Origin of the sequence: Rhizobium sp. YS-1r (assembly GCF_000757525.1) — a bacterium.
GTDB classification, from domain to species: Bacteria; Pseudomonadota; Alphaproteobacteria; order Rhizobiales; family Rhizobiaceae; genus Neorhizobium; species Neorhizobium petrolearium.
In genome coordinates this window covers 417,207-470,049 of the sequence record NZ_JPYQ01000055.1, presented here as the reverse complement: position 1 = coordinate 470,049, position 52,843 = coordinate 417,207, and the positions used below count along the sequence as shown (strand labels likewise).

At 58.3% G+C, this 52,843-nt stretch carries 48 protein-coding genes and 1 pseudogene (1 of these 49 running past the window's edge); 26 read left to right on the top strand and 23 right to left on the bottom strand.

Going from position 1 to position 52,843, the window contains the following annotated elements; genetic code table 11:
• Nucleotides 1-179: 179 nt before the first annotated feature.
• The 3 genes from JL39_RS24980 to JL39_RS24970 are packed head-to-tail and all read left to right on the top strand — an operon-like array spanning nucleotide 180 to nucleotide 2,175.
• Nucleotides 180-554 (top strand): hypothetical protein, encoded by a 375-nt coding sequence (locus JL39_RS24980; protein ID WP_052183098.1) that lies wholly within the window; start codon nucleotides 180-182, stop codon nucleotides 552-554.
• 5 nt (nucleotides 555-559) lie between these two features.
• Nucleotides 560-1,516 carry a hypothetical protein gene (locus tag JL39_RS24975; protein WP_037157036.1) on the top strand — a complete coding sequence of 319 codons (957 nt, stop codon included), beginning with the start codon at nucleotides 560-562 and terminating at the stop codon, nucleotides 1,514-1,516.
• Entirely contained in the window at nucleotides 1,513-2,175 is a 663-nt protein-coding gene (locus JL39_RS24970) for a hypothetical protein (RefSeq protein WP_037157034.1), read from the top strand. Before JL39_RS24975 ends, JL39_RS24970 begins: the two co-directional genes overlap by 4 nt.
• Nucleotides 2,176-2,234: 59 nt before the next feature.
• Here JL39_RS24970 and JL39_RS30630 read toward each other — a convergent pair whose 3' ends face one another.
• Nucleotides 2,235-2,834 (bottom strand): AsnC family protein, encoded by a 600-nt coding sequence (locus JL39_RS30630; RefSeq protein WP_052183097.1) that lies wholly within the window; start codon nucleotides 2,832-2,834, stop codon nucleotides 2,235-2,237.
• A 212-nt stretch (nucleotides 2,835-3,046) separates the two neighbouring features.
• On the opposite strand from JL39_RS30630, the gene JL39_RS24960 reads away from it, so the two are divergent.
• Nucleotides 3,047-3,634 (top strand): recombinase family protein, encoded by a 588-nt coding sequence (locus JL39_RS24960; RefSeq protein ID WP_081952976.1) that lies wholly within the window; start codon nucleotides 3,047-3,049, stop codon nucleotides 3,632-3,634.
• Between the two features lie 30 nt (nucleotides 3,635-3,664).
• On the opposite strand, the gene JL39_RS24955 is transcribed toward JL39_RS24960, so the two are convergent.
• Complete coding sequence (locus JL39_RS24955) at nucleotides 3,665-4,876, bottom strand: flagellin (protein WP_037157032.1); 1,212 nt, start codon at nucleotides 4,874-4,876, stop codon at nucleotides 3,665-3,667.
• 300 nt (nucleotides 4,877-5,176) lie between these two features.
• Between JL39_RS24955 and JL39_RS24950 the strand changes: the two genes are divergently transcribed.
• The gene (locus JL39_RS24950; RefSeq protein ID WP_152601257.1) at nucleotides 5,177-6,547 is read left to right on the top strand and encodes a hypothetical protein; all 1,371 of its coding nucleotides are present in this window, start codon (nucleotides 5,177-5,179) and stop codon (nucleotides 6,545-6,547) included.
• A 165-nt stretch (nucleotides 6,548-6,712) separates the two neighbouring features.
• On the opposite strand, the gene JL39_RS32845 is transcribed toward JL39_RS24950, so the two are convergent.
• From JL39_RS32845 to JL39_RS24910, 8 genes and pseudogenes are all read right to left on the bottom strand, one after another.
• On the bottom strand, nucleotides 6,713-6,841 hold the full coding sequence (locus JL39_RS32845) for a hypothetical protein (protein WP_280114096.1): 129 nt from the start codon (nucleotides 6,839-6,841) through the stop codon (nucleotides 6,713-6,715).
• A 462-nt stretch (nucleotides 6,842-7,303) separates the two neighbouring features.
• A protein-coding gene (locus JL39_RS24945) for an IS3 family transposase (RefSeq protein ID WP_200884002.1) occupies nucleotides 7,304-8,442 on the bottom strand; the annotation gives its coding sequence in 2 pieces (ribosomal slippage) (nucleotides 7,304-8,184 and nucleotides 8,184-8,442; 1,140 coding nt in all).
• A gap of 49 nt (nucleotides 8,443-8,491) precedes the next feature.
• Nucleotides 8,492-8,890, bottom strand: a complete 399-nt coding sequence (locus JL39_RS24935) for a hypothetical protein (protein WP_052183096.1) — start codon at nucleotides 8,888-8,890, stop codon at nucleotides 8,492-8,494.
• 133 nt (nucleotides 8,891-9,023) lie between these two features.
• Nucleotides 9,024-9,269, bottom strand: a pseudogene (locus JL39_RS24930) (aminoglycoside phosphotransferase); the annotation flags it as partial.
• Between the two features lie 331 nt (nucleotides 9,270-9,600).
• Nucleotides 9,601-9,987 (bottom strand): hypothetical protein, encoded by a 387-nt coding sequence (locus JL39_RS24925; protein ID WP_037157023.1) that lies wholly within the window; start codon nucleotides 9,985-9,987, stop codon nucleotides 9,601-9,603.
• A gap of 144 nt (nucleotides 9,988-10,131) precedes the next feature.
• Nucleotides 10,132-10,365, bottom strand: coding sequence for a hypothetical protein (locus JL39_RS24920; RefSeq protein WP_037157021.1), 234 nt, complete (start codon nucleotides 10,363-10,365; stop codon nucleotides 10,132-10,134).
• 333 nt (nucleotides 10,366-10,698) lie between these two features.
• Entirely contained in the window at nucleotides 10,699-12,078 is a 1,380-nt protein-coding gene (locus tag JL39_RS24915; protein WP_037157019.1) for an IS1182 family transposase, read from the bottom strand.
• A 190-nt stretch (nucleotides 12,079-12,268) separates the two neighbouring features.
• A complete protein-coding gene (locus JL39_RS24910; RefSeq protein WP_037157017.1) occupies nucleotides 12,269-13,075 on the bottom strand; it encodes an NYN domain-containing protein in 807 nt (268 codons plus the stop codon).
• Between the two features lie 132 nt (nucleotides 13,076-13,207).
• On the opposite strand from JL39_RS24910, the gene JL39_RS32665 reads away from it, so the two are divergent.
• From JL39_RS32665 to JL39_RS24900, 3 genes are read left to right on the top strand one after another with little or no spacing between them, the layout of a single operon-like run.
• The gene (locus tag JL39_RS32665; RefSeq protein WP_244446959.1) at nucleotides 13,208-13,594 is read left to right on the top strand and encodes a hypothetical protein; all 387 of its coding nucleotides are present in this window, start codon (nucleotides 13,208-13,210) and stop codon (nucleotides 13,592-13,594) included.
• Nucleotides 13,595-13,643: 49 nt separating this feature from the next.
• Nucleotides 13,644-14,111: a hypothetical protein gene (locus tag JL39_RS32660; RefSeq protein WP_244446958.1), complete on the top strand. Its 468-nt coding sequence runs from the start codon at nucleotides 13,644-13,646 to the stop codon at nucleotides 14,109-14,111.
• A gap of 32 nt (nucleotides 14,112-14,143) precedes the next feature.
• Nucleotides 14,144-14,941, top strand: coding sequence for a GIY-YIG nuclease family protein (locus JL39_RS24900; protein ID WP_244446957.1), 798 nt, complete (start codon nucleotides 14,144-14,146; stop codon nucleotides 14,939-14,941).
• A 152-nt stretch (nucleotides 14,942-15,093) separates the two neighbouring features.
• Here the strand turns inward: JL39_RS24900 and JL39_RS24895 are convergent, their stop codons facing one another.
• From JL39_RS24895 to JL39_RS30625, 3 genes are all read right to left on the bottom strand, one after another.
• Entirely contained in the window at nucleotides 15,094-15,810 is a 717-nt protein-coding gene (locus JL39_RS24895) for a hypothetical protein (RefSeq protein WP_037157013.1), read from the bottom strand.
• A 179-nt stretch (nucleotides 15,811-15,989) separates the two neighbouring features.
• Nucleotides 15,990-16,718 carry a ThiF family adenylyltransferase gene (locus tag JL39_RS24890; RefSeq protein WP_037157011.1) on the bottom strand — a complete coding sequence of 243 codons (729 nt, stop codon included), beginning with the start codon at nucleotides 16,716-16,718 and terminating at the stop codon, nucleotides 15,990-15,992.
• A gap of 306 nt (nucleotides 16,719-17,024) precedes the next feature.
• Nucleotides 17,025-18,383 carry a hypothetical protein gene (locus tag JL39_RS30625; RefSeq protein ID WP_052183095.1) on the bottom strand — a complete coding sequence of 453 codons (1,359 nt, stop codon included), beginning with the start codon at nucleotides 18,381-18,383 and terminating at the stop codon, nucleotides 17,025-17,027.
• 171 nt (nucleotides 18,384-18,554) lie between these two features.
• On the opposite strand from JL39_RS30625, the gene JL39_RS32010 reads away from it, so the two are divergent.
• Nucleotides 18,555-20,462 (top strand): DUF2384 domain-containing protein, encoded by a 1,908-nt coding sequence (locus tag JL39_RS32010; RefSeq protein ID WP_161784800.1) that lies wholly within the window; start codon nucleotides 18,555-18,557, stop codon nucleotides 20,460-20,462.
• 62 nt (nucleotides 20,463-20,524) lie between these two features.
• A protein-coding gene (locus tag JL39_RS31285; protein WP_244446956.1) for an IS630 family transposase occupies nucleotides 20,525-21,494 on the top strand; the annotation gives its coding sequence in 2 pieces (ribosomal slippage) (nucleotides 20,525-20,878 and nucleotides 20,880-21,494; 969 coding nt in all).
• Nucleotides 21,495-21,524: 30 nt separating this feature from the next.
• On the opposite strand, the gene JL39_RS24870 is transcribed toward JL39_RS31285, so the two are convergent.
• Both JL39_RS24870 and JL39_RS24865 read right to left on the bottom strand, forming a co-directional pair.
• Nucleotides 21,525-22,880 (bottom strand): hypothetical protein, encoded by a 1,356-nt coding sequence (locus tag JL39_RS24870; protein WP_037157007.1) that lies wholly within the window; start codon nucleotides 22,878-22,880, stop codon nucleotides 21,525-21,527.
• Nucleotides 22,881-22,882: 2 nt separating this feature from the next.
• The gene (locus JL39_RS24865) at nucleotides 22,883-24,112 is read right to left on the bottom strand and encodes an ATP-binding protein (protein ID WP_037157315.1); all 1,230 of its coding nucleotides are present in this window, start codon (nucleotides 24,110-24,112) and stop codon (nucleotides 22,883-22,885) included.
• 342 nt (nucleotides 24,113-24,454) lie between these two features.
• On the opposite strand from JL39_RS24865, the gene JL39_RS24855 reads away from it, so the two are divergent.
• Complete coding sequence (locus tag JL39_RS24855; protein ID WP_152601255.1) at nucleotides 24,455-24,835, top strand: hypothetical protein; 381 nt, start codon at nucleotides 24,455-24,457, stop codon at nucleotides 24,833-24,835.
• Nucleotides 24,836-24,904: 69 nt separating this feature from the next.
• On the opposite strand, the gene JL39_RS32005 is transcribed toward JL39_RS24855, so the two are convergent.
• A complete protein-coding gene (locus JL39_RS32005) occupies nucleotides 24,905-25,060 on the bottom strand; it encodes a hypothetical protein (RefSeq protein WP_161784799.1) in 156 nt (51 codons plus the stop codon).
• Between the two features lie 466 nt (nucleotides 25,061-25,526).
• On the opposite strand from JL39_RS32005, the gene JL39_RS24850 reads away from it, so the two are divergent.
• A complete protein-coding gene (locus tag JL39_RS24850; RefSeq protein WP_037157313.1) occupies nucleotides 25,527-26,144 on the top strand; it encodes a hypothetical protein in 618 nt (205 codons plus the stop codon).
• A 43-nt stretch (nucleotides 26,145-26,187) separates the two neighbouring features.
• Nucleotides 26,188-28,110, top strand: coding sequence for an AAA family ATPase (locus JL39_RS24845; RefSeq protein ID WP_037157001.1), 1,923 nt, complete (start codon nucleotides 26,188-26,190; stop codon nucleotides 28,108-28,110).
• A gap of 107 nt (nucleotides 28,111-28,217) precedes the next feature.
• Here JL39_RS24845 and JL39_RS24840 read toward each other — a convergent pair whose 3' ends face one another.
• Complete coding sequence (locus JL39_RS24840) at nucleotides 28,218-28,643, bottom strand: hypothetical protein (RefSeq protein WP_037156999.1); 426 nt, start codon at nucleotides 28,641-28,643, stop codon at nucleotides 28,218-28,220.
• A gap of 373 nt (nucleotides 28,644-29,016) precedes the next feature.
• Here JL39_RS24840 and JL39_RS31800 point away from each other — a divergent pair, with 373 nt between their 5' ends.
• The 5 genes from JL39_RS31800 (at nucleotide 29,017) to JL39_RS24820 (ending at nucleotide 34,941) form a co-directional block, all read left to right on the top strand.
• On the top strand, nucleotides 29,017-29,208 hold the full coding sequence (locus JL39_RS31800) for a hypothetical protein (RefSeq protein ID WP_152601254.1): 192 nt from the start codon (nucleotides 29,017-29,019) through the stop codon (nucleotides 29,206-29,208).
• A 124-nt stretch (nucleotides 29,209-29,332) separates the two neighbouring features.
• The gene (locus JL39_RS24835; protein WP_200884001.1) at nucleotides 29,333-29,875 is read left to right on the top strand and encodes a hypothetical protein; all 543 of its coding nucleotides are present in this window, start codon (nucleotides 29,333-29,335) and stop codon (nucleotides 29,873-29,875) included.
• A gap of 50 nt (nucleotides 29,876-29,925) precedes the next feature.
• On the top strand, nucleotides 29,926-32,103 hold the full coding sequence (locus JL39_RS24830) for a Mu transposase C-terminal domain-containing protein (protein WP_037156997.1): 2,178 nt from the start codon (nucleotides 29,926-29,928) through the stop codon (nucleotides 32,101-32,103).
• A gap of 1 nt (nucleotide 32,104) precedes the next feature.
• Nucleotides 32,105-33,070: an ATP-binding protein gene (locus JL39_RS24825; RefSeq protein ID WP_037156995.1), complete on the top strand. Its 966-nt coding sequence runs from the start codon at nucleotides 32,105-32,107 to the stop codon at nucleotides 33,068-33,070.
• A 29-nt stretch (nucleotides 33,071-33,099) separates the two neighbouring features.
• On the top strand, nucleotides 33,100-34,941 hold the full coding sequence (locus tag JL39_RS24820) for a TniQ family protein (RefSeq protein ID WP_037156993.1): 1,842 nt from the start codon (nucleotides 33,100-33,102) through the stop codon (nucleotides 34,939-34,941).
• 382 nt (nucleotides 34,942-35,323) lie between these two features.
• On the opposite strand, the gene katG is transcribed toward JL39_RS24820, so the two are convergent.
• A complete protein-coding gene (gene katG / locus JL39_RS24815; protein WP_037156991.1) occupies nucleotides 35,324-37,510 on the bottom strand; it encodes a catalase/peroxidase HPI in 2,187 nt (728 codons plus the stop codon).
• A 679-nt stretch (nucleotides 37,511-38,189) separates the two neighbouring features.
• Nucleotides 38,190-39,176 (bottom strand): D-erythronate dehydrogenase, encoded by a 987-nt coding sequence (gene denD / locus JL39_RS24810; protein ID WP_037156982.1) that lies wholly within the window; start codon nucleotides 39,174-39,176, stop codon nucleotides 38,190-38,192.
• 174 nt (nucleotides 39,177-39,350) lie between these two features.
• Here denD and JL39_RS24805 point away from each other — a divergent pair, with 174 nt between their 5' ends.
• From JL39_RS24805 to JL39_RS24780, 6 genes are all read left to right on the top strand, one after another.
• Nucleotides 39,351-40,796, top strand: coding sequence for an FAD-binding oxidoreductase (locus JL39_RS24805; protein WP_037156980.1), 1,446 nt, complete (start codon nucleotides 39,351-39,353; stop codon nucleotides 40,794-40,796).
• Between the two features lie 28 nt (nucleotides 40,797-40,824).
• Complete coding sequence (locus tag JL39_RS24800; RefSeq protein WP_152601270.1) at nucleotides 40,825-41,544, top strand: FadR/GntR family transcriptional regulator; 720 nt, start codon at nucleotides 40,825-40,827, stop codon at nucleotides 41,542-41,544.
• Between the two features lie 141 nt (nucleotides 41,545-41,685).
• Nucleotides 41,686-42,891: a fumarylacetoacetate hydrolase family protein gene (locus JL39_RS24795; RefSeq protein WP_052183094.1), complete on the top strand. Its 1,206-nt coding sequence runs from the start codon at nucleotides 41,686-41,688 to the stop codon at nucleotides 42,889-42,891.
• Nucleotides 42,892-42,908: 17 nt separating this feature from the next.
• Nucleotides 42,909-43,442 carry a TRAP transporter small permease gene (locus tag JL39_RS24790; RefSeq protein ID WP_037156977.1) on the top strand — a complete coding sequence of 178 codons (534 nt, stop codon included), beginning with the start codon at nucleotides 42,909-42,911 and terminating at the stop codon, nucleotides 43,440-43,442.
• The gene (locus JL39_RS24785; RefSeq protein ID WP_037156975.1) at nucleotides 43,442-44,719 is read left to right on the top strand and encodes a TRAP transporter large permease subunit; all 1,278 of its coding nucleotides are present in this window, start codon (nucleotides 43,442-43,444) and stop codon (nucleotides 44,717-44,719) included. The genes JL39_RS24790 and JL39_RS24785 overlap by 1 nt, the downstream gene beginning before the upstream one ends.
• 48 nt (nucleotides 44,720-44,767) lie before the next feature.
• Nucleotides 44,768-45,775, top strand: a complete 1,008-nt coding sequence (locus tag JL39_RS24780) for a TRAP transporter substrate-binding protein (RefSeq protein ID WP_037156973.1) — start codon at nucleotides 44,768-44,770, stop codon at nucleotides 45,773-45,775.
• Between the two features lie 58 nt (nucleotides 45,776-45,833).
• Here the strand turns inward: JL39_RS24780 and JL39_RS24775 are convergent, their stop codons facing one another.
• From JL39_RS24775 to JL39_RS24760, 4 genes are all read right to left on the bottom strand, one after another.
• Nucleotides 45,834-46,709, bottom strand: coding sequence for a DMT family transporter (locus JL39_RS24775; protein WP_081952988.1), 876 nt, complete (start codon nucleotides 46,707-46,709; stop codon nucleotides 45,834-45,836).
• A gap of 50 nt (nucleotides 46,710-46,759) precedes the next feature.
• Nucleotides 46,760-47,962 (bottom strand): mandelate racemase/muconate lactonizing enzyme family protein, encoded by a 1,203-nt coding sequence (locus JL39_RS24770; RefSeq protein WP_037156969.1) that lies wholly within the window; start codon nucleotides 47,960-47,962, stop codon nucleotides 46,760-46,762.
• 212 nt (nucleotides 47,963-48,174) lie between these two features.
• Nucleotides 48,175-48,891 carry a response regulator transcription factor gene (locus JL39_RS24765; protein WP_037156966.1) on the bottom strand — a complete coding sequence of 239 codons (717 nt, stop codon included), beginning with the start codon at nucleotides 48,889-48,891 and terminating at the stop codon, nucleotides 48,175-48,177.
• Nucleotides 48,888-50,126: a sensor histidine kinase gene (locus JL39_RS24760; protein ID WP_037156964.1), complete on the bottom strand. Its 1,239-nt coding sequence runs from the start codon at nucleotides 50,124-50,126 to the stop codon at nucleotides 48,888-48,890. The genes JL39_RS24765 and JL39_RS24760 overlap by 4 nt, the downstream gene beginning before the upstream one ends.
• Before the next feature lie 239 nt (nucleotides 50,127-50,365).
• Between JL39_RS24760 and JL39_RS24755 the strand changes: the two genes are divergently transcribed.
• Complete coding sequence (locus JL39_RS24755) at nucleotides 50,366-51,382, top strand: ABC transporter substrate-binding protein (protein WP_037156962.1); 1,017 nt, start codon at nucleotides 50,366-50,368, stop codon at nucleotides 51,380-51,382.
• Nucleotides 51,383-51,475: 93 nt separating this feature from the next.
• Nucleotides 51,476-52,843, top strand: partial view of a sugar ABC transporter ATP-binding protein gene (locus JL39_RS24750; RefSeq protein WP_037156959.1) — the 5' portion only. It continues 96 nt past the right edge of the window; only the first 1,368 of its 1,464 coding nucleotides appear in the window; it begins with the start codon at nucleotides 51,476-51,478; the stop codon falls past the right edge of the window.

Below are 52,843 nucleotides of genomic sequence, written 5' to 3'. Positions count from 1 at the left end.
TTCAGAGCCTAGTCGAAACATGGGAAAACCATGTTGATTATCGGCCGCAAACGCCCCCGAGCCGATAGGGAACAGTTGATTTTACTTCTGATCACCGCCAAATATTCAAGCAATAAAAAGTTGTTTGCGCCGCTATTTTCTTACGAATTTCGAGACGAACTCACCGGGGGTGACACGCCATGGATGGAAATACGCTCGTTGTTGGCGTCAAGCCATTTCTTCACCGTTTCGCGATCGAACGGACCGGTGAGATGGAGATTGAAGGCTCCTATTCCGAGAGTGACGACATGTGGGTAGTAGCGACCCCAAGCGGCAGCAGACCGCTGATCGACCTTGCTGGATCGCAAGTTGAAGTCCTGACGAAAACTATGACCCAGCAAGAAGCTGACGACGAAAAGCGGCTCTCCATGCTCGAACTGGCGACCAAGAGTGACGGCGTGCAGGAATCCGATGATCGCGCCGCCTCTCCGGCGATGACCCTTGAGCTCGCCACGAAGACCCACGCGCAACTGGAAAGCGACGACACGAGAGCCTCCGGAAAACTCCTGGTCTAGGCTCGATGACGTTTCTCATTGTAACGAACCGGCGCGACCTCACGACTGACTACATCGTCCGCGAGCTCAAGCGCCGCGACCTGCCGTATCTGCGTCTCAATACCGAGACTATTGCCGAAGCCCGCGTTACCATAAACCCTCTCGATGGCTCTTTCACGCTTCGACTTGGGGAACGGACACAGCGGCTCGAGAATGTCCTCGCGGCTTATTTCCGGCGACCGGAAGAACCATCCAAACCACGTGCGGATGTCGCACCGCATGACTGGGAATATGCGGCGGGAGAGTGGAACGGCCTTTTGAAATCCATCTATGTCTTCGTCGGAAAGAGGTGGTTTTCGCATCCAGCCTATATCATGCTCGCCGAGGACAAACCTCGTCAGCTTATCGCGGCGGTCAGGATCGGCTTCAGGATACCCGAGGGAGTTATCACCAATGATTTCGTAGAGGTCGATCGCCTCATGAAATCCGGGCCGGTGGTCGGCAAACCCTTGAAGACTTCGATTGTTTCCGAGGAAGGTCCAGGCAGCATAGTCTTCACTTCCGCTTTGGCGGGAGTTCTCCCCGAAGATGCGTCGGCGATTTCCCTATGTCCCGCCATCTATCAACGGGAGATAATCAAAGACGCCGACATACGTGTCACCGTGGTGGGAAGCCATGTCTTCGCGGTCGCGATCCACTCGCAGGCGACGGAGGTCTCGCGCGTCGATTGGCGGCGGGGCTCCAATCCCGAACTGTTACACGAAGCCATCACGCTACCCGCGCCGATAAAGGACAAATGCGTCGCGTTGGTCGAGGAGCTGAACCTTCGGTTCGGTGCTATTGACCTGATCCGCGACGTCAACGGCGAATACTGGTTCCTCGAGTGCAACCCGAACGGCCAATGGGCCTGGATCGAAAACCGAACCGGCCTTCCGATATCGGCGGCTATCGTCGATGAACTCGAAGAGATCGCCAAAAAATGACGGTTTTCGCCGATCTCCTATGGCCGCGTGTACCGCGGCTCACCGCGGCGCAGACCGAGGCGCGGAACAAGGAAGACGACCAAGACGTCGCGGTCATACGCGCTGCGGACTGGAGCCAAGATACCGATCTCGCACTTGAAGAAGCACGAGGCTTGGCAGCCGCTGAAAAGGAGCGTCGGGTCGGGGCCGAAAGCAAGGCCTCTATCTATCTTGCCGCCGTCGCGGCAGTTGTGCCTATCGCGCTACCGATCTGCACGGCCTTCTACGGTGAGACGTTCGTCAAACTTCCGCTTCCACTTCAGATCGTGACGCTCTTGCTGTTCTTCGCCACCACCGCCTATCTCATCGGCGCAGCGTGGTGGGCGTTCAGGACCTTTCGTGTTTCGGTGCATCACAGGATAGACGCAGTCGAGTACGCGAGAATTTGGTCCGGAAAAGGCCTGGGTGCGCGGTTGGTAGCCGAACTCCTTATCGTTACGAGACTGAACCGGCATATGGTCAACTGGAAGACGACATGTGTCCGCCAGGCACACGAATTTCTGCTTCGCGTCCTGATTTCCTTCACGACCCTCGTCGTGCTGGTGGTTTCGTGGCAACCGATCCTGACCTTGTGGAAATTCTCGAAGAATTACGTGGCGCGGCTTCTGGACGCTTGCTGACGGACCGCACTCACGACGCCTACATCGCATAAGGTAAACTCAACTACGGACCGCAAACGTCAAGTTTTCATGATCAACAGAGGCACTATCCCCTTCACGCCAGCACGCGCCTTCATCTTCTCGATGCGGTGTTCGATCGTCCGCGGTGACAGTTCGATCAGCTTACCGATCTCACGGGCGGACAGCCCTTCACGCGACAACTGAATGATTGCCAGGTCGATATCGTCGTGACGGGCATCGTGTCCGACCGCGGATAGGGAATGAACCTCTACGAGAACGACGCACCACGACCCTGCTGGATCGGGAAGGACAATGCAGTCTCCGATGATCCTGATACGCCATACGCGTTGGTCGATCTTCCTGACGGATGGGCGACCGTCGGCAATCATCTTCTTACAGGCCTCGGCCAGGACCTGCGTGATCGAGGCGGCACCGGGGAAATCGCGCAGACTTTGTACCTGCTGCAACTTTACGCTGTCCGCCAGACTGGTCGGAATCCCATATTTGTGAATGAAGTCCAGCCGCCAATCCAGCGGGGTCTTGGCCTGCATGTCCACGACGATAAGAGCCATGTTGATTCCGAGCATGCCGTGCACCGAGCGGCAGATCGCATCGGCAGTCACCGCTTTGCCGACGTTCTCCAACCAGGTGTCGGTCATTCGCCGGATGAGATCGTCAAACGAGATACGCGGTCTCAACAAAGCCACGCCTAATCAGACAGAAACGAACGGTTTTGTCACGACGGCTTTGGAAGACTTCGTTTTATGCATAACCCCTTGCCAATATTGAATTCGAGAGTTGATCGCGCCTCTGAAATGACTGACCCGCTAAACCGTTCGTTTCTGTCAAGTCGTGGCGTGGCGGGATAGAAATGGAAGGATTCAGGGGGACGATGGCGAGGATCGGCTACGCAAGGGTCTCGACAGTTGACCAGCATCTGGACCTGCAGAGGAATGCGCTCCGAGCGGCAGGATGCGACCGCATATTCGAGGATCACGGAGTCTCGGGAGGCCAGGATAAGAGGGGCGGTCTTTCTTCGATGTTGAGAGCCCTGAGGAAGGGGGATGTATTGATCGTGTGGCGACTGGACCGCCTGGGAAGATCAATCCGGCACCTCATTTCCATAATCGAAAGCCTGAAGCGACGGGGCATCGCATTCTTCTCGTTGACGGAGTGCATCGACACCTCGTCGGCGGGCGGGCAACTGATCTTTCACATCTTGGCCGCATTAGCCCAGTTCGAGAAGTCGTTGATCCGCGAACGCACTATCGCGGGCATCGAAGCGGCGAAAGCCAGGGGGAAATCACCCGGACGACGACGGGCGCTGAGCGAGCGGCAATGTGTCGAAATCCATGCGGCCCTTGGTGCGGGATTATCCGTCCGCGATTTGGCCCACAGGTATAACGTCCATCCCCGAACTATCGCCAGGGGAATCGAGCGGTTACTTCAATCATGCTGACTGCCCAGCTTCTTGATTGGCCTCGAAGCCCTAGCGGAACAGTTGCATGATGTTCTGCGAATCCGAGTTTGCGATCTGGAGCGACTGCACCGCCAGCTGTTGTTGCGCCTGCAAGGCCTTCAACCTCGTCGAGGCATCGTTCATGTCCGCATCGACCAGACGTCCCACGCCGCTGTCCAATGCGTTGCTCAGGTGAGTGACGTAGTCGTCCTGCATCCCGATCCTCATTGACAGGCTACCGAGCTTTGCGGCCGAGCTCACCGCCTTCTGGAGCTGGCCATCCACGAAGGAGACAAGCACGTCAACCGCATACGCATCAGGAGCCTTGGCCTCCGTTCCGAAGAACCGCTCTCCGTATTCGTCGAGCTTGGTGATATCGAGGTCGGCGACGCTGATGTCCGTGCCGAGTATCGCGATCGACACATTCGCGAAATCGACCTCTCCGGAATCGTTGAGCGCCTTGACGAAGAACCCGTCCATCCGGGTGTAATAGTCGGTGCCATCGTAATAAACCTGGTTGCCGACCTCTTCCCAATCCGTCTTGTAGTTTATGATCTTGAGCCATCGGTCGTCGCCGGCCGTGTCGGTGGCGGCAACGCCGCCCGTCCGGATTTCCTTGTCCGCGATGCCGACATTCAGGTCGACACCGTAGAGGTTCGCTCTGGCGAATATCACGTCGTTCGTCGTCAGGTTCAGGTCGATGGTGGAGACCGAGAAGTTGTCCTGCGCATCGCGCTGTACCGAGCCCACTACTCTCTTGGGACCATCGGCGAGTGCGAACACGTCCTCGTACTGGTTGTAACCGTCCATGTGCGAGAGATAGCGCCCGCCGCTGCCGAGGAGCCAGTTTTCACCGGCAAACGACGATGAGTTGGCAATCGACCGCAACTGATCCTGGAGCTGTTCAATCTCCTCCTGGATTTTGGCGCGGTCCACGCCCGATTCGGCAGCGGCGACGAGGCGGTTCTTGATCTCCGATATGACGTCTACCGCGGCTTCCATTCCAGCATACGCCGTGTCCACCTTTGCTGCTCCGAGGCCGATGGCATCCTGCACGGCCGAGAGCGCACCGTTGTCGCCCCGCATGGTCGTCGCGATCGACCAATAGGCTGCGTTATCCGATGCAGAAGCGACCCGAAGACCCGTGGATACCAGGGACTGGGCACGTCCGAGCGAGTGGTCAACATCTCGAAGTACCGCAAGGGCGGCCATGGCGGAATTGTTGGTGACGATACTGGTCATTGTATGAAGACGTTTCGAGAGAGAGAGGGGAGGCGTCATCATGAGCCAGAAGCGGAACTCGCCGCACCGACAATATGGTGCACGAAAGGTTAACCGCGGTGGCAAAGTGGGAGGGTAGAAATACCCTCCACCCCGTTCTCTCCGAAAACAGGGCCTCCGAGAGCTCGACGGCGGTGTGACGACCACACACTGGCGAGAATGAGCTTCCAAAAGACGATGGTCTGAAGCGCAAGAAGGACGTTCGCGGCCGATAACCACCTCCACCGGGGAGAGATGATCTCGTGGCCTTGACTGATTGCTGTGACCGCAGAAAGTAGCGAAAACACAGAACTCAAGTCTTATTGGCAAACGAAAAACACAGGCACAAAGCTGATGTCATCAGGAAACAGCCGAGCCTACCAAAGCCTGGCGGAAGAACTCATAACCGGCCTTCTTCGTGCATATTTTGGGAAGCGCGCGCCAGACCGAATGATTGACGACGTCTTGTATGATGTCGTCCCTCCGGGTCATTCAGAGCACAACTATACCGTCAGGTTGTTTTTGAAGCCTTCCGCTTTGACCGCTCCCGCCATCATGTTGAAAGGCAGGGGGCCATCTTATCTCGCTGCTCATTCCTTAAATGACATCGCCGAGATGCTGCGGAAATTCCTCTATCGACGCTATCCGATAATCTGGCGCGAAACGAAAGCTGAAGACTTCGATGGATCGCTTTACGAATTAGTCTCAGCAGATTGCAGGTCGGCCCTCGTAGCGGCCCTTGAAAATTCCGCGATCTTCCGGCCACGCATAGACTACACTGCGTTTCCGATCACCCCTCTGGCCGTGAAGGCAGACTTCGACTGCGAAAACTTCTCCCTCATCGACGTTCATTCCCTTACAGAGGGGAGCGCGGACTGGCTCAATGAAAAGTATCTAGGAACCAAAGAAGTCGGCGGATGGGTCGTCGTGAAAGCGGCGTCGGTGGAAGCGGCTAAAAGGGATCGCCGCGTTGTCCTCGGGGCGCTGGCACTGGCTATGGATCAACAACACCGCCACGGCTTCACCCTCCGCGAGGTAGTGACAGGGTATCTACGATTTCCAGCCCCTCAATCGATCAGCACGTCTACAAGCGGGCCGCATACGCCGCCTATCGGAAGCTCCATCACCATCGAGAACGCAGACCATAATTGGCTAGGCAAGCTCCCCGCCATCCTCGCAAGGTCGTCACCACTTACCAAGCGTCACGGCAAAGCACTCGAATACTATTACCGGGCTTGGTTCATGGACGAGTCCGACCGCTGCTTCCTCCTTTTCATGGCGCTCAACGCAATCTTCGGGCAAAACGGTCCCAGCTTCGCCGTTGGCATGAAGTCGGGGATTGCGGAAACGCTGAATGAGAACATAGAGGAGAAGCGCTTGGATGCCCTCCTCAGAATTCGGAATACGATGCTGCATGGTGGAGCACCAGATTTGTTCGCCTCGTCAAATTATCTGGAATACGCTCAGAAGTATTCCAGTGATCCATCGACAGACGTCCAACTTCTGGTGGCGAAATGTCTCCGCAGGCATATCTTTGGCGATGAATTTCGTTGCCAGGACAATCCTGACACTGAGGCCCTAGAGTTTGCGCGAGTTCAAGGTTTGATACCTTCGGAATCGGACAGTTGTTCGATTGTTTCGGAATGGCCTTAGAACCCGGTCGGCGGCACAAAACACAAAGGGCGCTCGATCCATTTCTGGAGAGCGCCCTTTGCAACCCGGACAGCACCGCGCGCGACGAAGTCACTGCGGCAGGCCATCAAAGACGGGTGATGGCGATGAGATGTGATTTCTGACTCGGGTTTTCAAGGGCGTCCGTCACTCGAAGTCGCTGAAGGTCATATTGGATGGCGACAACCGCCAGAGACGCGCGATACCCGCGACATCGGTGACGACCGTGAAATTGCGGTAGCTCTTGCGGGCGGCGGCCAGCGGGATAGCTTCCAAGAAGGACAGGCTCAACGAATATGCGGCATTAGGTAGCAAATGCCACCAGCGGCCGCTTCCGGCCCGGAGCGGTCATTCAGACGGTACTCAACCTGCGGCCTCGAATCGTCTGGGAACGAGAACGAAGAAGGCCCCATCGCCCCGGTAACTGGTAACGTAGGAAACAGCCTTCTGTGCACTCAACGGCACGTCACGCGGAACCGGCGGGTCAGAAGGCTCATAAAACCAATTATCGTAAGTGTGGCTATAGTTCTGTTGAGGTCCAAAAAGGACGTCACCACCCATAATGATGAAGCCTTTCTCACGCAGTAATCCGATTGCTGTAAGAGCCTGTTCTCGCGTCAAAGCCCAGTTGCAGTAATTCGGCCCAAGCCAAACTCCAGCGGAACGGATCGCGTCAGAGAGGTGGCTCGGTCTGTCTGAACAGTTTTGGGCGTTTTGCTAAGTGGATTTCCGCCTCGATTATGCCGCCACCATCATTGGTGCAAGCGCGTTGAAGTAGGCCTGATCCGGCGTCTGCCGGTCAAGGGATGAATGTGGGCGTCGGCTGTTGTAAAAGGTCAGATATCGGCCAATGCCGACGCGGGCTTCGGATACGGTCTTGTAGGCGTGGAGGTAGACTTCTTCGTATTTGATCGAACGCCAGAGCCGTTCGACGAACACGTTGTCCCGCCACGCACCCTTGCCGTCCATCGAGATGGCAATCTCAGCCTTCTTCAGCACGGCGGTGAAGTCGATGGAGGTGAACTGCGATCCCTGGTCGGTGTTGAAGATTGCGGGCCTGCCGTAACGCGCAAGTGCCTCCTCGACCGCTTCGATGCAGAAGGCCGCTTCCATCGTGATCGACAGCCGCCACGACAGAACCCTCCGGCTGAACCAGTCCACGACGGCGCAGAGATAGACGAATCCGCGAGCCATCGGAACATACGTTATGTCCATTGCCCAGACGTGGTTGGGCCGGGTGACCGCCAGCTTTCGCAGGAGGTAGGGATAGATTTTGTGACCTGGCACTGGTTTGGATGTGTTCGGGCGACGATAGATCGCCTCGATGCCCATCTTTTTCATCAGCGTGCCGACGTGCAGTCGCCCAGCCTCAAGCCCTTCTCCTCTCAAGAGCCCTTGCAACATCCGGCTTCCGGCAAAGGGGTAGTCGAGATGCAGTTCGTCGATCCGGCGCATCAGGGCAAGATCGCCGTCTGACACTGGACGAGGCAGATAATAGACACTGCCACGGCTGAAGCCGAGAAGCTTCGCCTGGCGCACGACGGATAGCTTATGCTCGCGGTCGATCATTTCTTTCCGCCCAGCAATCCCGCCTTGCCGAGCGCACCGGATAAAAAATCGTTCTCCAGTGTCAGTTCGCCGATCTTGGCGTGCAGTGTTTTGACGTCCACAGTTGGGCCTGCCGGTTCCGTCTTCGCTTCATCGCCGAAAACGCCTGTCGCCCCCTCAAGGAGCTGTTCTTTCCACTGCTTGATCTGGTTGGCGTGCACGTCAAACTGCTGGGACAATTCCACCAGCGTCTGCTCACCTCGGATGGCGGCAAGCGCCACCTTTGCCTTGAAAGCCGGGCTGTGGTTCCGGCGCGGTCGTCTCGTCATGGTCTCTCCTGTTCCCGGCATCTAAGCCGAAGTCAGGCAGAAATTCCACTTATCCTAGCTGTGCAGATTTCCCGAGCCACCTCTCAGCTTCTTCTGGCTTTGAATCTTCACCGGGGATTGCTCCTGATGTCCAAGGCCCAATATCATGACCGTTCTCGATCCTGGCAAGCTGCATCTGTACAGCATCCTCCAGCTCGCATTGAAGTGCCTGATAATCATCGATGACGCCTAACCGCGACCACGCCGAGCGGTTAAAGCCGTGCTCGAAGTGGTTATAGTAGATCACGGTCTCGCCAAGCAGTGCCACCACCCAGCATGGGCCGTATCCCCTTAGCTCCCACTGCACCGGGGCAACCTTGATTGCGTCCCAGAGGCTCCGCTGCTTCCACGACATCCGGCTCCAACCGTCATTAAGGTGGTCCCAAAGTCTCTCTTCTGGAAATGACATCGTCGCCTCGCTGCCCTGCCTGGATTTGCGGCCCAACCTTAGACGGCGGATATTGCGGTCGCAATGACCGCTGTTGGCGCAATGTTGCCGCCGGAGGTTCCGCATAGACACTTCTGTCGATCCGCAGAACTGCTCAGACAGCTCGAACTTCGGCAAGCCGCTCCACTGCGTACTCGTCCTTCCAGCAGACGGCGGCTTCCCATGCGGCCGACGCTTGCGCGGCGATGTCATGTGCGCCGTCGTCGAGATCAGCAGCGTTGCCGGGCAGTACCAGGTCAAGGTCGGGGACGTCGACATGTGCCTCGTCCCAGTCGATCAACGCGACCCGATCTGCGGTCATGCGGACATTTCCAGGGTTGTTCGGGTTGCCGTGGACAACGCCAATTCCCGCCAAAAAGCGAGCAGAACGACCAAAGCAAGCTCATAGCGCCAATCAGCCCCAACAGCGCCGAAAATCCCCAAGACCACCTCATGACCAATGCTATTCTGCTATCAGCGACTTCTGACACGGTCTGCCTGACTTTGCGGTCGTCGCAGAAGGTGTTGTCCTGCGATGGCCGCAATGACCGCAATAATGGCGCACACGCGACGTGACGCCGCTGTCATAAGGATGTCTGCTTTCGGCAACCGCGAAGATGGCTCTATGACCGACTTAGGGGCGCGAAGCTGCCCGGTTCCGTACGAGGGGAGCGAGCATCATCCGGCATTGTTCAATCGAACGTTCCGTAATTCACGGCGACATGAAAATAGATCGCCTGCACTACGAAGAACGGTACCGATACATAGAACTTTATCCGATCGCTAAGCTCAGCAATTCTCATTGCCACCAAGACCGGGACATAAAGAAAGAGGATCGGAAAAAGCAATATCGTGATAGCTGCGGTAGCAGGCGCAGTGTTTGCGAGCACGTGACTCATTCCTGCTTCGGCGTTAATGCCAAACACCAGCGGGACACCTAGCGATACCAAAAGGCAAAAGAACAGCGATGGTGAAGCCCATCTGTCTTGGCCCTTCCGATCGGAGATGAACAGGTAAAAGGTAAAGACGATCGATACGATCATCACATACTTAAACACCGCCGCCTGTAGGTCACCCATCGATTTGCGCCTCCGATCCGACGCCTTGAAAGACACTTATATCACACGAAATCAAGGCGATGGAAGCACAGCCATCGGCCCAAAAGAGCCGCCTGCTGATGGAGGGATCGACCACCTCTAAGATCTGGAGGTGGTCGACATGCTTCAGCAGATCTCGCGGTGATTGAAGAGTTTGCTGCGATGGATTTGAAAGGTCTTACCGTCAAAGATGCCGTAAGATTTCCATCCTGAAACGGTGAATTCCCCTTGCCAGATACGGACCACGACGACGCCATTCTCCATGTCTTGGATTATGGATACAGTGAAGTGACCGCCTATGCCGGAATCCACGTCGTAAACCTCAACGCCCTTTTCGCGCGCGGTCTCGGTGGCTCGCATTGTGTGCTCCAGATGCTCGATGGAACTTCGGGCGGGGCGCACAAACGAAAGAATGAACTCGCGCTCGTGCGCCTAGAGTTCGGCCTGCCTAAGCAGGAGCACTGTCTGCCTCATGGGAGGTTCCCTCCACCGTTGGGAAGCACTGTCGAATAAACCGACGCGCGTATGCTTGGCATGACATCGGTTGCCGGTCAACGTCAATGTCCGCTTGTGGCGGATATCGTTGAAAAACTCGATTGATTAGCCGCTCGTCCTGCCGTTTTGGTCTTTTGGACGGCAGGCTACGCGTTGTCGATCCCCGCGCCTCGGCGCAGGATATCATCTATGCCGCCGTCAGGCGGCAACATCGCCTTGCGGCGGCCGTATTGGCCTCAGCTTGGCGAGCCTCCTCAGGTTTTGGGCGGTCGCTGCGAGCAGGAATTCATCACGGGCACCACACGGACCTCTCAGCCTCAGTCGCGCCATCCGGAGAATGCGTTTGAGATGGGCAAAGAGCATCTCGACCTTCTTCCGGCGATGGCGCGACTGCTCGTATTCGGGCGTGGTGGCAATCGCTCGTGCGACGTCCCGGGCATCCTCGTTGAGATCGCGTGGCACCTTGCGCATCGGCATTTTCGGGCAGCAGCGCTGCTTGAGCTCGCATGCATCGCAGTCGCCTTTCCTTGCCCTGTAAAGCCGCGTGCCTTCGGCGGTAATGCCCGATCTCGGCGTTTCGTAAGTCCGGTGGAATTGCTTCAATTCCTTGCCGGCCGGGCAGATGTAGCGATCGTTCTCCGCCTCCCAGGTGAAGTCCGAGCGCGAGAAAGTGCCGTCGGTCCGCTGCGACTTGTCGAAGACGGGGATGTGTGGCGCGATCTTCTTTTCCTTGAAGAGCCAGGCAAGGTTGTCAGCAGAGCCATAGGCGCTGTCGGCGACGACATATTCCGGCTTGAGGCCGAACCGATCTTCCGTTCTCTGGATCATCGTTCGGGACGCACCGACCTCGGCCTGACGAATGGCACGGGTGGCCTCGACATCGAGAATGACACCGTGTTCGGTGTCGATCAGGTAGTTTGTGGCATAGGCGAAGAAGGCATGGCCTTTGTGTGCGCCAGTCCACTGAGCCGCCGGATCGGATGGCGAGATGAACTTCGGCGTCACGGGCGATGCCGCGCCAAACGCGGCATCATCGAGTACCGACAGATATTCCCGAACCGAGCGGCTGGCTTCGTCCTTGGCCTCCCACTCTGCGCCGGGGACAGAACGTTGCTTGTTGGCGTCGGCGGCGATCAGGCTGGCATCGACGGCGAACCCTTCGGCACCAACCAATCCCTGAGCAAGGCAACGCTCCACCACCGTTTCGAACATGTGACGCAGGATATCGCTTTGCCTGAAGCGGCCATGACGGTTCTTCGAGAAGCTGGAATGATCCGGCACTTTGCCATCGAGCCCGAGGCGGCAGAACCAACGATAGGCCAGATTGAGATGAACCTCCTCGCATAGTCGTCGCTCCGACCGGATGCCCATACAGTAGCCGATGATTAGCATCCGCATCATGAGTTCTGGATCGACGGACGGCCGACCAGTGATGCTGTAGAACGGCTTCAACTGCGCCCGCACTCCCTCAAGATCGAGATGTCGATCAATGCCGCGAAGCAGATGGTCAGCAGGAACATGATCATCGAGGCTGAATTCATAGAAGAGCTGCGCCGGAGCTGCCTGACATCCCATCATCGCTCAATCCTCCGCAAATCAATAGGAGGATTGAATCACGCCGACACCAGGCCAGCAACGCCGAGTTTTTCAACACTATCGGCGCAAAGCGGCCACCGCGCACGTTCACCGGCTGGTGGTATTTGCTACATAATTTCGCTAATATGTAGTGAAAAACACCGACAACCAAGGGTGCGCGGCAATGATGGGATCAAGGTTTCTTTAGTCTTACCATGACGACTTTAGGGTGATCTCCCACCCGCTCAATGTCGAGAATCCCGGATGCCTCGGCTAGATCGCTCAACCTCGCGTATCCGTAATTTCTGGCATCAAAGTCAGGGGACTGCTTGGCCAGGTGACCGCCGACCCTTGCGAGGCTGGCTCGGCCATCTTCGTCAGAGGAAGCCTCAACGGCTTTACGAAGCATCCCGATCGCAGCTTGATCCAACTTACCACTCGCCGCCACCCCTTGCTCGGCCTTGGTTTTTTCGGGGACCGCCTTTGCTGGCGCGGCCCCGGCCTTAGCTGGCTTCTTATCCGCTTTCGCCTTGGCAGCCTTCTCGGCGGGAACCGCCTCGGAACCTGCACCGCCGAGTACATCAACGTAAACGAACTTGTCGCAGGCGGTAATGAACGGTCGCGGTGTCTTGCGCTCGCCGAACCCGTAAACTGTCACGCCTTGCTCGCGGATGCGCGCCGCCAGTCGCGCGAAGTCGCTGTCGCTGGAGACAATGCAGAAGCCCGAGAAGCGCCCGGTGTAGAGCAGGTCCATGGCATCGATGATCATCGCGCCGTCGGTGGCGTTCTTTCCCGTAGTGTACGCAAATTGTTGGACGGGCTGAATAGAATGCTCGAGGAGGCATTCCTTCCAGCCGTTGAGATTCGGTTTCGTCCAGTCCCCATAGATGCGCTTGACGCTGGCCGTCCCGTAGTTGGCGATTTCCGCCAGAAGGCCCGAGACGATTTTCGGGGAAGCGTTGTCGCCGTCGATCAGCAAGGCGAGCGTGTCTGTACTCATATCCGGAAAATCTCCCGTCAAGGCCGGCGAATTCGTTGCAAGCGAACACTACCATCTGCCCGAGTATTTGCACGCGCCGGCTTGCGCGGAAATCTCCCTGATGCTCAAACGAGATGCAATTGGGGGTGGTCGATGCGATACAACATTCTGATGGCGGCAATGCTCTTCTCGCTTTCGGTGCAAGCCGCCGACATCAGGCGCGAGAGCGGTTCCGAAGGTATTGACCTGATTTCTGTCAGCGGCACCTTCACCGAAGGCGAAGACGCGACGTTCCGTAAGCTCGCCGCCGAAAGTGATCGAGCCGTGGTCGCCCTAAACAGCGGCGGAGGAAACCTTCACGTCGGGCTGGAAATCGGAAGAGCCATTCGCCTCAGGGGCTTTGCGACCGCCGTTCCGCCGGACGTTATGCGCTTCGGCCTGCGCGCTGACGTGGCTGGCGGGATCACCCCGCCTCCTGGATGCGGAATCGAAACTCGGCTTTCACGCCGCCTATCGCCTCGTCAACGGGAAGGCGTCTGAGTCAGGGGCAGCGAACGCGCTTGTCGGTGCATACCTCAATCAGCTGGGGTTGAGCGACAAGGCCGTTATCTACGTCACCTCCGCTCCTCCCGAAGGCGTTGAATGGCTGACGGCCCAGACAGCAGCTTCCGTCGGGATCGGGTACGAATCCATTACCGTCAAAGCGCCTCGTGTAGTGGAAACGGACAAGCATCTTCCGTACGATCCAATGTTGGCCACCACGGCGTTCTACACCGCCCTGTCGGCTGCCGACGGGGAAACCGCCGCCGCGATGGTGGTTCCGGAAAAGCGTGGGAAAGGTCCTTTCAACGAAGAGTCGATACATGCGTTCTACAGCGCGATGTCGGTGCCGTTGAAACTGACGGGGACCTCGCTGTCAGGGAGGGACACCGTGCGGGTCTCATACGAGTACAGGACCACACAGGGACGGCAGTGCCGCGGCAGAGCAGAGGTGCAGACGATATACGCCTACGGTCGGACCCTGATCTCCAGGATCAAGGCGCTGGACGGCTGCTGATTCATTCGAAGGAAACCGCAATGCCACCGATCATGCTGCGCGACATCTGGAAGATCGAAAACCTATCAGACTTCAAATTGCATTTCGCGCGAGATAACGGCGAGAACCACCCTCTCGACGTATGGACCCGTAATTCCGACGAGTGGCGGAACTGGCAGGAATACCGCCCTGCGAAGAACGAGTTCAATCGCCCCTACGTTTTCTCGCTCATGCGATTCTACCATGAGCCGGACATCTGGCTGTTCGGGGGAATCTGGAAAATCAAGGACCGCCTGCCAGACAGGTACGATGTTGAGATGACGGATGACGGCATTTCATTCCTCGGAAGGCTGAAGCTGAAGTTACGCTACGCCGACCGAGGAGCGAGAGTGCGCTTCGAGAAGCACTACGATGCATTCGAGGTGCAGGAAATTCTCCGCGAGCCATTCTCTGGACAGGTTTTTCCTGGCTTCGACAGCATCGACATAAGCTTTGAGGAACTCGAAGTGCTCGTTCGCAATGCCCGCCCCGATTGGCTCGCCGCACTGGCGAGCGTGAAAGGGGTCTACATGATCTCCGATGTCGAGACAGGCAAACGGTATATCGGCTCCGCTTACGGCATGCAGGGTATCTGGTCCCGCTGGACGAACTACGTTGAGACGGGGCACGGCGGGAATGTCGAACTCAGGAACCTCGTCGATGACCCTACGCTCCCCTATTGCAGGAAGGCGTTCAGGTTTACCCTCCTTGAGTACCGTCCTGCGGCGACACCTGATGAATTGGTGATTGGGCGCGAAGCCTTCTGGAAGAACGTCCTTCTTTCGAGGCAGCACGGGCTAAACCGCAACTGATTTCAGCACTCTCGTCCGACGTTCCGCAATCTTGAAGGCCGAGGCATCATGTCTACCCGATCTGGAGAACCATCCAGAAGAACGTGAGCTAGGGTCGCGAAACGACCGGCCAATCTACCCTCGATAACAAAGTTTTGCGTGGGACGGCGACATCAAAATTCAAGATCGGCAGCAAGCTCTTCTGGTTGCCTCACCCGTATCGTGCTGGGCGGCGTGGAATGACCTATGGCCTTCCACATCCATCCCTCCGCGTTATCGGGAACGTCCTGCATTCTGAGCCGCTGCTTATAGAGCTTTTTCATCGCCGCGAGGCGTCGGGCGAACATGGGTTCCTCCGACACTGGCTTACCTTCCGAGGCTCCTTCCCATTCCAGGGTGAAGGCCTTGAGAACCATTGTGCCGCCACGGCGCTTGAACGTCTTATCCATCGCCGCTGTGATCGCTGGCCAGATGCCTGGATGTGGCTTCGCGATCACTAGCCGGTCGAAGATGATCAGCGGCTCGCCGCTTTCCATCGGATGGTCGAATTCCTCCCAATGGTCCATGAGCATTTCGGCGCACTCGTAGTCGGCTTGGGACCTGGCGTCCGCCGACAGGACGAACTCGCGGCCACCCGGAAAACCGTGACATGTGTCCCACTCGCGGAATCTGGCGATAGCGTGGATTTCCTGTCCGCGACGGCAGATGAGTTCGAAGTCACGAAACTTGAACTCCTCGTCCTCGCTGAAGAAATTGGATCGACGGCAGGTCGTAACCAGTCCGTCGCCCTCGATGATGAACAGCTTTCGAAGCTCGGAGAACACTCCGTCCTCGACCGTGGCGACGAGTGCAGCGGCCCTTCTTTCCAGAATCCAGCTCCGTGATCGCATCCATGCCTCCGAGATCATAATCTAGTCGGCGGCGTGACGGCAAGACAAGTCCGACGGACAGTCAAAGAGACGTTCGCTATACGCGTCCCGTTTCCCAGCCGAAAGGGAGACTACGGCAGATTTCGCAGTATGAACGTACCTCGGCTGGACCCTGGATTTTGGTCCAGCCGAGCATCGATTTATTTAGTCGGTCGCGAGCTTCCGTTAACGAAAGCGGCCGCCATAACTTCATCTGGCATGTGTAAGTTCGCCGGATTTCCGGTAAAATTGAAAGGGGCCGCAAAGACAGCGTAAATCTGAAGAATGCCTGACAACGCGGCAGAAGGAGGCCATACAGGCCCGTCGCCACCCTTTGTCCACTCGGTCTCGAAATACTTGCTTGTCACTCCTGCATAAAGGCCTTTGTAAAAGCCCTGCACATACTTCATGTTTCGTTTCGCTGCCTCCTCGGGCAACGCCTTATTTAACGGAACATAGTCGACACCGTCGAAGAGAACGGTGCCAAAGTAAATGTCATTATCGCCAGGATTTACAAAGCGCTTGATCGTCTTGATCTGCGTTTCTGGTCGGAAAATTTTGACGATGTCAGCTGTAGCCTCAGACTTGGGTCTGCCGATATCCGAAGGGCGAAAACAGGTCCTGCCAAGATCGTCCGCACTGACATCCGAGGCATCGATAAGCAACATCTCCTTTACGCCGCACATCGCGGCAAACACGGCAGGCCAGCACCCGCTTCCGCCCGTGCCCAGTACAGTAATCTGCTCTGGGATAGATATCCCTTTGAGCCCATGCATAGCGGCAGTGATATCAAATGGCTGGGTTTGAGCCATTGCGGGCCCAGCGGATACAAGACCCAAAGTAGTTCCGGCGGTGAGAATAAGCAAATCTCTACGATCAATTTCCGTCATTTCCACTTCCTCCAAAGTTTCAGAAAAGACCGATTGCAGGCGCAACGTAGCTCAGCCTAAGGTTTATCGCAATCAGCCCCTCTCGTTGGACATCTCCTGATCGAGATCAGGCCATCCAAGCATTCTCGCCAAGGGTCGCGGCCAACGAGGCTGCCGCGACGGAGGAAGCCGAGGACTTGCGTCGGCATGCGGGCGTCGTTGTCTGGCGGCGCGGTAACGATCCCGTCGTCGAGGAGGAGGGCGAGCCGGAAGTGATCTTCACGGCCGACAGGGCTGGAGACTTCGCGTGAACAGTCTCGATGCCGTCTAAATAACGGTGGTCGGCCATCCGAAACCGAACCGCCCGACGTAGTACCTATCATGTAGATACTCGAGGTCCTGTTCCCAGTGGCGGATTGCCTCGTCGTATTTGTCGTTGTTCTGGTACTTGAAATTCTTTGCGAACGAAGCCAGGCAATGGGCCATCTTATGTAGTCGGATTGAGGAGGCATTCGGGCCCCACTCCTCCATGTACAAGCGATCGAAAACCGGAGGCAGGGCGTTCTCGAAAATCCTCGACAGGAGCGCGTGGCGGTAAGATGAATGCTCACCCTCTTTGCCGACCTTGTAATCAAGGTATTTCAGCATGCCTTCATGTCGCAGATCGCGATACTGTTCTTTGCGCCTGCCACCCGGAGCATCCGTCGTCGGCCATCTAAAATAGGCATCGTCAGCAAGCGTCTTCGCGCGCCGACCCCATTCCTTCGAAATTGCCGTTGCCAAAACAGCGGCTTCCTGGTGCCTATGAGTTTGCGATTTGTCACCGGTTATACGAACAGCGTTCTTCCACATACTGAGGAGCTTGTACGGGTCCTGATCGGGCAGCGTCTTCACGAGGCGCTGCACGTTGATCTGGCCAGACAATCGGGCGATCTTCGGTTGCGCCGCGCGCGCTTTCGCTTTCTTCGACGATGGCTCGTAAGGAGGCACAGGCTTGTTATCGGGATTTGGTAGCGCGACGAGCTTTTTTCCATCTGCCTTCAGGACACCCGCCTTTTGAAGGTGTCCGACAACCAAGCCGAAGGTCTCGGAAAACGATGTCCTCCTGAAACTTCCCGGCTCGCAGACCGCGAGTTTGATTTTATCCGGTGGGACACGCAACGACCTGGCGACGGCGCTCCGAACGGCAGCCCTTTGAACCGCTTTCCCTTTGACTGTGGCCAATACGGCCTCCATGATTTGGTCAGCTCCCGGGATTGCGAACGGCTGCTCTAAAGGCGAGGCTCTCTCCTTCGCCTCGGTCGCCGGTACGCTCTTCGGCTTTGGTGGCCGGCTGTTCTTAGTCCCAGTAAGGATAGATACAGTCCTCGCCGTCAGGGCGATTTCGACGTGCTTATTGTCCGTGGACGCCGAGCTAGCCAGCCCCTTTTCGACCATGGAGGCTGCGTATTTCTCCAGGTCAGCCTGCAAGACAACACCATCCGAGCCATCATGATGGTAACTCAGCTTGCCGGGGTGGAGCGATACCGATCCCGTGAAACCCCGTCGAGACACCTGCGCAGTGACTTCCGCCTCTATGCGAGCCTTGACGACATGCCAGCGCGTTATGACCACCGATCTCGCGCTGACGCTGACTGGCTTGCGGGCCGGCTTTGGTCGCTTCGTTTTAGTTCTCTTCGGCTTCATCCCGTGTTCCCCCAAAACGACAATAGGCAACCGCGCGAAGCGGCGTCAACATCACGACATACGAGCTTCCGGAACCAGGAAAACCGGGCTAACCTCGTCCTTCCGATATGATTCACGGCGCTGATGGCAACGAAGATCACCATTGCCGACCTCTTTCCCGACGACAAGGGTATGATCCTCGTCGCCAAGGACGCCGTCGACGGTTCGCCCCGTCATATCTCCGAGGTCGCTAACGGTAAGGCCTGCGGGTGCATCTGTTTCGGGTGCGAGCGGCCTCTGATCGCCAAAAACGGCGGCGATGCATCCCGGATGTCCCACCATTTCGCGCACCGCCCCGAGGACATAGTCTACGACTGCACGACGGCAGGCGAGACGGCGCTCCATGTCCGCGCCAAGGAAATCATCGCGCAACACGGTCGGGTGACCCTGCCGCACACGACCACACCAGGCCTCGATGGCAAGCCCGTCGAGGTCACGCCGGAGCGATCCATCGACCTCACGGATGTCCTCCTTGAGATGGCCGCAGGCGAGGTGATCCCCGATGTCACGGCGACGATGCCCGACGGCCGCAGGCTCTTCATCGAGATCGCGAACACGCATCCCTGCCCGCCTTCGAAGATAGAGAAGCTGAGTATCATGGGTGTGGAGGTCCTCGAGATCGAAGTCGCGAGGTATCGCCATATCCCCTTGGACGAACTCGACGAAATCATCCTGGACCTCGCTCCCCGCAAACTGATCCACAGTTCAGAGGTCAAGGCCATGGCGGCTAAGATCGCGGAAGATCGCCAAAGGCAGCAGAACGCGGATCGAGCGGACGCCCAGCGGCTCGTCGACATCTACCGCGAGGGCGACCCCAGAAACCACAAGCAGGCGCAAAGCCTGGTGGACGCGATGGTCCGCCGTGGCTTGTCAGTTCACGTCGATATCGACGACGACAGGCCGTCCGCCTTCATCGTCTACCGTCGGCAATGGCAGGCGGCCATCTTCGACAAGCTCTTCCAGAACGACTACAACCAGCCGATCACCGCATACGATATCGCGGAAGCCTGGTCCGAACGATGGGCGAAGCCGGGGCTGCGGTATGTGAAATCCGATTATGCCCGCTGGATTGCCAAGGAGGTCGCGGAGGATTTCAAGTCGCCCTACGAAGAGATTGCCTCCTACCTTGCGCGCCTGCAGGCCGCTGAGGTCGTGTACAAGGCTTCCAGAGGCGGAGCCTACTACATGCATCACCGCTTCAAGGAAGACCTGAAAGCCCTGATCGTGAAGGAAGGCCTGCCCGCGAAGCGCAGAAGCCAGCTCCTCGCGGCCCTTCAGGCCATCGCGGACCTGATGCAGCCGTACGATGGCAGGCTCGAGGAATTCGACGGCTGGCTGAAAAAGCGGGCGGCGGAGTACGGCATCAGGGATCGCGCGCTGCTGGCCAACGAAGGCGTTGAGTTCGCGGACTTGTTGGCGCGCCTGCATCGCATCCCCGTCGCCGTGAACGCGATGCAGCGGTCGCATCAGAACGAGCCGCCCGAGGACATGGTCGGTCTCGCCTTGGAGGGCATGATCCAGCGTCTCAGGATCGAGCGCGACCTCGCCCGCGAACATGCAGAGGCGGAGCGCGCCGCCTGCCGTGAGCGGGAAGCGGCCGAGACCGCCGAGCGGTTGGCACGGGAGGCCGCCGATCGCGTTTTTAAGATCGAGGAACAGGCCCTCTTCGTTGTCAAAGACGTTGATGTATTCCTTCGGGCTCCCCTGCCTGGCCATGGCGGCAGGACATCACGGGAACTCGCGGCGGAGAGCATCAGCGGCTTCATGGCCGTACAACGGGAGCTGGACAGGATCAGGGACGCCGACCGAGCGGTCGTCGAGGCCGATAGGTTGCACAAGGACATGGTCGGCAAGCTGTGGGAGCGGGTCTACAACCGCATACCTCGCCGCGACCTCGCCGATCTATGGCCGAATCAGAGGTGGCCGGAACTCGGCGGCATCAAGCCGATCGATTACTGCAAGGACAAGACGACGCTGGAACGGTGCTTCGAAGTCTTGGAGGACTTCGCAAAGGCCCAGCAGAAGCGCGGTAGACGCTAAAGCACGTTGCGGTTTTCCTGATTCAGGATTCTCAAAGTCGGTGATTTATGGTTCATTTGCCCATGGAAGGAGAACCGCCATGGGCAAGCCCGCATCCAATCGAGTTGCGTGCGCGTGTTGTTGCGTTTGTCGAGGAAGGCAACAGTCACCGGGAGGCTGCCCGGCATTTCCGGGTTTCACCAAGATTTGTGAACAACATGGTGATCCTGAAGCGGGTATCTCGAGCACTTGCGCCTGCCAGGCAAGGGCATCTGGGCGGCGGTAAACTGGCGGGGCACGAGGAATGGGTTCGTTCACGGTTGGCCGAGAATGGCGACCTGACGCTGAACGAATTGTGTGTTGAGTTGGCCGGGCGTGGCGTCTCGGTCGATCGCTCGACGGTCAGCCGCCTTCTGTATCGGCTGGGGCTCAGCCATAAAAAAAAGCCTGCAGGCAGCCGAGCAGTTGCGGCCGCAGATCGCCCGCGCCCGTGAGCTCTGGATCAACCGGCGCAAGCAGTTTTTCAACAAAGCATTGGCGCGGTTGATCTTTATCGACGAGACCTCGACCAAGACAAAGCTGACCAAGCGAATGGGATGGTCGCCAAGGGGAAAGCGCTATCGCACCCATGCACCGTTCGGCTCCTGGAAGACCCAGACCTTCATTGCTGGCCTGCGTTGTCATGGTTTGACAGCACCCTGGATCGTCAATAGGCCAATGAACGGCGACATCTTCGAAACATGGATCGAAACCCAACTCGCCCCGACGCTCTCGCCCGGCGACGTCGTGATCCTCGACAATGTCGCCTTCCACAAAAGCAAGAGAGCCGAGGAACTGGTCAAGGCGAAAGGTGCCTGGCTACTCTTCCTACCGCCCTATTCACCGGACCTCAATCCCATCGAAATGGCCTTTTCCAAGCTCAAGGCCCTGTTGCGAAAACGCGCAGCACGGACCTTTGATGCCCTCTCAAACGCTCTCGGCGAGATCTGTGATCTCTTCTCGATCACAGAATGCCGAAACTTCTTCAAAGCAGCTGGGTATGAGGCGGAATAGATGCAAAATGCTTTAGCGGTTCAAGACGCATCACCAGTACATCGCGACGATCTCGACATCCAAGAGCCTCTCATCGGGAACTAGAACCTTAGGCGCTGCGACCTGATCCAATGGGACAGCTGCCTTGGTCTGAGATGGAAAGAGCGATAGCCCGCTCATCCTCCTTGCACTTTCCTTCAGTCCTGCATCGGTTTCGGCATCGACCTTCTGGCCAACCATCGCGGAAATTTCAGCTCCGATAGCTGCAAAGGCGTTTCGCTGCCCGGAGACAGTTTCAGCCCTCTCCTTCAGCGATCCGATCATGCCACTGATGGTGTCGAAATCCACATCCTCCGCCGATTTGTCGAAAGTGGCCAGCAGATCGGACGCGTATTGATGCAAGGCAAGACCGAGCCGGACTTCATTCATGCTTTCCTTTCGGATCGTCGGTGTGCGGTCGAAAGACATGAGGCTTGCGGAGTTGATCTGATCAGCAATATCAGGCGCGAAGTCCTTCATCAGATCGGCAAGCTTTACTGGAAGCCAAGATTCTTGAAGGCCATTCTTTGAGAACCTGCAGAGGATTGTAAACTCGGCCTCCGAAAACAGCACCCGACGGATATCTTTCCAGTAAGCGAGATGCTCGGTGACCCCAACGATCACAAGCGGTTTCGTATCGACATCAAGGTCCGCTACCGCCTTTTTGTGCACGACGTAGTCTATGCCCTCGATATCGATTACGCAGTAATCGACCGCCTCACCACGGATAGGAATCAACCCAGCGAGAAGTCGTTGGAGCAGTTTGCCGATCGCTTCAATTTCTCCCATGTCGACAACCGTCTTGCCAGCCTCAAAAATCCTCGGGTAATCTTTGGCCATACCGACGAATTCAGAGACCAATGTGTCGATATGGAATACCTTGTCGGCCGATAACTTGACCTTGAATTCCGCGAGAATTCCGCGCTGGAGGCGATCAGAGCGGATGGCAGCGGACGCTTTTTTACAGCGTTGCACGTCTTCCAAGTCTGCAAACGCAGCCACATCATCGATGCGTTCGATCATGCGGAGGCCAGGCTTGTTGTAGAACTCCCTAAACCACGATTGAACTGTCGCCTTACGCAAAGTTTGAAGCGTGCTGCTATTGCTGGTCTGAAAGCGGGAGCTGATCTCCGCCTTCCCAATCACCGCGTCAGAAGCGAGCTTAGCCTGCAACTCGCCCAGATCGGTGGCAACCTTCTGCTCCGATGTTGTGTCTGTAACCCCACCCGCCTGGGACGACAGAAGACTTCGGAGACTGACCTCATCGAGATAGACGAATTCTCGTAAAGGCTCGGGGCGCACGGCTACTTCGGGCTCTACGGGATGAATGGTGCGCTTGCGGCGGAGCCGACGGTACCAGGACAACATATCTAGCGTGCCTCCTCTATGGCAATCTCACGCCGCGGCCGTAGACTCACCCGCTCAAATGCAATCGCCACATCCTCTGAATTGATCTTGTCGCGGCCATCCGATGCTGCCATCAATGCCGCCTCGGACCAAAGCGCAGTAAGCTCCGCCGCAGACCATCCAACGGATTGCTCAGCTACATCCTCCAGAGGGAGATCGCCTGTTGTCTGCAGCCGCCTTGCCCCCACTTGGAGGATCGACAATCGGTCCTCAAAAGTCGGCTTGCCGAACTCGATTTCCCAATCGAACCGACCAGGCCGTGTCAGGGCGGGATCGAGAGAATCGACGCGGTTCGTGGATGCGATCACGACTATGTTTTGCTCGTTCTTAAAACCATCCATAAGCGTCAGCAACTGAGCTACCAGCCGCTTAGAAGCTTCATGGGAATCCTCTGTGCGTCGTTCCGCTATGCTGTCAATTTCGTCGAAGAATATGATCGCTCGGCCGCTTTGGCTTCTGGCGGCGGCCTCGAACAGCTTTCGAAGTCTTGCCTCTGTGTCTCCCACCCATTTGCTGACTATCGAAGGTCCGCTAATGAGGTAAAAATCGGCGTCGGTTTCGTTCGCGACTATGCGCGCCAGATAGGTTTTCCCCGTCCCGGGCGATCCAGTGAAAAGAATGCCTTTAATCGGTTTGGCACCAATGGACAGAAGGCGACCCCGATTCTCGAACTGCGTCGTGATGAGCTCTCGCGCACGCGAAATGACGTGCGGATAGCCACCGAAGTCTTCGAACTTCGGTCCAGACCCGGCTTTCTCAACCAGGTATTCCCGGCGTAGATCACCTTCTGTAATTTCAGTATCACGGAGTGAAATAGGGCTTTCGGACACAACCGCGACAAGCCCCTCGAAGTCATTGAATTCGACCGTGTTGTTCACGGACACAACTATCTTTCGGTGATTTTCTATCCGTTTGAGAGCAATCCCATTATCGATGAGGAAGCTTCCATCCGGCTCCAAGCGCCGTACAACGGCTATTGAGTTCTGCACCTTGAAGAAATTCGGTGGTGCAGCTCGCCAACTTGTGTCTCCCAGCAGAATTACCTGGCCTACCTCTGGCAACGGGCCATTGGTGACGTTGAATCTGTGTACATTTCCAATCTGACTTAGGGCATCTACGCCCCTATCATCATCATTGACTGCCAAAACCCTCAATGGGATTCCGGTAAATCTCTCTTCCGCAACCTCACTCAATCGTTGGCGCTCCTCGATAGCAGGCATTGCAACAGATAACATGCAAAGAGTGTCACGCCAGCCCCGACACCATCTGCTCCGCAACCATTTATTTCAGCTGAATTTCCTCGCGATAGCAGGAGGCATCTGGACCGATCTCGAATGGACAGTTGCAATCAAAGGGACAACGCTTATACCGAGGAGGACCAGAGAGATGATGAAGTTTGTGAAAGTCTGGATCGGGACAGTTATTCGGAGACGAAATGTGACGGAAGAACCGCAATTGGATAGCGAGACGATTGACGTTCTGGAGCAGGTCGCGAAGGCAGCGCGGACACGGCCTGGAAGGAAAATTGAGGACGCTTGGGCGGACTTCGAGTCGCGGAAGCAAGCATTGCGCGACGCAGCGGACAAGCCGACATCAGGTCTCCGATTTTAATGGCTACTCTTTTTCATACCACAGATGATGACTTCGATCGGATTTACACGTTTCTGTACAAGCGATCGGGGGCCGAAATAGCAGATCGGTTCACACGTTTAATTCGTGAAGACGCTGAAGCCGTTGGACAAGCCCCATTCGCGCGACGCGATGGGTTCAATTTTCATCGTGGACGCAACGGTTACTTCTTATTCTTCGAGTTTTTCGAAGGCGAGGCAAACATCTACGCTATCTTTCATGAACGAGAAAGATACGCTGATGTTGTAGCTGACCGCGCGGAAGAATTTTGGCAAGAATTTGAGTAACAAGTATGAGGCGCGATCATGGCATGCAAAACACCTGTTGATAGGCGTTTTGCATGCATATGCATCGTATTAGATTTCGGGAAGTTGGTCCAACCTCTCCCCAAGCAGGAGAAAGACCTCAAACTCCTCCCTGAGGTCTTCGAATGTCATCGGATCGCACCCGTAGGCACTGAGGTCGGCGAGATCGACGATGTAGTCGGACATGACACGGTTGGCATTGAACATGGCAATTGTCTCCTGTTCCGCGCGCCGATGGCGGCGGGTCTTGTTCTGAATCAATGGAAGGCGGCGATCCCTCTCGGGATCAGCGACCTATTCGAAGCGGGAGACGGGCTACGGACATGGTGGACACACCCTATGAAATGACGAAAACGGAAAACGCCGTGATGGCGTAAGCCGACACGGTCATATTCGCGCGCTGATCCTGCGAACCTGGGTCATCGATTTTGTCCTTTGAGCGGAATGGTCGTCGCTCAGGCCGCCGACAAATAATCCGGAATTTCATCATGTCAACCGGGCTCTCCCGAAAAAGTTGACGAAAATTTTTTTGCAGAGCCCGGTTGCTTTTCACTTTTTGTTCTCTATTTATTCCCGTTATGAACAAGACCCCACGCTACCTCATACGAATAGGTTGACCACTCGCTGCCGCGACGACCGCGGCGACGACCAACTGTTTTTGTCCGAGGATGCCATGGGAATTGCCAAGCAGGCCGCCACGTTGCGCGCCGCCAGAAACTCCGCGTCGATCAGAACCTATCATCCGGCTGGTACGGTGAAGTGCGACGGGGTGCGCCTGTTCCGCTCTCAGACGGCCCGCGACGTCGGCTGCCTGCTGGACGTCAACCCGTCGGTGGCATCGTGGCGTTGTATGCCGATGCCATTCGGCGCTGGCGGGATCGCCCATATTCCCGACTTCCAGGTTTTCGACAAGGACGGTGGCATCCTCTATCTCGATGCACCCGACCGGATCGTTTCGGCCGATGTCACCGTTATCGCGTCGGAAGCCCTGCGCCTGAACGCCCGCTACAGGTTACTCAGGAGGGGCGAAGTCTATGACGGCTTCAGGCTGCGGAACGCTAGGGACCTGTTGCGCTATGCCGGAACCGTCACACCCCTCGGGGATCGGCTCCGCCTGCTGGCCGCGCTCGATGAGTACGGCTCCCTCCCGCTGGCCGAATGCCTCAAGGCCTTCCAGGAAACCAGGCCCGTTCCCGGGATCGCATCCCTCATTCTCCATGGGTACGTCGAAGTCAATCTCGACGACGCGCCGCTTGGCCCCGAGACGGCGGTGAGGCGGATATCGCGGTGATCTGATCCCGCATGTCCGACCCTCAACCATGAAGGAGCTTCCGATGTCCTACAGATTAGCCGGTCGGCCGAAGTCGCCACCGCCGCTCGCCATTGCCGTTGCGCGATGCGGCGTCCGCCATGCCCTTCGGCCTTTCCTTCGCCGCGAGAACCTCGCCTTTATCGCCGTGCTCATCACCCCCGAGGACACGGCTGACTACTATCGGCGTGCGGTGTCCGGCCTCATCCAGGACCCCGCGCATGTCGATGAGTATGGTAACGATACCACCGCGGTATTCACCGTCGCCGAATCCACCATCGATCCAAGGACGGTCTACGACCGCATCAAGTTCGCCCGCCAAGTGGTGGTCGTCACCGAGAAACGCGAATACCTGCCCGCCGACTTTCTGGCGGGTGCCGATCTGGTCAAAGACGTGGGCAGACCTACGCCGGAGCATTTCATTGCGGCGGCCCGGGAGGCGAAGGTGCCTGGTATGACCAGCGGGCACGCCGAGTTCCTGTCAACTAGATCGCTCGACGCGATCCTGGTGTCGGTCAGGCAGACGCGGCCGCTGATGAGTTCGGTGCGCCAGATGAAGCGCATTGCGGCGCGATCCGTCGAGCCGAAGCCGACCCCGGTGCGAGAGAAATCGCCTTTTGTGCGTCTTGAAGACATGCATGGCTACGGAAAGGCCAAGGACTGGGGCCTCCAGCTGGCAGAGGACCTCCAAGCCTGGCGTGCGGGCGAAATCTCGTGGGACGATGTCGATCGTGGTGCGTTGCTTTACGGTCCGCCAGGTTGCGGGAAGACGTCATACGCGAAGGCTTTGGCGGCGACCTGTGATATCGACCTGATTGCCGCTTCGGCTGCTAAATGGCAGTCAAAAGGCCATTTGGGTGATTACCTCAAGGCTATGCGGAAGGCGTTCGAGGAAGCGAAGAAGAAAGCGCCCAGCCTGCTCTTCATCGACGAGTTCGACTCGTTCGGCGATCGAGAGTCTGCGGGAGATGACGATCACCGCGACTATCGTCGTCAGGTAATCAACGGCCTCCTCGAATGCCTCGACCCTTCCGAGGGGCGTGAGGGCGTCGTCGTGATCGGCGCGACCAACAACCCTACGGTCATCGATCCAGCCCTTTTGAGATCGGGGCGACTCGAAACGCTGGTCGAAATCCCGCTCCCCGATAGCGATGCCAGGATCGCCATCCTGCTTCATCATCTGCGTGGTCATCAAATCGAGGGCGAGCTGCATCGGTTCGTTTCGGCGACGCGTGGATGGTCGGGCGCGGACATCGAGAAACTCGCCCGCGACACCCGGCGCATCGCGAGACGCCGTAAGCTCGCCGTCACCGAAAGCCTGCTCCTGGAGGCTCTGCCGGAGTGCTATGTCATGACCCCGGAGGAGTTGCGTCATACGGCTGTCCATGAGGCCGGCCATGCGATCGTAGGCGTCCTGCTTTCATCCGATGTGCTGACCAGCGTCCACGTCGAGCGAGAGGTGCCTTTGCTAGGCATGCGGCAGGTCGCGGGGCGGGCCACCTTCGAACCCGCCAGAGGCATCATCAGGACGGCGGCGTATTACGACGGCAGGATCGCGATGCTGCTCGGCGGGATCGCGGCGGAGACGGTCGTGTTCGGTTTTCGCGCCGACGGTGCCGGCGGCGTACCTTCTTCCGACCTGGCTGTCGCCAGCGATTTGGCGACGCAGGCCGAGCGCCATTACGGTCTCGGAGATACGCTTTCGGTCGAACTCGGCAAGGGCAGCCGTCCCTTCGAGTATCTCCGTGATCGCGACCCCCAGCTTCGTCGTCTTGTCGATGCACGTCTCAAGGCGCAGTTCGATCGTGCTGTCGGTATCCTGACCGACAGGCGCGCCGAACTCGATGGCTTGGTGGACATCCTTGTGACCAGGGGGCGAGCCACGGGCGACGAGGTCCGGGCAATGCTACTCGTGGAACCCAGAGATACCGCATCCGTCAGGACGTGACGGCTAGCGGTCAGGCTCTGCCCTTCGCTCGAGAGAGGGGTGGAGCCGCTACTTACAAGACATCATGGACATCGTCTACGAAGGCTACGACATCGACGAACTGAACGTCAGGCTGTCCCCCACTGCAGAGCCCAATAAGGATCGGCCGGCACCCGGCTTCTAGTCTTTTGAAGAGCCGCAGCGTTTGCGATCCTGTCAAGGCCGATGACACGAGCCGGCGAACTCTTCAGGCAGTGTTCATAGTCGAGAAGCGCGCCTGAGCCTGTCATCTGTTCGAAGCGTCGCCATTGTGAAAGCAGTTGCTTTAAGGCGTCAAGTAGTTCCCATCCCGGGACGGAAGGGGTGACAGATAGAGCTTTCTCAAGCCTGTCGATCCATATCGCGAGTGCGGAGACATCTCCCAGAGTTACACAGCATAAGGCGATGTCGATCTCGAAGGGATCGGATGAAATCCGCTCCAGCGGAGGTCTAGCCTTCATCTCGACGTACGAGCCGATGGCATTGCGGATAGTGTTCATCTGACTGTCGAGCATAGTGATCCCTCATGCATCAATGATCAGGAAGGGTCTCTGTCGGCGCAATCAGGTCTTCCGTAAAAGGTCTCGATCCTTGCAGAGATCGGCACCGAAAAAGTTAATAAAGCACGCGTGCGCGGGGCCGGCATTAAGGACTTGTTAATTTCCGACGCGTAGAGAGCCGGTCCCCGCCGACGTGCACCAGAACAGTGCACCATGGCTCAGGATCAAAACGCCTCTAACCGGGCGGCAGGAAAACGGAGAAGCGAAATGCTCATACTACGAATAGGAGGTTTTGACTTCTCCGAACGAGGCTAGTCCTCTTTGTGAAAAGGCATCTCCTCCAGCCAATCCTGCATGTCGCGTAGTGACAAGGTGGAAGGAGCCGAGCATGAACATCGCCCATACGGTCGCCCGTAATATCGCGCTCAAGAAAGCCGGATTCGGTTTCGTTGTCGACCGCCGCCGTTCGCCTATGCCTACGGCAGCATCATCGCGCCAGTACGACGCCCCCGTTCTCCAGCTCAAGGTAAAGCACGGCCGTACCGAGGCAGGGGGCTGTAAAATACCGCGGCGGCGCTGACGCCAGCCAGCGCCGCGAACACGCTCTTTACTGGAAAGACCCGACCGAAGGACACGCCACGCGGCGTCCGGCGCTTCGTCAGGCCAAGACGGCGCGCGGCTTCACGGTCTTCAACGGCACCGTGGTGTTCCATGAAAGCGAGCTGGAACATCGTGTATCGACGATCATCCAGGCGCGAGCCGACGTGCGGGAACTGCACTCCCAGTTCCCCGTCCTGCCGTTCGCCGACGACGATGGCGTGGTCCACTACCACACCTTCGATTACTACGTGGTGTTCGATGATGGTTACCGCGTGGCCATCGCGGTGAAGCATGCCCGCAAACAGGGGCAAATCCTCGACATGTTCGACCGGATCGCAAAGCATGACTTCTCCCACGTCGCGGACGACCTGCGCCTCATGATGGAGGAGGATGCGACCTATGAGGTATTCTACAATGCCCACGACATCCTGCGCGCCCGCGAGCATTTCGACGAGGTCGAGTACGAAACCGCCCGGTCGATCGCGAAACGTCTCGCCGGACGCTTCCGGTTCGGAGAGCTGCTGCGCGATTGCCCGCACCTCGGTGCGCGTCGAGACGCCGTTTGGCAACTGATCGACGACGGGCTGCTGATCCCGCTCTCCCCTGGGCGCATTTCCGACATGACCTGGCTGACCGTGCCGTCCTGACCGTCTTGCCCGCGCCGCCCTATCGTTTCCAACGGAGTCCAGAGACCTCGATGCCGAACCACGCCCTGCCTGCGCTTGTCTACCACCATTCCATCGTCGAGATGGACGACACCGACCGGTTTACCAGCGGCGGCAACAACTACATTCCGTTGCGCGCCGACGGTGACGGCTACGTGATGCGTCACGAGGATGACGGTCGCGAGGTCTTCATGAGCCACGCGGAAATCCACCGCCGATTGACAGAGAAGCGTGCGACTATCCGATACGGATACAATAGCGTCCCCGAACAGAAGCTCCGTCTCATCTGGGGCGATGAACACTTCGAAGGCCTCGGTCCCGAGAAGCGCGTCCTGCCAAACTTCCGCGAAAAGCTCATCCTGCGCTACGAGGACGAGTGCCTCAGGATCGGGAAAGCGCTCCCTCGCTCGGAAAAGAAGCTCCAGCCTCTGCTCGACGCATGGGCCGAGGAGATCAACAGAGGCGCGCAGGGTGAGCGTCGCAAGCGCGGTGATCGAGGGGCCGTAGCGTTTGGCGCTCCGTCGGTGCGCCAGTTCAACCGCGACTATGCCGATTACATGGGGTGCGGGAGGAAGACGCTCGCACTGGCGCATCGTCATCACGGCCCCGGCAAGCGCCTCTTCATGAGCTGCCCCGAGAGCCTGGCGGTCGCTTACCGTGGAGCGCGTCGCTACCTGTCGCGCAAGAAACCCACCAAGGCTCACTGCTACCTGCTTTATCGGGCCGAGCTTTTCGAGATGAACCAGACGCGGACGACAAAACTGCACATGGTCTCGCGAACCAAGTTCGAGTCCATGATCAACCGGTTCGACGAGTTCGAGAAGGACGCGAGCCGCCACGGCGAGAAGTGGGCAATCGACAAGTACGCCAGAAACCTGCGGACCTACGACATTCTCGCTCCCGGACAGCGCGTCGAGATCGACGAAGTCAATGTCGACCTCATGACGCTTCTCGTCGAAACTGGCTTATACGAGGGCCTTCCCGCGCGGGTGCGCGCGAAAATTCCGAAGGTCCGCATCTGGTTCGTGGCAGCGATCGACGTGGCGACGCGGTATGTCCTCGCCTTCAGAGCTACGTTCAATCCGACTGCGAACGCCGCCATCTCGGCGCTTCGCATGATCATGACGGACAAGCGGTTGCTGTCGCAGTCGGTGGGGGCGAAAACGCCCTGGATCGGCATGGTGAGACCGAAGGAGGTCTATTCCGACAACGGATCGGCGTTCATCGCCGAACCCACGCGCTCGGTCTTCAAGGCGGCACTGGTCGGCACGACATGCCCGCCCGCGGGAGACCCTGCGCGCCGCCCGTTCATCGAGGCCATGTTCCATTCCATCGGCCCGATGATTGCCCAGTTCTTCGATGGCCGCACCTTTGGCTCCGTTGCCGAGAAGGGCGACTACGACCCGGAGGAGTTCGCCACCGTGACCACGGACGAGTTCGTCCGGATGTTCACCTACGCGATCTGCGACATCTATCACAACAAGCCGCACGCATCGCTCGGCGGGAACTCCCCGCACAATGCCTGGGTCCGCGCCACGCAGGAGTATCGCGTAAGGCAGGTGCCGTCAGACGAGGAGATGCTCCACATCTTCGGCGTGCCTTCGAAGCGTCCCATCTCGGACGATGGCATCACCTACCAGGGCATCACGTACGGGAGCGACGAACTCAACGTCCAGCGGATGCGTCACGGCAAGAAGGAGTTCGACATCAAGACCGACCCGGAGGATGTCCGCTGGATCGCCGTGAAAGGCGACGAGGGCTGGTTCACCGTGGAGAACACCGTCGGCATCGCCGACGACATCACACTCACCGAGTGGATCGCGGCCCGCAAGCAGGAACTCGCGCACAATGCCAGGGAGGCCGAAGACGGAATGGCTGCAATGTACGATGCCGTGAACAGGCTGCGCCGCGCCGGAGAATCCGCGACGGTCAGGGCGCACCTGAGTCCCGCCATTCCCGATGCCGAGGAGCATGAACGCATGGAGCGCGAAGTCATGCGTGGCTGGAAGCCCGGCACGCGCCGATCCGGTCCACTGCCGGAACTCGTGTCGGAAATGTCGCCACCCGCCGATCCTCTCCGCGGTCCCCCGAGGCGCGCCTTGCCGATCGACAATCTGAAATCCGCCCCTGTCGTGACCTCTGCGGAAGAAGTGGCTCCGTCGCGGCCGATCCCGATCGTTTCCACGCTCGACTACAACGAGGACGACTGACATGACCGATGCACGGTATATCGAAACTGCGCGCCTCGCCGCTGTCAAAACCAGAGTTCGCGCGAGCTATTTCACGACGGGCCGTGACGGGAAGCTCGCTTCCTATCTCCGTGAGATGGCCGTCAACGTGGCGGACTGGGAACAGGGGACCGGCTCGAAGCGGCGCGCACTCTTCCTCATCGGGGATTCGGGCAGCGGCAAGACGCGCTCGCTGCAGCATCACTTCTCCACGATGCCGGAATTTCGGCCGTACGAGAACGAGCATGGCGAGACCGTCTCGCCAGTGCTGAGCATCGACGCGCCGCGGCCTTGCAACACGAAGGCCCTGGCGATCACGATCCTGACGGCGATGGGACTGCCCACCAGGGAGCGCATGACGGAACACGCGCTCTTCGCGGTCCTCAAGGCCCAGCTTCGCGAACGGGGCGTGAAATACCTCCACGTAGACGAGATGCAGCACGTCATGCGGCACAACACGTCGGCAGCGATCCGCCATGTGCAGGACACGTTGAAAAGCCTGATCCAGATTGAGGACTGGCCTCTTCACACGATCTATTCCGGGGTTTCCGAGTTGGCGGAATTGCTCAGGGGCGATCCCCAGCTTGCCAACCGTTCCCGCGTCCTGCGGTACGACGCGCTCAGCTGTCCCGCGGACGCTCAGTGGATCACGAGCATCCTCGAGAAAGTAGCCACCGAGGGATGCGGGTTGGCCTCGTCTGCGGAGCTTCTTGAAGACGATTTCCCAGAGAAGCTTTGCCTTGCTGGCAATGGCGCGTTCGGTTCGATGATCGCGATGGTGCAGGAGGCATGCTTTCGCGCGCTCGAACGAGGGCGGAAGTCGGTCTCGATCAAGGAGTTCGCCCGGAACTACGAGCGCGATACCGGATGTATTCCCCGCGACAACGTCTTCACCGCCGCCCGCTGGCGCGACCTTGTGCCGGGTCACGCGCTAGCGGACCTCGCTTGAACAGAACCTCAGTAGGAAAGGAAGCCCCGATGAAGCTCCCGATCTCGATCACATTCCACGACAATGAAACGCCGCTTGGGTTTGTATCCCGCCTCGCCGCGGCCAACGGCTATCCTTCGCTGGAAACCTTCCTCGATTGCACGGAAACGAGCGCGCTTGCGATCTCGCGCGGCGACGCGGAGGCGATGGCACTTCTGGAAGAGTGGTCCGGAGAGGAAGGTGGAAGGTTTGCCCGGTTTGCCGCCCGAACCCTCCACGGAAAGCTGTGTTTCGACCTGGGAGATGCGGTTTTCAGCCGCGAGTATCGTCGCGGCAAAGCCCATCGTTTCTGCGTTCGATGCGTCCAGGACGATCTTCGAAACGGCGAAGGCCGCATCATCTCCCGTCCCTATGTACGTGCATGGTGGGAAACGAGAGCAATCCAGACATGCCCAATCCACGGTTCACGCATTACGGAAGTAGCCTGCGAAAGCGGACAGGACGACTTCGCTTCTTACGTCCGAACCAACCCGCACGTGTTCGCCGACAACACCGGAAGTAAGGACTTCCTTCGCACGAGAAAACTGGACTTATACCTGATGGGCCGTATCCAAGGAGTAAAGGCCTGCGACTTCCTCGATGGCCTCGAGGCGTATGTCGTCGCGGACCTCAGCAAGCATTTTGGACGCCTTCTCGCTCGCCACGGGAAAGGCAGCCTGAACCACGCTGGACAGGGTGAGTTCGAAGTTGCCGAGCATGGGTTCCTCGCCGTGAAACTCGGCGAGGAATTTATCACTGAGCGGGTCTCGGCCATCATCCAGGAAATGAACCCCGCGGCGTCCGAAGTGCGTGCTGTACTCGACCCGATCCCGCGCTGGCTTCGTCGCAACCGTGAGGTTCCGGCGTTCGCGTCTCTTGTACAGCTGTTCCAGGATGTGGCTGAGAGAAACATGCCGCTGGGCGAAGGCGATCTTTGCATCATCCCCACCCGTCGGCGATATCTCCACACCGTGCGCTCCGCTGGCTTGGAATACGGGCTGATGGAAGACAGGGTGATCGAAATTTTGAGAAATGCAGGAATCATGGTGCCCTCCGGCCTTCCCAACGGCAGAGCGTGCTTCGATGCGGAACTGGCCCGCCCTATCCTGTCGGCGGCCCGGGAAACGATCACCATTTCGGAGGCGGAAGCTGCTCTTGGGTTGAACCGCCAGAGATTGCACGAGATCATGGAGGCAGGACTTCTCCGCAGGGTAGAAGACGAACGAAACGGGCAACGGGTGTACACGCGCATCCGTAAGGAAGACCTGGGCGATTTTCAGAGCCGACTTTTCGAGAGGGCGCAGACCCGAACCGATCTCGAAGGCTTCATGCCAGTCGTCCAAGCCGCGCATCGATGCAACCGCCAGCTCTGGGAACTGGTGCAGATGATCCTGGACGGCCAGGTGAATGGCATTGCCAAGGCCGATGACGCCATGGTTTTCTCAAACCTTTTCGTGGACTGGAAAGAGTTGCAATCAGAGCGCAGACGCACGGCCAAGCAGGATATCGGCGTTGACCTCCTGAGCATCAAGGAGGCCGCAGCCATCTTGAAGACCACGCAGTGCAAAGTGTATCCGCTCGTGAGCGCCGAGCTTCTGCCGGCGATCGCCAAATACAACAAGTCGTCGCACCGGGAGCAGTTCTTCATCGAACCCGAGGCGCTTGAGGAATTCCAACGTCTTCATATCTCGATCGCCGGGATCGCTTCTATCTATGGCACTCGTGCCGATGTCGTCGCGCGCCGCATGGAATTGCTCGGCATCGAGCCGAGTTTCGAGCCGGGGAGCCGGACAGGACGATATTATCGACGGAGCGATCTCGAGAAATTCACCTTCGACCGATTGGCGGCATAAGTCCCGTCATCATATCCAAGGTTTCAAAGGCTCCGGTTTCGGGGCCTTTTTTGTTGTCCGGATTTCAAGGGCAGCACTCTGGGACAGAGCTATTAAAGCATCAGGGACATGGCAAATTGAACCAAGGGAAATAACGCAATAGAATCAATGGCCGTCTAGTCTCTCTGGGACAAACCTACCGAACCGCTCCAGTTGAGCTCCCGGATACCTTCGTCCAAAACTGCCGAGGACATATGTGGGATGATTGACCATCATCTTCTTCACGTCGCGCCGCCTATGCGCCTTACGATCCGGCTGCCTGCGAGATCCGGGGAGGAAATCCAATCCGGCGAGGGATGCCTGGGCGTGGCCGAGAAGCCGCGCCCAGGCAGGGCTTTTGTCATCAGATCAGATCAAAACGATCGGCGTTCATGACCTTGTTCCAGGCGGCAACGAAGTCCTTCACGAACTTTTCCTTGGCATCGGACTGCGCATAGACTTCAGCGATGGCCCGAAGCTGAGAATGCGAGCCAAAGATGAGGTCCACGCGCGTGCCGGTCCACTTCGGCGCCTTCGTCTTCCGATCGTGCCCCTCGTAGACGCCGTCCTTGCCGGGAACCGGCGCCCATTCCGTACTCATGTCCAGCAGGTTGACGAAGAAGTCGTTCGTCAGGGTTTCGGGTTTGTCAGTGAAGACACCATGCTCCGGCTGTCCGGCCTTCAGCACGCGCAGGCCGCCGACGAGCACCGTCATTTCCGGTGCAGTCAGCGTCAGCAGTTGGGCCCGGTCTACAAGAGCCTCTTCCTGCTGCATGAACTGTATCCTGCCGTTATTGACATAATTGCGGAAACCGTCGGCACGCGGTTCGAGCGGCGCGAAGGAAACGGCGTCGGTCTGTTCCTGCGATGCATCCATGCGGCCCGGCGTGAACGGCACGGTGATGTCGTGTCCGGCGGCCTTGGCCGCCTTCTCGACACCCGCAGCACCGGCAAGAACGATCAGGTCGGCGAGCGAGATCTTCTTAGCGCCGGTCTGGGCAGCGTTGAAGTCCCTCTGGATGCCTTCGAGGACGCCAAGAACCCTGGCGAGCTGTGCCGGCTGGTTCACGTCCCAGTCCTTCTGCGGGGCAAGGCGAATGCGTGCGCCATTTGCACCGCCACGCTTGTCGGAACCACGGAAGGTCGAGGCCGAAGCCCAGGCGGTCGAGACCAGTTCCTGCACCGAAAGGCCGGCGGCAAGGACCTTGGCCTTCAAGTCGACGATGTCCTTTTCGTCCACGAGTTGGTGGTCTGCGGCCGGGATCACGTCCTGCCAGATCAGGTCCTCGGCCGGCACTTCCGGGCCGAGGTAACGCACCTTCGGTCCCATGTCGCGATGGGTCAGCTTGAACCATGCGCGGGCGAAGGCGTCGGCGAACTGATCCGGGTGCTCGAGGAAACGACGCGAGATCTTTTCATAGGCGGGATCGAAGCGCAGCGACAGGTCGGTGGTCAACATGGTGGGGAGATGTTTCTTCGACGCGTCATAGGCATCCGGGATGGACGCCTCCGTGTTCTTCGCCTTCCACTGATACGCACCGGCGGGGCTTTTCGTCAGTTCCCATTCGCAGTTGAACAGGTTCTCGAAGAAGTAGTTGCTCCACTTCGTCGGGGTCTGCGTCCAAGTCACTTCAGGACCGCCGGTGATGGCATCCTTGCCGACACCGGTGCCGAACGTGCTCTTCCAGCCGAGCCCCTGGTCTTCGATAGCGCCGCCTTCCGGCTCGGCACCGATAAAGGACGGATCGCCGGCACCGTGTGTCTTGCCGAAGGTGTGGCCGCCGGCAATCAATGCCACGGTCTCTTCGTCGTTCATCGCCATGCGGGCGAAGGTCTCGCGGATGTCGCGCGCGGCGGCAACCGGATCGGGATTGCCATTCGGACCTTCCGGATTGACATAGATGAGGCCCATCTGGACGGCCCCGAGCGGCTCTGAGAGCTGTCGTTCACCGCTATAGCGTTCATCGCCCAGCCAGGTGCCTTCCGGACCCCAGAAGAGCTCTTCCGGCTCCCAGGCATCGGCGCGACCGCCAGCGAAGCCAAAAGTCTTGAAGCCCATCGATTCCAGGGCAACATTGCCCGTGAGTATCATCAGGTCCGCCCAGGAAATCTTGTTGCCGTATTTCTGCTTGATCGGCAACAGCAGGCGGCGGGCTTTGTCGAGGTTGGCGTTGTCCGGCCAGCTGTTGAGCGGAGCGAAACGCTGCTGGCCGGCGCCGGCGCCGCCGCGGCCATCGGTGATGCGATAGGTGCCGGCACTGTGCCAGGCCATGCGGATGAACAGGCCGCCGTAGTGGCCGAAATCTGCCGGCCACCAGTCCTGTGAATCCGTCATCAGCGCATGAAGGTCTTTCTTCACAGCGTCGAGATCGAGCGTCTTGAATTCTTCGGCATAGTCGAACGCCTTGCCCAGGGGATCGGACAGGCCAGAATTCTGATGAAGAATCTGGACGTTGAGCTGGCTAGGCCACCAATCGCGGTTGGATCTGCCGCGAGGTGTATGGCCATGTGCGACGGGACATTTGCCCGCGCTGTCGGTTTTGGTGTCCATCATTTCCTCCTTGATTTCTCAATATCTGCATCCAGGGGAGTAGCGTCCGCCGACCAATCGGCTAGCTTCAGCTCAATATCGACCTTTTGTATGAAGTTCACACGTGCAAGATTTTGGGCCTCCGCTCGGTTAAGCAAGAGACACCGGCGATCACCTTCCCTTGCCTTCCTTCATATCGGAAGCGACTGATAAATTTAAGTTGGATTTACTGATCGTTGCGATAAGAAGGCCTTATGAAAAATTATGCCTGCCGTCATGGTCGATCACCCGCCGGCAGCAAGAGAGCGATCGGATCTCGCTTCCGATTGAAAAGCAGGTCTTGGCGCAGCCTATACTCACATCCATAGGCATCATCGGCATTTCCTCACCATCGATGAAACATACGGCACACCACCGCCGGGCGGTGTTGTGCCAGCGATCGTCAGATTGGTGATGAAGACCCCACCGGAATGCACCATGTCGATATGCACTCCGTCATGATCGGCAGCAACATGGGTGTCAGGAGGATGGCGCCGCCGATCCTTCGATCGCCTTACCGATGATAATCAGCACCATACTGATGAGCACCGGCATCGTCAGCGGATCGAACGTGTCGCAGTCGTAGCTGATACGAGAACGCGGCTATGCGGCTTCTCATCTCCAAATGCCGGATCCAGCCGAAACAGCCGCATTCTCGCGTTCAACCGCCAATGGACACCAACTCGTCCTCGATGTGAACCCGGATGATTTCGTCGAAATTTTTCTCAGCCGTAAAGCCCAATGCCGTAGCCCGCTTCGCTTCGAACCCGGGCGCCCACCCCGCGACCATCTTCATGATCATCTCGTCCGGAACGCGCCGGATCAGTCGCACCGCCCTTTCGCCTGCCGCACGACGGAGCGCTTCGATCTGTTCGCCGACCGTGGCGCTGACACCGGGCATGGAAAGGTTGCGATGTGGTCCGACCTCATCAAGGTCCAGTTTTGCCGCGTGGATCAGATAACCGACAGCCGATCGGGGCGATGTATGCCAGTGGCGTACATCTTCCGATACCGGCAGGATTGCCTCCTGCCCGATCAGCGGCTCGCGCAGAATATTGGAGAAGAAACCCGATGCGGCCTTGTTCGGCTTGCCCGGTCGGATGCAGACGGTTGGCAGGCGAATGCCGATGCCGTCGAAGAAACCGCGGCGCGTGTAGTCGGACAGAAGCAGTTCCGATATGGCCTTCTGTGTGCCGTAGCTGGTGAGCGGCGTAAGGTGAAAATCATCGGGAATCGGGAAAGGTAGTGGCGCGCCCACAACCGCGATCGATGACGTGAAGATGACGCGCGGCCTGTACCCATCCTGGTTATGCGCGACGCGGACAGCATCAAAGAGATAGCGCGTGCCGTCCAGATTCACCCGGTATCCCTTATCGAAATCGAGCTCGGCTTCCGCGGAAACGATCGCTGCGAGATGGAAGATCATGTCCGGCCTGGATTCGATGAGCTGCTCAGCCTCTCCGGGGGCGGAGAGATCGGCTTTCCGCGTCACGACGCTTCCGCCAAAACCTTCCGGATGTTCCGGCTCCACGACATCCACCAGTGTCAGCTTCTCGATGGGTTTCTCGCCGATGCCGCCATCTGCAATGAGGCGCGCCGCAAGTTTGCGACCTACCATACCGGCCGCTCCGATAATCAAGATATGCATGAAACCTCCCGTTTCCGCTGGCGCCGCTCATCTTCGCAGCTTTGAGAAATTATCTTGTATGGTTGTCTGATAACCTTATATGCTTCATTTGGAAATAGGATAGTTGGACGTGCCGCGCATGACGCAGAACGAAATCGACCATCCTTGGGGCGAATGATCCGAAGGATTAAGAGCATGACAGTCGCGGAAACGGATGGGATTGGTGAGCACCGCCTCGCCCTGCAGTCGGCGCTTGGGGATGATATTGTCCTGACTGATGCCGACGCGATGGCGCACTATTGCCGCGATTGGCACGGCGATGTGACAAGCGGTGCGGTCGCTGTCCTCAGGCCGCGGTCCACGGAAGATGTCGCCGCGTCCGTGAGGATTTGCCGTGAGCTTGGGCTCGGGATCGTTCCGCAGGGGGGTAACACCGGCCTTGTTCTGGGTGCCATTCCCGATATGCCGGAACGGCATGTCGTCCTAAGCCTTGAACGCATGAATCGCATTCGGAAGATCGACGCGGACGACTTTTCAGCCGTGGTAGAGGCCGGCTGCATCCTTTGGGAAATGAAGGAGGCAATCGCCGAGAAAGGTATGTTCTTTCCTCTGGCGCTGGGCGCGCAGGGAAGTTGCCGGATCGGCGGCAATGTCTCCACCAATGCAGGCGGCATCAACGTGCTCAGGTACGGCATGACGCGCGAGCTCGTCCTCGGGCTGGAGGTCGTCCTGCCGGACGGTTCGATCTTCGATGGGCTTTCCACCCTTCGCAAGGATAACCGTGGTGTCGACCTCAAGCAGCTCTTCATCGGCGCAGAAGGCACGCTCGGCATTATCACGGCGGTTTCCATCAAGCTGATGCCTTATCCGGACAAGGTCGCAACCGCTCTCCTCGGCCTTGCTTCGCTGCAAGACGCGATCAGCCTGTATCGTCGCGCGCGGCGGGACTGCTGCGACCTGATGTCGGCCTTCGAATTCATGCCGCCGCTCGCCTTCACGCTGGCGCGCGAAGCGATGCCCGATCTGCCGATTCCCATCGCCCCCGATTACCCCGCTTATGTCCTGATGGAGATATCGGGTTCCGGCCTCGTCGACATTGACGATCTTATGCAGCGTTTCCTGGAGGGCGTCATGACGGATGGCCTGGTGGTCGACGGCACAATTGCCGCGTCGCAGGCCCAGGCCCGGAACCTCTGGCTGATCCGCGAGGGCATGAATGAAGGACAAGCCAGGCGAGGATCGCATATGCGCAGCGATATTTCTGTCTCGCTTTCGCAGCTCGCATCGTTCGTCGCCGATGCGGAAGCGGCTATCCTTCAGGCTCTTCCGGATTGCATCAGCGTATCCTACGGCCATGTGGGTGACGGCAATGTCCATCTGAATGTTCTGCCGCCCGCCGGACTGGCGCCGGATGAACGGGCCGAGCGCATCTACCGGGCAAAGACGGTGCTAAACGAGGTGGTCGACCGTTATCACGGCAGCATCAGCGCCGAGCATGGCATCGGACGCCTCAAACGGCCTGATTTCGACGCACGGCTGCCCGAGACCCACCGAAAGCTATTGACCGCGGTCAAGCGCGCCATCGATCCGGGCCTGATGATGAACCCTGGATGCCAGTTGAATTTCCAGCCGAAGTCGTAGAAGACCTTTCGGGAAAGGGAAGATGAAGGTGGCGGTGGCAGATTTCAGTCAGATCAGGCGAAGCGAACATCTCCCGGCGCGCATCGCCGCCGAGATAAGCCGCGAAATCAGCGAGGGCCGCATAGCACCGGGGCAGAAACTTCCGACGGAGCATTTGCTGGCAAAGACGTTCGGCGTCAGCCGCTCCGTCGTGCGTGAGGCGATCGCGCAACTCCGCAATGAAGGTCTGGTCGAGACCCGACAAGGCATCGGGGCCTTCGCCACGGAGATCGAGCGGCGCCAGTCGATCCGAATCGAACAGGGCAACCTCTCCGACCCCGATAGCTTCCGCAGCCTCTTCCAGTTGCGCATGGCCCTGGAGGTTGAAGCTGCGGGACTGGCGGCAATCCATCATACGCTTGATGATCTCGCCAAGCTCGATGAAGCACTGGCGCAGATGACGGGAGCCGAGAAATGGACCGAACAAGGCATCGTCGCCGATCTCGCCTTTCACCGTCTGGTCGCGTCCGCAACCCGGAATGAATATTTTCTCCAGTTCATCAGCTTCATTGCCGAGCGTATCCACGTCGCCATCAATGCCGCTCGGGCGACTGCCATATTGGAAGAGATTGTGGAAATCACCATCGCCGAGCATGTCGCAATCCGCGATGCGATCGCCACACGTGATCCTGCGAAGGCGAAAAAAGTCATGCGCTATCATCTCGAGGGCGCTGCCAGCCGACTCAATCTGCAGCTGGAAATGCAATAGCATCCGGCCTTCGTTCGGGCCTCGTCATCTCTTAGATCGATCTATAATTTCGGGGATGGTTTGGTACACGCGCTGGACACGGTGAAAAAGTCACACTAAAACCTAGCAGAGAATGTTGTCAGACATCCTGACAATAGATCGATGGAGTGGAGGCTCGGCATCGATCAAGTGAAGGAGGATCATCGCGTGAATATCGAACGGGCGCTGGCTCCTGAATCCATACTGCCCCTGGATGCGGCGGATGCGCTGCTTGTCGGCCGCGCCTGGTCCAAGGCCCTAGGCGGTCCCTGCCCTGTCCTTCTCTCCTCAGGTCATCTGTTCGACCTTTCTCCGGTCGCGCTGACAATGTCGGGGCTTCTGGAAATCGAGGACCTCGCAAGCAAGCTGAAAGATACCTCGCGCTTCGCCGAGCTTGGCAGCCTCGCATCGTTTCTCGACGGCACTGCGGGCGAACTCCTTGCGCCCGCTGATCTGCAAGCGGTCAAGGCGGCCGGCGTCACCTTTGCCGATAGCATGCTGGAACGCGTCATCGAGGAGCAGGCGAAGGGTGATCCGCTGCGCGCCCAGGATATCCGCAGCCGGCTGGCGCCAGTCCTTGGCGATAATCTGAAAGGTCTCGTTGCGGGTTCGGAAAAAGCTGCGAGCGTCAAGGCCCTGCTGCAGGAAATGGGACTCTGGTCTCAGTACCTCGAAGTGGGCATCGGCCCTGACGCGGAAATCTTCACGAAAGCACAGCCGATGTCGTCGGTGGGTTGCGGGGCGCTCATCGGCATCCATCCGAAGTCCGATTGGAACAATCCCGAACCGGAAGTGGTGCTCGCGGTTACTTCGAAAGGCAAGATCGTTGGCGCGACACTTGGCAACGACGTCAACCTGCGCGATTTCGAAGGCCGTTCTGCTCTGCTTCTCAGCAAGGCCAAGGATAACAATGCCTCTTGCGCCGTCGGCCCCTTCGTTCGCCTCTTCGATGGCAACTTCACCATCGATGACATCAAATCAGCGGAAATCTCGCTGGCGGTCGAGGGTACGGACGGTTTCATCATGACCGGCATCAGCCCCATGCAGGCGATCAGCCGCTCGCCGGAAAATCTTGTCTCCCAGCTTCTTAACCGCAACCATCAATATCCCGACGGCGTCCTGTTCTTCCTTGGCACCATGTTTGCACCGGTCAAAGACCGTCGCGGCAAAGGCCTTGGCTTCACCCATGAGATCGGTGATCGCGTGGAAATCTCGACGCCGAAGCTGGGGCGCCTAGTTAACTGGGTCGAACATAGCGACAACTGCCCCGAGTGGAATTTCGGCTTGACGGCGTTGATGAAGAATCTTGCCGGACGCGGCCTCTTGTGAGGAAAAGGGAGGAGCGAATGCAAAAGACGATCGATCTTTTTTATAAGTTTCTGGAACTGCTGCTGATCTTCCTGTTGTCGGGCATGGCACTCATGGTTTTCGTGAACGTCGTGCTCCGCTACGCATTCAATTCCGGCCTGACGGTGTCGGACGAAATGTCCCGTTACTTCTTCGTCTGGCTGACATTCATCGGCGCGGTGGTGACCTTCCGGGAATACGGTCATCTGGGTGTGGAAACTCTGGTAGCGCTTCTCGGTCGCTCCGGACGCATCGTCTGCATGATTCTGACGAACTTGGTCATCGTCCTGTGTTCGGCGATCTTCTTCTGGGGTACCTGGAACCAGCTCCCCATCAACGCCAGCATGGCCGCCCCGGTGACCGGGCTCTCGATGGCCTGGGTCTATGGCATCGGCTTCTTCACCGGTGCCGGCTGCACGCTCATTGCTCTTGGACGCCTGGTCCGCTTGCTGACGGGCCGCGTGAGCGAGGACGAGATTGCCGCCTTTGCCGGCGAAAACCTGACGATCGAGCAATTGGCGGAGCGTACCTGATGACCCTCTTCGTCTTTGTGGGTTCCTTGCTTGCCGCAATGGCGATCGGCGTGCCGGTCGCCTTCTCCCTGATGTTCTGCGGCGTCGTTCTCATGTGGTACATGGGGATGTTCAATACGCAGATCATCGCCCAGAACATGATCGCAGGCGCAGACACCTTCACGCTGCTTGCCATTCCCTTCTTCATTCTCGCCGGTGAGCTGATGAACTCAGGCGGGCTCTCGCGTCGTATCATCGATTTCGCAATTGCCTGTGTCGGCCATATCCGCGGCGGCCTCGGCATCGTCGCCATTGTCGCAGCCCTTATCATGGCCAGCATATCGGGTTCGGCTGCTGCAGATACTGCAGCACTTGCCGCCATCCTGATCCCGATGATGGCCAAGGCCGGTTATAACGTCCCCCGCTCCGGCGGCCTGATCGCTGCCGGCGGAATTATTGCACCCGTCATCCCGCCCTCCATGGCCTTTATCGTTTTCGGTGTCGCCGCCAACGTTTCGATTACGCAGCTCTTCATGGCCGGCATCGTTCCGGGCATTCTGATGGGCCTGTCATTGATCGTCACCTGGCTGTGGGTGGTTCGCAAGGACAATATCGAAGCGCTTCCCAAGGCATCGATGAGCGAACGTCTGCGGGCGACAGGCCGGGCCGCCTGGGCCTTGGGCATGCCGGTTATCATCCTGGGAGGCATCAAGGCAGGCGTCGTGACCCCCACTGAAGCGGCGGTCATCGCAGCAGCCTATGCAATGTTCGTCGGGATGGTGATTTATCGGGAACTGAAGCCGCGAGACCTGCCGCACGTCATTCTCCAGGCGGCAAAGACTACTGCGGTCATAATGTTCCTTGTGTGTGCCGCTCTCGTCTCGGCCTGGCTCATTACGGCGGCAAACATACCCGCCGAAATCACCGGCTATATCGAACCGCTGATCGATCGGCCGAGACTGCTGATGTTCGCGATCATGGTTCTGGTGCTGATCGTGGGCACAGCCCTCGATCTGACTCCGACGATCCTGATCCTGACACCGGTCCTGATGCCGATCATCAAGCAGGCGGGCATTGATCCGGTCTATTTCGGGGTTCTGTTCATCATGAACAATTGTATCGGGCTCATCACGCCGCCAGTTGGCGTCGTGCTCAACGTCGTCAGCGGCGTCGCCCGTATTCCACTTGGAAAAGTCACTGCAGGCGTAGGGCCGTTCCTGATCGCACAGACGATCGTGCTCTTACTCCTGGTGCTTTTCCCGGACATTGTCATCGTGCCGGCTCAATGGCTGCGCTGACCGTCATAAGTTCAACCTGTTAAAGCAACCGTCCAATGGGAGGACAATATGAGAAAACTGCTTCTAGCAACAACCGCAATCGCTTTTGCCGTTTCGGCCGCAGCGCCTGCTTTCGCCGAATTCAACGAGCGCAATATCCGCGTCTCGAACGGCATCAATGCCGACCACCCGGTCGGCAACGGCATCAACGCGATGCAGACATGCCTTGATGAGAAATCCGGCGGGAAGCTGAAGCTCACCGCCTTCTGGGGCGGCGCGCTGGGCGGCGACCTTCAGGCCACCCAGGCTCTCCGTTCCGGCGTGCAGGAGGCTGTCGTAACCTCGTCTTCGCCGCTGGTGGGGATCGTCCCGGCGCTCGGCGTCTTTGACCTGCCATTCCTCTTTGCCAATTCCGAGGAAGCCTACAAGGTGCTCGACGGCAAGTTCGGCGACATGATGAACGAGAAGCTCGATGCCGCCGGCCTCGTCAATCTGGCTTATTGGGAGAACGGCTTCCGGAACCTCTCCAACTCGGTCCGCCCGGTCAACAAATGGGAAGATCTGCAAGGCATGAAGGTTCGCGTCATGCAGAACAATATCTTCCTCGACACCTTCCAGAATCTCGGCGCCAATGCGACGCCGATGGCTTTTGGCGAGGTCTTCTCCGCACTTGAAACCAAGGCAATCGACGCACAGGAAAACCCCTACGTGACGATCGATACGTCGAAATTCTTCGAAGTGCAGAAATATGTGACCGAGACGAACCACGCCTATACGCCGTTCCTGTTCCTCTTCTCCAAAGCCATCTTCAACACCTATACGCCGGAAGAACAGACTGCCCTGCGTGAATGCGCGGTTGTCGGCCGCGATGAGGAGCGCAAGGTCATCCAGGAACTCAACAAGAAGTCGCTGGAGAAGATCAAGGCGGAAGGCCTCGAGGTAAATGCGCTCTCCCCCGAGGAGCAGGAGCGCATCCGTGAAAAGTCCATGGTCGTCTACGAAAAGCACAAGGCGGAGATTGGGGCGGATGTCGTCGACGGCATTCTCGCCGAATTGAAGCAGATCCGCGGCAAGTAAGCGACAAGCCACTCGACAATCGGAAGCCTGCGGTTTCACCACCGCAGGCTTCCTGCTTTTATTCGGGGATGGACGGCAGGACTGTCTCGCGTTTCTTGAGCATCTGCTCGCGAATGAAGATGAACAGACCGGAAGCGATGATCAGCGCGGCCCCGATCAGCATGCCGAAACGGGGCACATCGCCGAAGAAAATCCAGCCGAAAACCACTGCCCAGAGCAGCAATGTATATTGAAGCGGCGCGACAGTTGCTGCGTCGGATATCTTGAGCGCCCGGTTCACCAGCATATGTGCGGCCATGGCGACGATGCCGAGCAGTCCGAGAAGGACGAGATCACGGCTGGATGCGATCGGTGACCAGTCCACCGGCGCGAACACAAGGCCAGCCAGGCCTGCACCCGCGACCTGAAAGAAGACGAGGGTGCTGTCCGGCGTGCCCCGCAGGAAGCGGCCGGAAATCAGCATGAACGCAAAAGCCGCACTGCCGACAATCGAGATGATCGCCGGCATCGTGAACATGGCGCTGGAAGGCTCGAGCGTGATGATGACGCCGATGAAGCCGACGGCGATTGCCGTCCAGCGCCGCCAGCCGACCTTCTCTCCAAGCAGGAAGGGCGAGGCGGCCGCCACATAGATGGGCGCAGCCAGCCAATAGGTCATGACGTCTGCGAGCGGCAAATACATAACGGCGTAATAGAAGCAGAAGACCTCGGCTGTTGAGAACGCCACCCTGGCAAACTGCATAACCGGTCGGTCGACACTGAGAAGATTGCTCAGACCGGCCATCCAGACCATGGGAACAAGGATAACAAGCGCAGCAAGACTGCGGATCAGGATGACCTGGCCGAGCCCGTAGCTCGCGACAAGCCACTTCCCCATCGCATCGTTCAGGGCGAACATGAGCATGCCGAGAAGCATGAGAAACGGGCCGGTCATGCTCGTGATCCTGAGCGCCGTCGCGGTCGAAGTATTCATTCGGATTCACCTTAGAGATCGGATGCTTCAGAGGTCCGGCGGCTGACGGTGAAGGCACGGTCGAGCTCTGGATTGAGCGCCATGCCGAGACCAGGTCCCGGCGGCACGGTGATCATGCCGTTTTTCACCTCCGGCAGCGCCGTCACGAGATCGCGATACCAGGTGCGATAAAAGGCACGGACGCTCTCCTGCACCAGCGCATTCGGCGCATTGAGCGAAAGATGGGTGGAGGCGCAGAGAACGACCGGACCGGTGCAATCATGCGGAGCGACCGGCAGATGCCAGGCCTCAGCCATGGACGCTATTTTGCGCGCCTCGGAGAGCCCGCCGCACCAGGAAATGTCGAGCATGACGATGCCCGCCGCGCCAGTTTCAAGATAATCGCGAAAACCCCAGCGCGTTGCGAGCGTTTCGGAAGCCGAGATCGGCGCCGGCGACACTTCGGCGTAACGCTTCAGGCTGGAAAGGCTATCCATCTTGATCGGATCTTCGTGCCAGAAGGTCTTATAAGGCGCCAGCTCCTTCGCAATCTGCATGGCCGGCAGCAGCTGCCACATCGAGTGGAATTCCACCATGATATCGATCCGGTCGCCGACTGCATTGCGGATCTTCTCGAACGGCTGAAGCGCAAGCTTCAGATCGGAAGCGGAGATATACTGGCCTTTGGTCTTCTCGGCAGCCGCATCGAAGGGCCAGATCTTCATTGCTGTGATGCCCTCTTCGAGCAGCGACTCCGCCAATTCGTCGGCGCGATGCAGGAAGCCGTTCAAATCGTCATAGGCCGTGCCGCCCGTCAGTCCGTAATTGGCTGTCGCCTGGCCAGTGTTTTTCTTGATATATTCGGTGCCTGCACAGGTATTGTAGGTGCGGATTTCACTCCGGGTGAAACCACCGAGAAGCTGCGCGATCGGCTGGCCTGTCGCCTTGCCAAAGATGTCCCAGAGCGCGATGTCGAAGGCGGAATTGCCGCGTACCTCGGCTCCGGATGACCGGAAGCCGACATAACCGACAAGGTCCTGCGCGAGGAGATCGATCTGCAGCGGATCGCGGCCAATCACGCGCGGCGCGACATATTCGTGGATATAGCTTTCAACCGTTTCCGCACCAAAGAAGGTTTCACCGAGACCTGTGATTCCCTCGTCAGTATGGACGAGAACCCAGAGCAGGTTCGAGCGCTCCGCCACCCGCACAGTCTCCAGTCTGGTGATCTTCATGGCTCTCCTCCTTGATGAAATTCACGCGCGACCTTGCTAGGGGAAGATCGCCGATACTGGAAGGCGATTTCCTTCGAAAATCCGTCACAAAACTTAGTCGCTGCAAAATAGTGACGGCAGAACAACATCAATGTCGGTCGGCCGCAAACCAATCGACAGCCAAGGGAGAAACGAGGTCACTGGATGCGAAATCTGCGCCGGCGCCTATCCAATCAGGACTGTACAAAATCTCGTAACTCGCGTTCCGCCCTTTCCAGTGCGCTTGTATTCAAGATCTTTCGAAGAAGCGCCACGGCGACGGCTCGCATTCTGAGATTGTACCAGCCTTCATTCTGCGCGTTCGGTATCTGATAGATATCAAGCTTTTCATAAAGCTGCTGCAGGCGGTTCTGAACGCTTCGCAGTGAAAGCTTCTTTCGTTGGGCGATTGCCTTGTCTGTCAAGCCAAGTGCTACATCCACCAGAATCTCATATTCCGCGTCGCTCAATCCGTGGGCGTTTCCGAGGCTTTTCTGCTGAATTCCCCTCACTTCGCGATCGATCACACATTGGGATTCCATGAAGACGCTTCTAAGAGCCAACTTCAGCCGCTCATCCGATGCGGATTTCAGGACATAGCCATAGGTCGCCCCTTCCGGAACGATCCTTGAAACACCCCGGACATAGGCCTCATCGGAATAGTTGGACCAGAACAGGATTTTGGTATCTGGCCTCTCCCGCCAGATCGTTCTGGCCGCTTCGATGCCATTGCGTTCGCTCATCTGCAGGTCCATGATCACATGTTCCATGCGCGACTTTCGGGCCTCGATCTCACCGCTTAGACCGTTTTCCGCCTCCAGCACCATGTCGCATTCCGGCAGTGCGGCACGCACTGCCTCATGCAGGTAGGACCGATGCAGCGGATCATCCTCGACGATCAGCACTTTCATGGTAAGTTCTCCGAAGTGTCGCTCTGATCGATCGGCAGCGTTACTCTAACCACTGTCCCCCGACCGCCGGTGTTCCGCCCGATTTCAAACCGCGCGGAAATCAAGCGTGCGCGCGTTTTCATGTTATCAATTCCATGGCCTGCCCTGTCACGCAGCTTTTTTATCCCTCCGCCATCGTCGATTACCTCGATCGATAACATCCGTTCGAATGTGCGCAGATGCACGAGGATTGATGTGGGTTGCCCGTGGCGAATCGCGTTGTTGACGGCTTCCTGGACGATCCGGAAAAGCGCCGTCGCCACCGTCTGCCCGATATTGAGAAGCGCCCCGTCGCTCTCATCGAGTATCCTCCACTCGACTGGCAGACCGCTCTCGCGCACGGAACGATCGAGATGGTTTTCGATCGCCTCCGTCACTCCGAACAGTTGCAGAACCGACGGTTTCGCCTCTTCGATGATCTGGCGAAGGTCGTGAAGGCATTGCTGCAACATGCGACAGAGCGGTTCCAGCGTTTCACCCGATATTTCCGAAAGGCTCGTCAGCCGTTCCATTCGCCGCGTCAGGCGCGTCAGGTCGGCAAGGGTCTGGTCATGCAGGTCCATGCCGATCCTCTGCCGTTCGATCTCCAGCGCCTCGGTCAGTTTCAAGGCGCCGAGTCTGAGCCCCTCTTCGCGGGCACGCGCTTCGGCCTCAACGATCGCCGAATGCTTGGCCTGCTCGGCGGCACGTAAGGCGAAGAAATAGGGAGCGAGCAGGTCAGCGATCGAACGAGCATTCTCGACATCCTGCATCGTATAGCTGTCAGCCTCGTGGATGGAGCAGCTCAACGCACCGATAATATCGCCCTGCACCCTCAGCGGCACATGCAGACGGCTGCGCAACGACAGTTCTATGATCGGGCTCGAAAAGGCTCCTTCGAAGTGAAACCGGGGGTCGGAGCAGGCGTCTGGTGACAGCAGGAAATCGACTTCACCCGACAACAGGGTCCGGATCGGGCTACCGGTCAGCAGCGCCGGCGGCTGTCTGCTCCAGGCGGTTTCAAGGCCGCTTTCGTAGGCGATGTGATATTTGCCGTCCAGCATCTTGATACAGACATCGAGATGGTCGTGCGGAATGATGTGACTGATCTCGGCGGCGACCGCCTGTATGATCGAATGGAAATCGAGCTGGCCCGCCAGCAGCCGCGAGATACCAAGATAGCGGTCGAAAAGCGTGCTTCGGGCCGAATCGAGCATGTCGGACCTCCTCCCAGTCCTCAACCTCATTAAGCGCCTTGCTGTCGGACTTGTCTTGCGGGAACCCGCAGATTCTGCGCGAATACCCGCAAAAAGGTTGCTTGAATGCGCCTATACAACACCTGATTTCTCCTCCATGCTCGCTCTACTGGGCAAATGAAGCTCAGTGCAATCACTATCTCCGAAATACCGTTGAGGAGCGGAACGGAGAAGATCTCGTGGGTGCTAGGGAGGAAATCATGATCATCAGAAAGATGCTTTTTGCATCTGTCGCCGTCGCTTGCGTCGCTGGGCCGATTTCCGCCCTGGCCGACACCGCCGACAAGAAAATCGCCCTGTCAAACAATTATGCCGGCAATTCCTGGCGACAGGCCATGCTGACAAGCTGGGACAAGATCACCAAGGATGCCGTCGCCAAGGGCGTCGTTGCAGCAGCTGATCCGTTCACCACTGCAGAAAACCAGGCGACCGAACAGGCCGCGCAAATCCAGAACCTCATTCTGCAGGGATATGATGCGATCGTCGTCAATGCGGCGTCTCCGACCGCTCTCAATGGCGCGATCAAGGAAGCCTGTGACGCCGGCATCATCGTCGTCTCCTTCGACGGCATCGTGACCGAGCCCTGCGCCTGGCGGATCGCCGTCGATTTCAAGGCAATGGGTGAGAGCCAGCTGGACTATCTTGCAAAGAAACTCCCGAAGGGCGGCAACCTTCTCGAAATCCGCGGTCTGGCCGGCGTTTCGGTCGATGACGAAATCCATGCGGGCATCGAAGCGGGCGTCAAGAAGAACCCGCAGTTCAAGGTCGTGGGGTCAGTCAACGGAGACTGGGCGCAGGACGTTGCGCAGCGCGCGGTCGCGGGCATCCTGCCGAGCCTTCCCGAAATCGCAGCCGTGGTGACTCAGGGCGGGGACGGTTATGGCGCCGCTCAGGCCTTTGCCGCGGCCAATCGCCCGACTCCGACCATCGTGATGGGCAATCGCGAAGACGAACTCGTCTGGTGGAAACAGCAGAAGGACAAGAACGGCTACGAGACGATGTCCGTCTCGATCGCGCCGGGCGTCTCGACGCTCGCATTCTGGGTCGCTCAGCAGATCCTCGACGGGAAAGAAGTCAAGAAAGATCTCGTCGTTCCCTTCCTGCGCATCGACCAGGATAACCTCGAAACCAACCTCGCCGGCACCCAGAAGGGCGGCGTAGCGAATGTCGAATACACGCTGGGAGACGCCCAGAAGGTGATCGCAAGCGCTAAATAGCGCCAGCGGCCCTATAGATCGGACGCGGCGCAGCTCAAAGCCGCGTCCGGATATTCACCGGCCTGCCGACCAACTCTCCATGACGAACGCCATATGACTGACGTAATGCCGAAAACAGAGGTGGTTGCAGCTGGAGGCATCAAGGTGACGTTCGGCGCCGTCAAGGCATTGGACGGCGTGGATCTCACCATACACGCCGGCGAGTGTGTGGGTCTGGTCGGGCATAACGGCGCAGGCAAGTCGACCATAGTCAATGTGATTAACGGAAGCCTCACCCCACATGCCGGCACCGTCAGCTATGGCGGCGATGCCGAGCAGCACGGGATTTCGGCGGCGCGTGCCAATGGGATACGGTGCGTATTCCAGGAGTTGTCGCTTTGCCCCAACCTGACGGTCAGCGAGAACGTCAGGATCATGCATGGAGACCTTAAAGGCTGGAACTGGCGCAGTCGGGCGCTCTCCCTCATCAAGGCGCAGCTCAAGGAGATATTCCCCCGTCACAACATCGATTGTGACAGTACGATCGATGATCTCTCGATCGCCGAGCGGCAAATGGTCGAGATCGCCATCAGCTTCGCCGGCGTCGGCCCAAGACCGAAGCTCGTTATCCTCGACGAACCGACGTCGTCGCTGGATGCCGGGCTTGCGGCTCAGCTCATGGCCTATGTCCGCCGTTTCGTCGCCGAGGGCGGCTCAGTCCTGCTGATCTCCCATATCCTGGGCGAAATCCTTTCGACTTCCGACCGTATCGTGGTGATGAAGGATGGACGCGTTGTCGCTGATCGCGTGGCCTTCGAATTCAATAGCCGCAGCCTCGTTGAAGCCATGGGCAGCGTGGTGCGCGAGCGGGAGTGGCAACGTTCAACCGCCATGAAAGCAGGCTCGCCGGTTCTTTCGATGTCGCCCCGGCGCGGCCATGGCCTGGCCTTCGAAGCCTATCGTGGCGAGATCGTCGGTCTCGCGGGCCTCGGCGGCCACGGACAGACGGAGGCGCTTCTCGAGCTCTATCTCTCTCGTAACAGCAACTGGTGGGCGGCCCGTCGACGGGAAACTGCGTTTGTGGCGGGCGACCGCAGTCTCAACGGTACGTTTGCGCTGTGGAGCATCCTGAAAAACCTCAGCATTACCTCGCTTGGAGAGCTCTCCTCCCGCGGCATGATCGACCGCAGTCGTGAGGACAGGCTCGGGGAAGACTGGAAGAAACGTATCGAGATCCGTACCCCCGACATGCAAAACCGCATCTTGTCGCTTTCAGGCGGCAACCAGCAGAAGGTCCTGTTCGCCCGGGCACTGGCAACGACGGCAGGGATCGTGCTGATGGACGACCCTATGCGGGGAGTCGATGTCGGCACCAAACAGGAAGTCTACGAAATCCTGCGCACCGAGGCGATGTCAGGCCGAACCTTCGTCTGGTACTCGACCGAAATGGACGAAATACGCCTCTGCGATAGGGTCTATGTT

Excerpts from the sequence above, each read along its gene's own strand:
- JL39_RS24955 (WP_037157032.1), bottom strand. The coding sequence starts at position 4,876 with ATGACCAGTATCGTCACCAACAATTCCGCCATGGCCGCCCTTGCGGTA.
- JL39_RS24830 (WP_037156997.1), top strand. The coding sequence starts at position 29,926 with ATGCCGAACCACGCCCTGCCTGCGCTTGTCTACCACCATTCCATCGTC.
- JL39_RS24850 (WP_037157313.1), top strand. The coding sequence starts at position 25,527 with ATGGGAATTGCCAAGCAGGCCGCCACGTTGCGCGCCGCCAGAAACTCC.
- JL39_RS24840 (WP_037156999.1), bottom strand. The coding sequence starts at position 28,643 with ATGCTCGACAGTCAGATGAACACTATCCGCAATGCCATCGGCTCGTAC.
- JL39_RS24920 (WP_037157021.1), bottom strand. The coding sequence starts at position 10,365 with ATGCGAGCCACCGAGACCGCGCGCGAAAAGGGCGTTGAGGTTTACGAC.
- JL39_RS24825 (WP_037156995.1), top strand. The coding sequence starts at position 32,105 with ATGACCGATGCACGGTATATCGAAACTGCGCGCCTCGCCGCTGTCAAA.
- JL39_RS24935 (WP_052183096.1), bottom strand. The coding sequence starts at position 8,890 with ATGTCATTTCCAGAAGAGAGACTTTGGGACCACCTTAATGACGGTTGG.
- JL39_RS24915 (WP_037157019.1), bottom strand. The coding sequence starts at position 12,078 with ATGATGGGATGTCAGGCAGCTCCGGCGCAGCTCTTCTATGAATTCAGC.
- JL39_RS24820 (WP_037156993.1), top strand. The coding sequence starts at position 33,100 with ATGAAGCTCCCGATCTCGATCACATTCCACGACAATGAAACGCCGCTT.
- JL39_RS32665 (WP_244446959.1), top strand. The coding sequence starts at position 13,208 with ATGCGATACAACATTCTGATGGCGGCAATGCTCTTCTCGCTTTCGGTG.
- JL39_RS24895 (WP_037157013.1), bottom strand. The coding sequence starts at position 15,810 with ATGCGATCACGGAGCTGGATTCTGGAAAGAAGGGCCGCTGCACTCGTC.
- JL39_RS24760 (WP_037156964.1), bottom strand. The coding sequence starts at position 50,126 with ATGCTCGATTCGGCCCGAAGCACGCTTTTCGACCGCTATCTTGGTATC.
- JL39_RS24765 (WP_037156966.1), bottom strand. The coding sequence starts at position 48,891 with ATGAAAGTGCTGATCGTCGAGGATGATCCGCTGCATCGGTCCTACCTG.
- JL39_RS24925 (WP_037157023.1), bottom strand. The coding sequence starts at position 9,987 with ATGGGTGACCTACAGGCGGCGGTGTTTAAGTATGTGATGATCGTATCG.
- JL39_RS32005 (WP_161784799.1), bottom strand. The coding sequence starts at position 25,060 with ATGTTCAATGCCAACCGTGTCATGTCCGACTACATCGTCGATCTCGCC.
- JL39_RS24870 (WP_037157007.1), bottom strand. The coding sequence starts at position 22,880 with ATGTTGTCCTGGTACCGTCGGCTCCGCCGCAAGCGCACCATTCATCCC.
- denD (WP_037156982.1), bottom strand. The coding sequence starts at position 39,176 with ATGCATATCTTGATTATCGGAGCGGCCGGTATGGTAGGTCGCAAACTT.
- JL39_RS24975 (WP_037157036.1), top strand. The coding sequence starts at position 560 with ATGACGTTTCTCATTGTAACGAACCGGCGCGACCTCACGACTGACTAC.
- JL39_RS24980 (WP_052183098.1), top strand. The coding sequence starts at position 180 with ATGGATGGAAATACGCTCGTTGTTGGCGTCAAGCCATTTCTTCACCGT.
- JL39_RS24770 (WP_037156969.1), bottom strand. The coding sequence starts at position 47,962 with ATGAAGATCACCAGACTGGAGACTGTGCGGGTGGCGGAGCGCTCGAAC.
- JL39_RS24790 (WP_037156977.1), top strand. The coding sequence starts at position 42,909 with ATGCAAAAGACGATCGATCTTTTTTATAAGTTTCTGGAACTGCTGCTG.
- JL39_RS24960 (WP_081952976.1), top strand. The coding sequence starts at position 3,047 with ATGGAAGGATTCAGGGGGACGATGGCGAGGATCGGCTACGCAAGGGTC.
- JL39_RS24845 (WP_037157001.1), top strand. The coding sequence starts at position 26,188 with ATGTCCTACAGATTAGCCGGTCGGCCGAAGTCGCCACCGCCGCTCGCC.
- JL39_RS24780 (WP_037156973.1), top strand. The coding sequence starts at position 44,768 with ATGAGAAAACTGCTTCTAGCAACAACCGCAATCGCTTTTGCCGTTTCG.
- JL39_RS32010 (WP_161784800.1), top strand. The coding sequence starts at position 18,555 with ATGATCCTCGTCGCCAAGGACGCCGTCGACGGTTCGCCCCGTCATATC.
- JL39_RS31800 (WP_152601254.1), top strand. The coding sequence starts at position 29,017 with ATGAACATCGCCCATACGGTCGCCCGTAATATCGCGCTCAAGAAAGCC.
- JL39_RS24785 (WP_037156975.1), top strand. The coding sequence starts at position 43,442 with ATGACCCTCTTCGTCTTTGTGGGTTCCTTGCTTGCCGCAATGGCGATC.
- JL39_RS24795 (WP_052183094.1), top strand. The coding sequence starts at position 41,686 with ATGGAGTGGAGGCTCGGCATCGATCAAGTGAAGGAGGATCATCGCGTG.
- JL39_RS24755 (WP_037156962.1), top strand. The coding sequence starts at position 50,366 with ATGATCATCAGAAAGATGCTTTTTGCATCTGTCGCCGTCGCTTGCGTC.
- JL39_RS24805 (WP_037156980.1), top strand. The coding sequence starts at position 39,351 with ATGACAGTCGCGGAAACGGATGGGATTGGTGAGCACCGCCTCGCCCTG.
- JL39_RS30625 (WP_052183095.1), bottom strand. The coding sequence starts at position 18,383 with ATGAAGCCGAAGAGAACTAAAACGAAGCGACCAAAGCCGGCCCGCAAG.
- JL39_RS24970 (WP_037157034.1), top strand. The coding sequence starts at position 1,513 with ATGACGGTTTTCGCCGATCTCCTATGGCCGCGTGTACCGCGGCTCACC.
- JL39_RS30630 (WP_052183097.1), bottom strand. The coding sequence starts at position 2,834 with ATGACCGACACCTGGTTGGAGAACGTCGGCAAAGCGGTGACTGCCGAT.
- JL39_RS24890 (WP_037157011.1), bottom strand. The coding sequence starts at position 16,718 with ATGACGGAAATTGATCGTAGAGATTTGCTTATTCTCACCGCCGGAACT.
- katG (WP_037156991.1), bottom strand. The coding sequence starts at position 37,510 with ATGGACACCAAAACCGACAGCGCGGGCAAATGTCCCGTCGCACATGGC.
- JL39_RS24910 (WP_037157017.1), bottom strand. The coding sequence starts at position 13,075 with ATGAGTACAGACACGCTCGCCTTGCTGATCGACGGCGACAACGCTTCC.
- JL39_RS24775 (WP_081952988.1), bottom strand. The coding sequence starts at position 46,709 with ATGACCGGCCCGTTTCTCATGCTTCTCGGCATGCTCATGTTCGCCCTG.
- JL39_RS24900 (WP_244446957.1), top strand. The coding sequence starts at position 14,144 with ATGCTGCGCGACATCTGGAAGATCGAAAACCTATCAGACTTCAAATTG.